The 56,511-nt window shown below is 64.8% G+C and carries 56 protein-coding genes and 1 riboswitch (2 of these 57 only partly in view); of the genes, 35 read left to right on the forward strand and 21 right to left on the reverse strand.

The window, feature by feature from the left end:
- Both ligD and ku read right to left on the reverse strand, forming a co-directional pair.
- Positions 1-790, reverse strand: partial view of a DNA ligase D gene (ligD, locus tag E2K76_RS00305; protein WP_136682157.1) — the 5' portion only. It extends 1,511 nt beyond the left edge of the window; only the first 790 of its 2,301 coding nucleotides appear in the window; it begins with the start codon at positions 788-790; its stop codon lies beyond the left edge, outside the window.
- Entirely contained in the window at positions 790-1,569 is a 780-nt protein-coding gene (gene ku / locus E2K76_RS00310; RefSeq protein WP_136682160.1) for a non-homologous end joining protein Ku, read from the reverse strand. The genes ligD and ku overlap by 1 nt, the downstream gene beginning before the upstream one ends.
- 114 nt (positions 1,570-1,683) lie before the next feature.
- On the opposite strand from ku, the gene osmF reads away from it, so the two are divergent.
- From osmF to E2K76_RS00330, 4 genes are read left to right on the forward strand one after another with little or no spacing between them, the layout of a single operon-like run.
- Complete coding sequence (gene osmF, locus E2K76_RS00315) at positions 1,684-2,565, forward strand: glycine betaine ABC transporter substrate-binding protein OsmF (RefSeq protein ID WP_136682163.1); 882 nt, start codon at positions 1,684-1,686, stop codon at positions 2,563-2,565.
- Complete coding sequence (locus E2K76_RS00320; RefSeq protein WP_136682165.1) at positions 2,565-3,668, forward strand: ABC transporter permease; 1,104 nt, start codon at positions 2,565-2,567, stop codon at positions 3,666-3,668. The genes osmF and E2K76_RS00320 overlap by 1 nt, the downstream gene beginning before the upstream one ends.
- Positions 3,665-4,588 carry an ABC transporter ATP-binding protein gene (locus tag E2K76_RS00325; RefSeq protein ID WP_136682168.1) on the forward strand — a complete coding sequence of 308 codons (924 nt, stop codon included), beginning with the start codon at positions 3,665-3,667 and terminating at the stop codon, positions 4,586-4,588. Before E2K76_RS00320 ends, E2K76_RS00325 begins: the two co-directional genes overlap by 4 nt.
- Positions 4,585-5,316, forward strand: coding sequence for an ABC transporter permease (locus E2K76_RS00330; protein WP_136682171.1), 732 nt, complete (start codon positions 4,585-4,587; stop codon positions 5,314-5,316). Before E2K76_RS00325 ends, E2K76_RS00330 begins: the two co-directional genes overlap by 4 nt.
- Here E2K76_RS00330 and guaB read toward each other — a convergent pair.
- Together guaB and lipA are read right to left on the reverse strand one after the other, a co-directional pair.
- Positions 5,282-6,730: an IMP dehydrogenase gene (guaB, locus tag E2K76_RS00335; RefSeq protein WP_136682173.1), complete on the reverse strand. Its 1,449-nt coding sequence runs from the start codon at positions 6,728-6,730 to the stop codon at positions 5,282-5,284. The two genes, E2K76_RS00330 and guaB, sit on opposite strands and share 35 nt — an antisense overlap.
- A gap of 60 nt (positions 6,731-6,790) precedes the next feature.
- Positions 6,791-7,738, reverse strand: coding sequence for a lipoyl synthase (gene lipA, locus E2K76_RS00340; RefSeq protein WP_136682175.1), 948 nt, complete (start codon positions 7,736-7,738; stop codon positions 6,791-6,793).
- Between the two features lie 153 nt (positions 7,739-7,891).
- Here lipA and E2K76_RS00345 point away from each other — a divergent pair, with 153 nt between their 5' ends.
- On the forward strand, positions 7,892-8,440 hold the full coding sequence (locus E2K76_RS00345) for a peroxiredoxin (protein ID WP_136682178.1): 549 nt from the start codon (positions 7,892-7,894) through the stop codon (positions 8,438-8,440).
- A gap of 23 nt (positions 8,441-8,463) precedes the next feature.
- Here E2K76_RS00345 and E2K76_RS00350 read toward each other — a convergent pair whose 3' ends face one another.
- Both E2K76_RS00350 and E2K76_RS00355 read right to left on the reverse strand, forming a co-directional pair.
- A complete protein-coding gene (locus tag E2K76_RS00350; RefSeq protein ID WP_136682181.1) occupies positions 8,464-8,895 on the reverse strand; it encodes a GNAT family N-acetyltransferase in 432 nt (143 codons plus the stop codon).
- Positions 8,892-9,764, reverse strand: a complete 873-nt coding sequence (locus E2K76_RS00355) for a hydrogen peroxide-inducible genes activator (protein WP_136682184.1) — start codon at positions 9,762-9,764, stop codon at positions 8,892-8,894. The genes E2K76_RS00350 and E2K76_RS00355 overlap by 4 nt, the downstream gene beginning before the upstream one ends.
- A gap of 97 nt (positions 9,765-9,861) precedes the next feature.
- Between E2K76_RS00355 and E2K76_RS00360 the strand changes: the two genes are divergently transcribed.
- Entirely contained in the window at positions 9,862-11,364 is a 1,503-nt protein-coding gene (locus E2K76_RS00360; protein ID WP_136682187.1) for a catalase, read from the forward strand.
- A gap of 16 nt (positions 11,365-11,380) precedes the next feature.
- On the opposite strand, the gene E2K76_RS00365 is transcribed toward E2K76_RS00360, so the two are convergent.
- A complete protein-coding gene (locus E2K76_RS00365; protein WP_394343922.1) occupies positions 11,381-12,439 on the reverse strand; it encodes a DUF6456 domain-containing protein in 1,059 nt (352 codons plus the stop codon).
- A 216-nt stretch (positions 12,440-12,655) separates the two neighbouring features.
- Here E2K76_RS00365 and E2K76_RS00370 point away from each other — a divergent pair, with 216 nt between their 5' ends.
- The 10 genes from E2K76_RS00370 (at position 12,656) to E2K76_RS00415 (ending at position 21,382) form a co-directional block, all read left to right on the forward strand.
- Positions 12,656-12,931: a DUF6477 family protein gene (locus E2K76_RS00370; RefSeq protein WP_136682193.1), complete on the forward strand. Its 276-nt coding sequence runs from the start codon at positions 12,656-12,658 to the stop codon at positions 12,929-12,931.
- Between the two features lie 40 nt (positions 12,932-12,971).
- Positions 12,972-14,534 (forward strand): glutamine-hydrolyzing GMP synthase, encoded by a 1,563-nt coding sequence (guaA, locus tag E2K76_RS00375; RefSeq protein ID WP_136682196.1) that lies wholly within the window; start codon positions 12,972-12,974, stop codon positions 14,532-14,534.
- Between the two features lie 115 nt (positions 14,535-14,649).
- Positions 14,650-14,895 (forward strand): hypothetical protein, encoded by a 246-nt coding sequence (locus E2K76_RS00380; RefSeq protein ID WP_136682199.1) that lies wholly within the window; start codon positions 14,650-14,652, stop codon positions 14,893-14,895.
- Positions 14,896-15,006: 111 nt separating this feature from the next.
- On the forward strand, positions 15,007-16,203 hold the full coding sequence (locus E2K76_RS00385) for an OmpP1/FadL family transporter (RefSeq protein ID WP_136682204.1): 1,197 nt from the start codon (positions 15,007-15,009) through the stop codon (positions 16,201-16,203).
- Positions 16,204-16,260: 57 nt separating this feature from the next.
- Complete coding sequence (locus E2K76_RS00390) at positions 16,261-17,175, forward strand: DMT family transporter (protein ID WP_136682206.1); 915 nt, start codon at positions 16,261-16,263, stop codon at positions 17,173-17,175.
- A 27-nt stretch (positions 17,176-17,202) separates the two neighbouring features.
- Positions 17,203-18,063: an ATPase gene (locus E2K76_RS00395; protein ID WP_136682208.1), complete on the forward strand. Its 861-nt coding sequence runs from the start codon at positions 17,203-17,205 to the stop codon at positions 18,061-18,063.
- A gap of 22 nt (positions 18,064-18,085) precedes the next feature.
- Entirely contained in the window at positions 18,086-19,003 is a 918-nt protein-coding gene (gene metA / locus E2K76_RS00400; protein WP_136682210.1) for a homoserine O-acetyltransferase MetA, read from the forward strand.
- The gene (locus E2K76_RS00405) at positions 18,993-19,904 is read left to right on the forward strand and encodes an alpha/beta fold hydrolase (protein WP_246032841.1); all 912 of its coding nucleotides are present in this window, start codon (positions 18,993-18,995) and stop codon (positions 19,902-19,904) included. Before metA ends, E2K76_RS00405 begins: the two co-directional genes overlap by 11 nt.
- A 19-nt stretch (positions 19,905-19,923) precedes the next feature.
- Positions 19,924-20,787, forward strand: coding sequence for a polyphosphate kinase 2 (gene ppk2 / locus E2K76_RS00410; RefSeq protein WP_136682216.1), 864 nt, complete (start codon positions 19,924-19,926; stop codon positions 20,785-20,787).
- On the forward strand, positions 20,780-21,382 hold the full coding sequence (locus tag E2K76_RS00415) for a TetR/AcrR family transcriptional regulator (RefSeq protein WP_136682219.1): 603 nt from the start codon (positions 20,780-20,782) through the stop codon (positions 21,380-21,382). Before ppk2 ends, E2K76_RS00415 begins: the two co-directional genes overlap by 8 nt.
- Here E2K76_RS00415 and E2K76_RS00420 read toward each other — a convergent pair.
- From E2K76_RS00420 to E2K76_RS00435, 4 genes are all read right to left on the reverse strand, one after another.
- Positions 21,379-22,455, reverse strand: coding sequence for an ABC transporter ATP-binding protein (locus E2K76_RS00420; RefSeq protein WP_136682222.1), 1,077 nt, complete (start codon positions 22,453-22,455; stop codon positions 21,379-21,381). The two genes, E2K76_RS00415 and E2K76_RS00420, sit on opposite strands and share 4 nt — an antisense overlap.
- Positions 22,456-22,484: 29 nt before the next feature.
- Entirely contained in the window at positions 22,485-23,291 is an 807-nt protein-coding gene (locus E2K76_RS00425; RefSeq protein WP_136682225.1) for an ABC transporter permease, read from the reverse strand.
- Positions 23,288-24,166 (reverse strand): ABC transporter permease, encoded by an 879-nt coding sequence (locus tag E2K76_RS00430; RefSeq protein ID WP_136682228.1) that lies wholly within the window; start codon positions 24,164-24,166, stop codon positions 23,288-23,290. Before E2K76_RS00430 ends, E2K76_RS00425 begins: the two co-directional genes overlap by 4 nt.
- Before the next feature lie 87 nt (positions 24,167-24,253).
- Positions 24,254-25,654, reverse strand: coding sequence for an aminotransferase class I/II-fold pyridoxal phosphate-dependent enzyme (locus tag E2K76_RS00435; protein WP_136682230.1), 1,401 nt, complete (start codon positions 25,652-25,654; stop codon positions 24,254-24,256).
- 85 nt (positions 25,655-25,739) lie between these two features.
- Here E2K76_RS00435 and E2K76_RS00440 point away from each other — a divergent pair, with 85 nt between their 5' ends.
- Complete coding sequence (locus E2K76_RS00440; RefSeq protein ID WP_136682614.1) at positions 25,740-25,949, forward strand: DUF1127 domain-containing protein; 210 nt, start codon at positions 25,740-25,742, stop codon at positions 25,947-25,949.
- A gap of 121 nt (positions 25,950-26,070) precedes the next feature.
- Here the strand turns inward: E2K76_RS00440 and rpsI are convergent, their stop codons facing one another.
- The 3 genes from rpsI to E2K76_RS00455 form a co-directional block, all read right to left on the reverse strand.
- Entirely contained in the window at positions 26,071-26,553 is a 483-nt protein-coding gene (rpsI, locus tag E2K76_RS00445) for a 30S ribosomal protein S9 (protein WP_136682233.1), read from the reverse strand.
- A 2-nt stretch (positions 26,554-26,555) separates the two neighbouring features.
- Positions 26,556-27,020 (reverse strand): 50S ribosomal protein L13, encoded by a 465-nt coding sequence (gene rplM / locus E2K76_RS00450; protein WP_136682237.1) that lies wholly within the window; start codon positions 27,018-27,020, stop codon positions 26,556-26,558.
- A gap of 149 nt (positions 27,021-27,169) precedes the next feature.
- Positions 27,170-27,943: an SseB family protein gene (locus E2K76_RS00455; protein WP_136682240.1), complete on the reverse strand. Its 774-nt coding sequence runs from the start codon at positions 27,941-27,943 to the stop codon at positions 27,170-27,172.
- Between the two features lie 161 nt (positions 27,944-28,104).
- Between E2K76_RS00455 and E2K76_RS00460 the strand changes: the two genes are divergently transcribed.
- Both E2K76_RS00460 and E2K76_RS00465 read left to right on the forward strand, forming a co-directional pair.
- Entirely contained in the window at positions 28,105-28,764 is a 660-nt protein-coding gene (locus E2K76_RS00460) for an ABC transporter ATP-binding protein (protein WP_136682243.1), read from the forward strand.
- Positions 28,742-30,292 (forward strand): capsule biosynthesis protein, encoded by a 1,551-nt coding sequence (locus E2K76_RS00465; RefSeq protein ID WP_136682247.1) that lies wholly within the window; start codon positions 28,742-28,744, stop codon positions 30,290-30,292. The genes E2K76_RS00460 and E2K76_RS00465 overlap by 23 nt, the downstream gene beginning before the upstream one ends.
- Here E2K76_RS00465 and E2K76_RS00470 read toward each other — a convergent pair.
- Both E2K76_RS00470 and E2K76_RS00475 read right to left on the reverse strand, forming a co-directional pair.
- Positions 30,289-31,344, reverse strand: coding sequence for a hypothetical protein (locus E2K76_RS00470; protein WP_136682249.1), 1,056 nt, complete (start codon positions 31,342-31,344; stop codon positions 30,289-30,291). The two genes, E2K76_RS00465 and E2K76_RS00470, sit on opposite strands and share 4 nt — an antisense overlap.
- Positions 31,344-32,786: an oligosaccharide flippase family protein gene (locus E2K76_RS00475; protein ID WP_136682252.1), complete on the reverse strand. Its 1,443-nt coding sequence runs from the start codon at positions 32,784-32,786 to the stop codon at positions 31,344-31,346. Before E2K76_RS00475 ends, E2K76_RS00470 begins: the two co-directional genes overlap by 1 nt.
- Positions 32,787-33,125: 339 nt before the next feature.
- On the opposite strand from E2K76_RS00475, the gene E2K76_RS00480 reads away from it, so the two are divergent.
- The 5 genes from E2K76_RS00480 to E2K76_RS00500 all read left to right on the forward strand — a co-directional run bounded on the left by E2K76_RS00480 (position 33,126) and on the right by E2K76_RS00500 (position 37,979).
- Entirely contained in the window at positions 33,126-33,920 is a 795-nt protein-coding gene (locus E2K76_RS00480; protein WP_220432147.1) for a MetQ/NlpA family ABC transporter substrate-binding protein, read from the forward strand.
- Positions 33,921-33,993: 73 nt separating this feature from the next.
- Entirely contained in the window at positions 33,994-35,031 is a 1,038-nt protein-coding gene (locus E2K76_RS00485) for a methionine ABC transporter ATP-binding protein (protein WP_136682258.1), read from the forward strand.
- Positions 35,012-35,665 (forward strand): methionine ABC transporter permease, encoded by a 654-nt coding sequence (locus tag E2K76_RS00490; protein WP_136682263.1) that lies wholly within the window; start codon positions 35,012-35,014, stop codon positions 35,663-35,665. The genes E2K76_RS00485 and E2K76_RS00490 overlap by 20 nt, the downstream gene beginning before the upstream one ends.
- Positions 35,666-35,688: 23 nt before the next feature.
- Complete coding sequence (locus E2K76_RS00495; RefSeq protein ID WP_136682266.1) at positions 35,689-36,888, forward strand: acyl-CoA dehydrogenase; 1,200 nt, start codon at positions 35,689-35,691, stop codon at positions 36,886-36,888.
- On the forward strand, positions 36,888-37,979 hold the full coding sequence (locus E2K76_RS00500) for a CaiB/BaiF CoA transferase family protein (protein WP_136682269.1): 1,092 nt from the start codon (positions 36,888-36,890) through the stop codon (positions 37,977-37,979). Before E2K76_RS00495 ends, E2K76_RS00500 begins: the two co-directional genes overlap by 1 nt.
- A 274-nt stretch (positions 37,980-38,253) precedes the next feature.
- Here E2K76_RS00500 and E2K76_RS00505 read toward each other — a convergent pair whose 3' ends face one another.
- Together E2K76_RS00505 and E2K76_RS00515 are read right to left on the reverse strand one after the other, a co-directional pair.
- Positions 38,254-38,529 carry an antifreeze protein gene (locus E2K76_RS00505; protein ID WP_246032843.1) on the reverse strand — a complete coding sequence of 92 codons (276 nt, stop codon included), beginning with the start codon at positions 38,527-38,529 and terminating at the stop codon, positions 38,254-38,256.
- 164 nt (positions 38,530-38,693) lie between these two features.
- Positions 38,694-39,503, reverse strand: coding sequence for an urease accessory protein UreD (locus E2K76_RS00515; RefSeq protein WP_136682274.1), 810 nt, complete (start codon positions 39,501-39,503; stop codon positions 38,694-38,696).
- A gap of 126 nt (positions 39,504-39,629) precedes the next feature.
- On the opposite strand from E2K76_RS00515, the gene E2K76_RS00520 reads away from it, so the two are divergent.
- From E2K76_RS00520 to E2K76_RS00530, 3 genes are read left to right on the forward strand one after another with little or no spacing between them, the layout of a single operon-like run.
- Complete coding sequence (locus E2K76_RS00520) at positions 39,630-40,235, forward strand: TetR/AcrR family transcriptional regulator (protein WP_136682277.1); 606 nt, start codon at positions 39,630-39,632, stop codon at positions 40,233-40,235.
- Positions 40,225-41,349: an efflux RND transporter periplasmic adaptor subunit gene (locus tag E2K76_RS00525; RefSeq protein WP_136682280.1), complete on the forward strand. Its 1,125-nt coding sequence runs from the start codon at positions 40,225-40,227 to the stop codon at positions 41,347-41,349. The genes E2K76_RS00520 and E2K76_RS00525 overlap by 11 nt, the downstream gene beginning before the upstream one ends.
- Positions 41,346-44,492 (forward strand): efflux RND transporter permease subunit, encoded by a 3,147-nt coding sequence (locus E2K76_RS00530; RefSeq protein WP_136682285.1) that lies wholly within the window; start codon positions 41,346-41,348, stop codon positions 44,490-44,492. The genes E2K76_RS00525 and E2K76_RS00530 overlap by 4 nt, the downstream gene beginning before the upstream one ends.
- On the opposite strand, the gene E2K76_RS00535 is transcribed toward E2K76_RS00530, so the two are convergent.
- Both E2K76_RS00535 and E2K76_RS00540 read right to left on the reverse strand, forming a co-directional pair.
- Positions 44,493-44,909: a DUF1499 domain-containing protein gene (locus E2K76_RS00535; RefSeq protein ID WP_136682288.1), complete on the reverse strand. Its 417-nt coding sequence runs from the start codon at positions 44,907-44,909 to the stop codon at positions 44,493-44,495. It abuts the gene before it with no gap.
- Positions 44,910-44,979: 70 nt separating this feature from the next.
- A complete protein-coding gene (locus E2K76_RS00540; RefSeq protein WP_342773614.1) occupies positions 44,980-45,363 on the reverse strand; it encodes a DoxX family protein in 384 nt (127 codons plus the stop codon).
- Between the two features lie 33 nt (positions 45,364-45,396).
- Positions 45,397-45,582: riboswitch (cobalamin riboswitch) on the forward strand.
- A 71-nt stretch (positions 45,583-45,653) separates the two neighbouring features.
- On the opposite strand from E2K76_RS00540, the gene E2K76_RS20720 reads away from it, so the two are divergent.
- From E2K76_RS20720 to E2K76_RS00580, 8 genes are all read left to right on the forward strand, one after another.
- A complete protein-coding gene (locus tag E2K76_RS20720) occupies positions 45,654-47,501 on the forward strand; it encodes a TonB-dependent receptor plug domain-containing protein (protein ID WP_136682291.1) in 1,848 nt (615 codons plus the stop codon).
- Entirely contained in the window at positions 47,495-48,469 is a 975-nt protein-coding gene (locus E2K76_RS00550) for a FecCD family ABC transporter permease (RefSeq protein ID WP_246032844.1), read from the forward strand. The genes E2K76_RS20720 and E2K76_RS00550 overlap by 7 nt, the downstream gene beginning before the upstream one ends.
- Complete coding sequence (locus tag E2K76_RS00555; RefSeq protein WP_136682296.1) at positions 48,466-49,140, forward strand: ABC transporter ATP-binding protein; 675 nt, start codon at positions 48,466-48,468, stop codon at positions 49,138-49,140. The genes E2K76_RS00550 and E2K76_RS00555 overlap by 4 nt, the downstream gene beginning before the upstream one ends.
- Before the next feature lie 14 nt (positions 49,141-49,154).
- Positions 49,155-50,372 (forward strand): glycerate kinase type-2 family protein, encoded by a 1,218-nt coding sequence (locus E2K76_RS00560; protein WP_136682299.1) that lies wholly within the window; start codon positions 49,155-49,157, stop codon positions 50,370-50,372.
- 73 nt (positions 50,373-50,445) lie between these two features.
- Positions 50,446-51,747 carry an extracellular solute-binding protein gene (locus E2K76_RS00565; RefSeq protein ID WP_136682301.1) on the forward strand — a complete coding sequence of 434 codons (1,302 nt, stop codon included), beginning with the start codon at positions 50,446-50,448 and terminating at the stop codon, positions 51,745-51,747.
- 65 nt (positions 51,748-51,812) lie between these two features.
- The gene (locus tag E2K76_RS00570) at positions 51,813-52,736 is read left to right on the forward strand and encodes a carbohydrate ABC transporter permease (RefSeq protein ID WP_394343920.1); all 924 of its coding nucleotides are present in this window, start codon (positions 51,813-51,815) and stop codon (positions 52,734-52,736) included.
- Between the two features lie 4 nt (positions 52,737-52,740).
- The gene (gene ugpE, locus E2K76_RS00575) at positions 52,741-53,583 is read left to right on the forward strand and encodes a sn-glycerol-3-phosphate ABC transporter permease UgpE (RefSeq protein WP_136682305.1); all 843 of its coding nucleotides are present in this window, start codon (positions 52,741-52,743) and stop codon (positions 53,581-53,583) included.
- A 1-nt stretch (position 53,584) separates the two neighbouring features.
- On the forward strand, positions 53,585-54,649 hold the full coding sequence (locus tag E2K76_RS00580) for a sn-glycerol-3-phosphate import ATP-binding protein UgpC (RefSeq protein WP_136682307.1): 1,065 nt from the start codon (positions 53,585-53,587) through the stop codon (positions 54,647-54,649).
- Here the strand turns inward: E2K76_RS00580 and E2K76_RS00585 are convergent.
- Positions 54,646-56,511, reverse strand: the 3' portion of a protein-coding gene (locus E2K76_RS00585) for an EAL domain-containing protein (protein WP_136682309.1). It continues 567 nt past the right edge of the window; the window shows 1,866 of its 2,433 coding nt (coding positions 568-2,433); the start codon falls outside the window, past its right edge; the stop codon is at positions 54,646-54,648. The two genes, E2K76_RS00580 and E2K76_RS00585, sit on opposite strands and share 4 nt — an antisense overlap.

The following is a 56,511-nucleotide window of genomic DNA, read 5'->3' on the forward strand; positions in this document are numbered from 1 at the left end:
ATTGGAGCGCGCCGAAATCCGAAGCGCCATGCGCGCGTTCCACCACCACCTCGCCGTCGATCAGCGCGGTATGGCCCAGCGCGGCCAGCGCCTCGGCCACGGGAGCGAAACGGTCGGTCCAGTCCAGCCCGGCGCGCGTCATCAGCCGCACGCCGTCCTCCACCCGCGCCTGAAGCCGGTATCCGTCGAACTTGATCTCGTGCAGCCATTCGTCCCCGGTGGGCGGGGCCTTGGCCAGCGTGGCAAGCTGCGGCGGCACGAAATCCGGCATCGGCACCCGTGATTTTATCGAATCCGGATGCGTCTTCAGGATGTCCTCGCCCCCCGCGAATTCATCGTCGCCCTTGACCAGAAGCCAGTTCTTGCCGTCCTTCATGCGGATCAGGTGCCATCGCCCATGCAGCTTGACCCCCGACAGGGTGAATTCCAGATGCCCCTTCTCCAGCCCCTTATGAGCATCATGGACCGGCTCCCACGTGCCATGGTCCCACAGGATCACCTTGCCTGCGCCGTAATGTCCTTTCGGGATTTCGCCCTCGAAGGTGCCGTAGTCCAGCGGGTGATCCTCCACCTGCACCGACAACCGCTTCTGCGCCGGATCAACGCTTGGCCCCTTCGTCACCGCCCAGCTTTTCAGCACGCCATCCAGTTCCAGCCGCAGGTCGTAATGCAGCCGCGTCGCGTGGTGTTTCTGGATGGTGAAGCTGGCCCCCTTCTTGCGGGCGCGCTTCCCCTTCGGCTCTGGCGTGGCGGTGAAGTCGCGCTTGGCATTGTAGGTTTCAAGCGACATCAGCTGGCTTTCTTCATCGCGGCGGCGCTTTCACGCAGCGCCTGCATCAGATCGACCTGCTTGGCGGGCTTGACCTTCTTGGCGCGGATCTTCTTGCCTTCCAGCTTGGCCTTCACCAGATCGGCCAGCGCGTTCTCATATCGATCCTCGAACTTCGCCGGGTCGAACTCGCCCATCTTGGTGTCGATGATATGTCGCGCCAGGTCCAGCATCTCGCCCTTGATCTTCAGCTTGGGGATGCCCTCGAATGCCTCGGACGAGGCGCGCACCTCGTAATCGAAATTCAGCGTGGTCGCGACCAGCCCGTCCTCGTGCGGGCGGATGAGCACGGTGCGAAGGCGGCGGAACAGCACCGTCCTGGCCAGCGCGGCCACCTTTTTGGCCCGCATCCCGTCCCGGATCAGTCGGAACGTCTCGTCATCCCCGGTCGGCGCAAGGTAGTAGGATTTGTCGAAATACGCGCCATCAACCTTGGCGCAGGGAATGAACGTGTCCACGTCCAGCACCTTGTCGGCCTCGGGGACGGCCTTGGCCAGTTCCTCCTGCTCGAAGGTGACATACTGGCCGTCCACCACCTCGTATCCCTTGATCTGGGCGTCGCGATCAACCGGCTTTCCGGTTTCAGAATCCACGAACTCGCGGCGTAGGCGATTGCCGGTCTTGCGGTTGACCATGTGGAACGCGATCCGGTCCGAGGCCGACACCGCAGTGTAAAGCGCCACCGGGCAGTCCAGTTCGGCAACCTTCAGATGACCCTTCCAATTCGCGCGCGGTGCCATGGCGATCCTCCTGCCAGATGGAACCCCGATGCCCTCCGGCGGTTCCACCGAAGATTTTCCGCGCCTTTGGCCTGCTGCACCCTATTTCCACCGCGAAACGAAAGGGACATCCGCATGAAAGCCGCCATCCTGACTGCCTTGCTTGCCGCGACGCCCGCCATGGCAGACATCACCGTATCGTCCAAGATCGACACCGAGGGCGGGTTCCTTGGCAACGTGATCCTGCTGGCGCTTCAGGATGCGGGGCTGCCGGTGGCGGATCGTCTGCAACTGGGCGCGACCCCGATCGTGCGCGAGGCGATCCTGTCGGGGCAGATCGACATCTATCCCGAATATACCGGCAACGCGGCTTTCTTCCACAACGAGGCCGACAGCGAGGTCTGGAAGGAAGCCGCCGCTGGATATGCCCGCGCGGCGGAGTTGGACAAGGAGGCGGGTCTGGTCTGGCTGGACCCCTCGCCCGCCAACAACACATGGGCCATCGCCATCCGGCAGGATCTGACCGACGCCACGACGATGAGCGCGCTTGGCGAGTGGATCGCGGGCGGTGGCGGCATCAAGCTGGCCGCGTCGAGCGAGTTCGTCACATCCCCCGCCGCCCTGCCCGCGTTTCAGGCGGCTTACGGTTTCACGCTGACGCCGGACCAGTTGATCACCCTGTCGGGCGGCGATACGGCAGCGACCATCGCAGCGGCGGCGCAGGGCACATCGGGCGCGAATGCGGCGATGGTCTATGGCACGGATGGCGCCATCGCCCCCGCCGGGCTGGTGGTGATGGAAGACGACAAGGGTGTGCAGCCCGTCTATGCCCCCACCCCCGTCATCCGCGCCGAGGTGCTGGAGGAATACCCGCAGGTGGCCGAGATCCTGAACCCGATCTTCGTCGGCCTGACGCTGGAGGTGCTTCAGGAAAATAACGGTCGCATCCAGATCGGGGGCGAACCTGCCGCCGCCGTCGCCCGCGATTACCTGACGCAGGCGGGCGTTCTGGACTGATGCGGATCGACCGGCCCGGTCTGGTTCTGGCCGCCTTGGGGGCTGCGGCAATGCCGTTGCCCTTCATGCAGTTCCGCGCCAACCGGATCGTGGCGGGCGAGGCGATGGCGATGCCCGTCTGGGCCATCGCCGCCGCTTGCGTGCTGCTGGCCATCGGCGCGTTTCGTCTGCCGCAGGTCTGGCGGCTTGGCGCGGCGGCGGTGGGCATCGGTCTGTTGATCTGGCTTGTGGGCGATATGGCGACGGGGCTGGATGCACCCCCGGCCGCGCGGGCATCGCCGGGATCGGGGCTGTGGCTGCTGCTGGGCGTGTTCGCGTTGCTGCTCGCTGATGCGATCACCAAGATGCGTCCCGGCCTGCGGATGCAGACCGCAATCCTGATCCTGGCCTGCGCGGCGATGGCGATCGTGCTGGTATCGGGCCATCTGGCGGATGTTTCGGTGATGCGAGAATACGCCGCCCGCAGCGACATCTTTGCGTCGCACGCGCGGCGGCATCTGCTGCTGGCGTTCGGATCGCTGACCGCGGCGCTGGCGGTCGGTGTTCCCTTGGGCATTTGGCTGCACCGGGAACGCACGGCGCGGCCTTCGGTGATGGGCACGCTGAATCTCGTGCAGACCCTGCCCTCGCTGGCGCTGTTCGGCATGATGATCCCGTTGCTGTCATGGGTGGCGGCCAGCGTTCCGGGCGCCGCGGCGCTTGGCATCGCCGGGATCGGCTTTGCCCCGGCATTGATCGCGCTGTTCCTTTATTCGCTGTTGCCGGTGGTGGGGAACACCGTCGTCGGGCTGGACGGTGCCTCGCCCGAGGCGCGAGAGGCCGGGCGCGGCATGGGCATGACCCCGTGGCAGGTGCTGTCGCGCGTGTCGATCCCGCTGGCGCTGCCGGTGATCGTGGCCGCCGTGCGGATCGTGCTGGTGCAGAACATCGGCCTTGCGGTGATCGCCGGGTTGATCGGCGGCGGCGGCTTCGGCACCTTCGTCTTTCAGGGGCTGGCGCAGAATGCGGCCGACCTGATCCTTCTGGGCGCGATTCCGACGGTGGTGATGGCCCTCGTCGCCGGGATCGCGCTGGACCTTGTCGTAAAGGCGTTGCAGCGATGATCGAGATACGGAACCTGTCCCGCCGCTTCGGCCCCGTCACCGCCGTCGATGACGTGTCGCTGACGATCGCGAAAGGCGAGATGGTGGCGCTGGTCGGCACCTCTGGCTCCGGCAAGACGACGCTGCTGCGGATGATCAACCGGCTGGTGGAGCCGACATCGGGGGCCGTGCTGCTGAACGGGCAGGACACGGCGGGGCTGCCCGCGCATCTGCTGCGCCGCCGGATCGGCTATGCCATCCAAGGCCACGGGCTGTTCCCGCATTACTCCGTCGCGCGCAACATCGCCGCCGTGCCCGAGCTTCTGGGCTGGCCCGCCGCGCAGATCCGCGAACGGGTGGACGAACTTCTGACGCTGTTCGGCATGCCGCCCGCGGACTTCCGGGATCGCCGACCCGCAGCTTTGTCCGGCGGGCAGCAACAGCGCGTCGGCGTCGCCCGCGCCCTTGCCGCCCGCCCCGAGGTCCTGCTGATGGACGAACCCTTCGGCGCGCTGGACCCGGTCACGCGGGCGCAGGCGCAGGCCGATCTGCGCCGCATTCAGCGGCAGCTTGGCACCACGACCATTCTGGTGACTCACGACATGGAGGAGGCGCTGGCCCTTGGCGACCGCATCGCCGTCATGGACCGCGGCAGGCTGGTGCAGTGCGCGGACCCGGCGACCATTTTGACGCGCCCCGCCACGGATTTCGTCGCCCGGCTGACAGGCCGGTCTGATCGCCCGTTCCGCCTGCTTGGCCTTCTTCCCGTCGCGGATCTGGTCGAGCCGGGCGAGGCGGAGGGCGCGCCCGTCGATCCCGAGCTTTCTGCGCGCGAGGCTTTGGCGGAATGCCTCTGGTCCGGGCGCTCTGCCCTGCCATTGGCGGGCGGGGGCCGCGTGACGCTGGATCGGTTGACCGAACGCGCAAGGGGTGCGGAATGATCCGGCTTCTTGCGGGGGCCGCCGTGCTGGTGATGTTGCTGCGGCCCGAATGGATGGAGCCGCTGTTGGCGCCGCTGACCCGAAACGGTGCGCCCGCGATCTATACCCAGTCGAGCCTGCTTGGCCTGACCCTGTTACATCTGGCACTTGTCGCGGCGGCGACGCTGGCCTCGGCGCTGGTGGCGGTGGCGCTGGCCGTGCTGGTCACGCGCCGCGCGGGGGCCGAGTTTCGTCCATTGGCCCGCACGATCACGCAGGTCGGCCAGACCCTGCCCCCGGTTGCCGTTCTTGCATTGGCGGTGCCGATGCTGGGCTTTGGAACATGGCCCACGCTGCTGGCGCTGTTCCTTTACGGGATGCTTCCGATCTTCGAAAACGCGCTGACGGCGCTTTCCGGCCTGCCGCCGCCGGTGGCCGAGGCGGCCCGCGCGATGGGCTATACCCCGCGCCAGCGCCTTCTGAAGATCGAATTGCCGCTGGCGCTTCCCGTCATCCTTGCCGGGGTGCGGCTGTCGGCGGTGATCGCGCTGTCCACCGCCGCCATCGGATCGACCGTCGCCGCAAGGACGCTGGGCGAGGTCATCATCGCGGGCCTCGTCACCAACAACCCGGCCTTTGTCGTGCAGGGCGGGTTGCTGGTCGGGCTGATCGCCATTCTGCTCAGCGATGCGTTGACCGTGCTGGAACGGCGGGTCAGCCCATACGGTAGTTCGGGGACTCGCGCGTGATCTGCACGTCGTGGACGTGGCTTTCCGACAGGCCCGCATTGGTGATGCGGACGAATTCGCAATTCGCGCGCATTTCGGCCACGGTGCGGTTGCCGGTATAGCCCATGGCCGCGCGAAGCCCGCCGACCAATTGGTGGATCACCGCCGAGGCAGTGCCCTTGTATGGCACCTGCCCCTCGATCCCCTCGGGGACCAGCTTGTCCGATGCGGCATCCTTCTGGAAATAGCGGTCCGCCGAACCGCGCGCCATCGCGCCAAGGCTGCCCATCCCGCGATAGGATTTGAAGCTGCGGCCCTGATAGAGGATCACCTCACCTGGGGATTCGTCGGTGCCCGCGATGGCCGATCCGACCATGGCGCAGGACGCCCCCGCCGCGATCGCCTTCGCGAAATCGCCCGAGAATTTGATGCCGCCATCCGCGATGATCGGGATGTCACCCGCACCGCCCGCCGCATCCATGATCGCGGTCAGCTGCGGCACGCCCACACCCGCGACGATGCGCGTGGTGCAGATGGACCCCGGGCCGATCCCGACCTTGACCGCATCCGCGCCCGCCGCGATCAGCGCCCGCGTGGCAGAAACCGTCGCGACGTTGCCCGCAACGACCTGCACGGTGTTCGACAGGTTCTTGATCCGCTCCACCGCTTTGGCGACGCCTTCGGAATGGCCATGCGCGGTGTCGATCACCACCATGTCCACGCCTGCCTCGATCAGCGCCTTCGACCGTTCGAACCCCGCATCGCCGACGGTCGATGCCGCCGCGACGCGCAGGCGCCCCAGCTCGTCCTTGCAGGCGTTGGGGTTCAACACGGCCTTTTCGCTGTCCTTCAGCGTCAGAAGGCCGGTCAGCTTGCCGGACGCATCCGTCACCAGCAGCTTCTCGATCCGGCGGGCCTTCATCAGGTTCAGCGCGGTGTCGCGATCCGCCGGTTCCTGCAGGATCGCAAGGTTGTCCGAGGTCATCATCACCGAAACCGGCGTCTTGTCGTCCGACGCGAAGCGCATGTCGCGGTTGGTCACGATGCCGACGACGCGGCCCGTCTCGTCCACCACCGGAAAGCCGGTGACGTTGTAGCGTTCCTGCAGCGCCTTGGCATCGGCCAGCGTCTGGTCGGCGCGCAGGGTGATCGGCTTGTAGACGATGCCACTTTCGAACCGTTTCACGCGGCGGACCTCGTCCGCCTGCTGTTCAAGGTTCAGGTTGCGGTGGATGACGCCCATCCCGCCCGCCTGCGCCATGGCGATGGCCATGCGCCCTTCGGTGACCGTATCCATTGCCGAAGACAGCAGCGGGATGTTCAGACGGATCGCCTTGGTCACGAAAGTCGACGTGTCGGCATCGGACGGCAGCACGGAGCTCGCGGCCGGAACAAGCAGGACATCGTCGAAGGTAAGCGCCTCGCGAATCTCCATGGGGTGTCTCCTTGGGAGGGTTCGTTTGACGGTTCCCTGTTTCACGCCCCCCCGGAGAGGTCAAGCCCCCAGTTTCGCCATCCGTGCATCGCGAAGCCGCGCAAAGTCGTCCCCTGCGTGATACGACGACCGCGTCAGCGGCGTGGCCGACACCATCAGGAAGCCCTTGCCATAGGCGGCCTTCTCATAGCTGGCGAATTCATCGGGGGTCACGAAACGGTCCACGCGATGGTGCTTGGGCGTCGGTTGCAGATATTGCCCGATGGTCAGGAAATCCACATCCGCCGCGCGCATGTCGTCCATGACCTGACGGACCTGCGGCGCATCTTCGCCCAGACCCACCATGATGCCGGACTTGGTGAAGATTGTCGGGTCCAGTTCCTTCACCCGTTGCAGCAGCCGCAGCGAGTGGAAATACCGCGCACCGGGACGCACCTCCAGATACAGCCCAGGCACGGTTTCGAGGTTGTGGTTGAACACGTCGGGCCGCGCAGCGACGACGGTTTCCAGCGCCGAGGGCGCGCATTTCAGGAAGTCCGGCGTCAGAATCTCGATGGTGGTGCTGGGCGAACGGTGGCGGATCGCGCGGATGGTCTGGGCGAAATGCTCTGCCCCGCCATCGTCCAGATCGTCACGGTCCACCGAAGTCACGACCACATGGTTCAGGCCCAGCTTGGACACGGCATGCGCAACGCGCCCCGGCTCGAACGCATCGAGGTTTTGCGGCTTGCCCGTCGCCACGTTGCAGAAGGTGCAGCCGCGGGTGCAGATCTCGCCCATGATCATCATGGTGGCGTGGCCCTGGCTCCAGCATTCGCCAACGTTGGGGCAGCCCGCCTCCTCGCACACGGTCACAAGGCGGTTTTCCTTGATGATGTCGCGGGTCTGCTTATACCCCTCGGACGTCGGAGCCTTGACGCGAATCCAGTCTGGCTTCTTCGGCTGCGCATTGTCGGCGCGGTGCGCCTTTTCGGGATGACGCTGGTCCGGTAGCTTGAGATCGCGCACGAAATTTCCCCCTCGCGGCCGATTTCCTTCGAGATAGGCTCTTTGGACGCCCAAGGCAACCGATCCACTTGAGCCGGTTGCCCGCTTTGTCTAAAACGCATGTCGGGGAGGAACAGGCGATCCGTTAGGATCATAGTTCCGAAGGGATATATCATGCAGACGGGCGTCAAACTGCCTTCCATCAACTTTCAGACGCGCGTGCGCGACGAATCCATCGGCGGGCCGAACCCGTTCCGCTGGGAGGTCAAGACCACCGCCGATTACTTCGCTGGCAAACGGGTCGTGCTGTTCTCGCTTCCGGGTGCGTTCACGCCCACCTGCTCGACCTATCAGCTGCCGGGGTTCGAGAACGGCTTTGCCGACTTCCAGGCCCAGGGCATCGACGAAATCTACTGCATGTCGGTCAATGACGCCTTCGTGATGAACCAATGGGCCAAGGCGCAGGGGCTTCAGAACGTCAAGGTCATCCCGGACGGCTCGGGCGAATTCACCCGCCGCGTCGGCATGCTGGTGCGCAAGGACAACCTCGGCTTCGGTCTGCGCTCGTGGCGCTATGCCGCCATCGTGGACAACGGTGTGGTCGAAGCGTGGTTCGAAGAGCCGGGCATGTGCGACAACCACGGCGAAGACCCCTATGGCGTGTCGTCGCCGGAATCGGTGCTGGAATATCTGCGCGCCGCATCGGCCGAAAAGGCCGCGTGACCTTTGGGGGCCTTCGGGCCCCCTTATCTTTGATACCGGATGAAGGGCGTCACCCGCCCGATCCGGTCGTAAAGCTGGCGCGCGCCGGTGTTGAAATCCTGCGTCAGCCAGTAAACCGAAGGCGTGCCATTCGCATCCGCCGCGGCATAGACCGCCTCGATCAGCGCCCGCCCCGCGCCGCCGCCCCGAACCGCAGGGTCCACATATAAATCCTGAAGGTAGCAGACATCCTCGATCCGCCAGTTATGCGGGTGAAAGATGTAATGCACCAGGCCGATCAGCCGCCCGTCCTGCTCTACCACCAGCGCCCATTGTGGACGGGCCGGGTCCAGAAACCGGGCGAAAGTGGTGGCCATCACATCCTCGGATACGCGGGTATCATAGAACTCGAGGTAGCCGGTCCAGAGCTTGCGCCATTGCGGCTGGTCTTCGGCGGTCAGAGGCCGGATGGTCATGCGCTTTCCTTTATCTGGGCGGCCAGGGTCGCGAACCATGGCTCGGCTGCGGTCGTTTCCCGCCCTACAAGCGCGACCGCGCGCGACGGTTGCGGTTCAGCAAAGCGGGCAAGGCGCATCGCGGGCTGCGCCGCGCTTTCCACCGCCATCGCGATTTCCGGGATGAAGGTCAGCCCATATCCCTGCCCGACCAGCCCCGCCAATGTCGACAGCGACGAAGCGCCCAGATCGACCCGCGTGGCGCGGCGGTCCAGCCCGCACACCTCCAGCGCCTGATCGGCAAGGCAATGCCCTTCGTCCAGCAACAGCAGGTGGTCCGGGTCGAGAGCAGACGGGCGCAGATGCTCGATCCCACTGGCCAGCGCATCGAGGCGCGGTGCGCTGCCCGCCAGCAGGAACCGGTCGATGAAAAGAGGATGCGACACCATTCCGGGCCGCGCCGGGCTGGCGATCACCACGGCATCCAGAGTGCCATCCTCCAGCCCGTCCAACAGCGCGTCGGTCTGCGCCTCGCGCAGGCGCAATTCGGTCGTGATGCGCGGAAGCAGTCGGGGAAGCAGATAGGGTGCAACGGTCGGGATGATGCCGATGTTCACCCGACCGCCGAGCGATTGACGACGCGCCATTGCCTCGATCTCGGCCACGTCGGCAAGGATACGAGCGGCGCGCGCGGCCACCTCGCGCCCCGCCGGAGTCAGACGCAGATCACGCCCGCGTTCCAGAAGCGCCATACCAAGCCCCTCCTCCATCTCTCGTATCTGCATGGACAGGGCGGGTTGCGTCACATGCACCTTGGCGGCGGCCCGTCCAAAGTGACGTTCCTGCGTCAGGGCAAGGAAATAGGACAGTTGTTTGATCGTCAGCGCCATACGATCAGTTTATCTGATGCATCTGCCAAGTAAATCGGATTTCCCTTTATGCCGTCGGCCCTACATGGTTCACCCGACGCCACCGATGGAGGAAGCCATGAGCGACAAGCCACGCCTGACAACGACAGCCGGCGCGCCGGTCCCGAGCAACAATACCACACATACGGCTGGCGAACGCGGCCCGGCACTGCTTCAGGACTATCAGCTGATCGAAAAGCTGGCGCATCAGAACCGCGAGCGCATCCCCGAACGCGTCGTCCACGCCAAGGGTTGGGGCGCCTTCGGCACCTTCACGGTCACGAACGACATCACCCATATCTCGCGCGCCAAGGTGTTCGAAACCGTCGGCAAGAAGACCGAATTGCTGACCCGATTCTCCACCGTGGCAGGGGAACTGGGCGCTGCGGATGCCGAACGCGACGTGCGCGGCTTTTCGGTGAAGCTTTACACCGAGGAGGGCAACTGGGATCTGGTGGGCAACAACACCCCGATCTTCTTCATCCGCGACGGGTTCAAGTTTCCGGACTTCATCCGCACCCAGAAACGTCACCCGAAAACCAACCTCCGCTCGCCCGAGGCGATGTTCGACTTCTGGTCGGCCCAGCCCGAATCGGTGCATCAGGTGACGATCCTGATGTCGGATCGCGGCATTCCGGTGAACCCGATGCACATGCACGGCTATGGCAGCCACACGTTCAGCATGTGGAACGCGGACGGCGTGCGGCACTGGGTGAAGTTCCACTGGCGCTGCCAGCAGCCGATCCAGAACTACACCAACGCGCAGGCGGAAAAGCTGATCGGCAAGACGCGCGAAAGCTATCAGGAAGATCTTTACAACGCGATCGACGAGGGCCGTTTCCCGAAGTGGAAGCTGCATATTCAGGCCATGCCCGAGGAAGACGCGCTGAAGACCCCTTACAACCCGTTCGATCTGACCAAGGTCTGGCCGCATGGTGACTATCCGTTGATCGAGGTCGGCGAGATGGAGTTGAACCGCAACCCGGAAAACTACTTCGTTTTCGTCGAGAATGCGGCCTATTCGCCGTCGAACGTCGTGCCGGGGATCGGCTTCTCGCCCGACAAGATGCTTCAGGCGCGGATCTTCTCCTATGCCGACGCGCACCGTTACCGCCTTGGCACGCATTACGAGGCGCTGCCCGCCAATGCCGCCAAGAACGCCCCTGTGAACCATTATCACAAGGACGGCCCGATGCGTTTCTTCACCAACGATTTCGGCAACCCGGACGCGTATTACGAACCGAACCAATGGGGCGGTCCGGTGGCCGATCCGGGCGTGCAGGAACCGCCGCTGAAGATCTCGGGGGATGCGGATCGCTATGTGCAGCAGGAGGCGGATGCTGATTACGTTCAGCCCCGCGCGCTGTTCAACCTGCTGCCAGCGGACGAGAAGGAACGTCTTTACAGCAACATGGGCGCGGCGATGGGGCCGTGTTCGGACGGCGTGAAGGAACGCTGGCTGGCGGTGCTGAAAAAGGTTCACCCCGACTACGAAGCCGGGGTGAGGAAAGCACTTCAGGTCGACAATGATGTGAACGCGATCTCGGTGACGGACGAAACCGAAACGACCGCAGCCGAGTGACTGGCTGGCCCGCTGGTCAACCGATCAGCGGGCCCTTGCCGCCATAGGCGCGCTGGTAATGCGCCCGAAGCCGCGCCAGCGCGATTCGCAGCACCACCTTGCCGGATCGGGCGGGCCAGTTCAGCGCCTTCTCTGTCGCCTCCACCCCTTCCAGATAGCAGCAGCAGCGCAGGACCATATCCCCAAGGCCGGGGCCCAGTTCGCGCAAGGCCAGCGCCACGCGGTCGCGGGCGGCACCCGGGCCGCGCCCTGCCGGATCGGCCTTCGGCCCCGGCGCGCCGCCATCCATGAACCTGTCCCAGTTCTGCGTCACGCGCGGTCCCATCTGCGCCAGTTCGAAATCTTCGCGCAACCGCTCGGCGGCGGCGACGAGTTCCGGCTCCAGCAGCGGCTTGCCATCCTTGTCGCGGCGGCGCCCCATTGCAGCGACGGGGCTTTCGCCCAAGCCGTAGCGCAGGCGCCGGGTATCCTCCTCCTCGCCCCAGCTGAAATTCGCCCCTGCCTCGGACATGCCGCGACGGCGGCCATCCTCCTCCTCGATCGCCTGACGCAGATAGGCGCGGCCTGCCGAGGTGATCTCGTAGGTGGTGATCCGCCCGGCCTTGCGCGGTGCGATCCAGTTCTTCAGCGCGAAGGCCTGCGCCACGGCGCGATCCACGACCGCGGTCTTGGCCGTCTGCCCATCGGGAAGCGTCCGCAGCACCGCCGCCTTCTCCATATCGGCGGCGAAGCCTAGCACCGCGCCCGACTCGGCCATGCGGCGCAGGACACGGCGCGCCTCGGCAGCGATGCGCGCTTCGTCGTGGATGAAGTCCTGGCTGCGGGTGGCGATGGTCATGGGGTCTTCCTCATCGTTCGGCGCGCGGGCAAGCGCGGCAAGGGCAGCATCGATCAGCGGATCGTCGCGGCGGTTCTCGTATCGGCGCACCTGGCGCATGACGGTCGAAGCGTGACACCCCTCGCGTCGGGCAAGTTCCCGCAGCGAAAGGCCTTCCTCGGTATGATCCAGATAAAGCCGCACCGCGTCGGGCAGCCAAGCGGGGAGTGTCTGAACAGGTCTTAGATTTGCCATGATCGCGTTCCGTGCGACGTGCCGGACACCCGACCCGCCATTAAGACTTTTGCAACCATGGGTGGCATTGGTTACCTGCTGGTTAAAACAATCGACTTTTCCGATAATTGCTTCATTTCCCTAAACCATTGGGTAAGGGTCCGCGCGGCGATTTCGACTGTTGCGCAACGCCCGGTTGACTTGAGGCATGGTCCGTCTTGCCACAAAGAGGACACATTGATGACCGACTTCCGCGCCATTCTTGCCGAACTCCGCCGCCCGCGCCTGCTGATTAGGGCAGCCCGTCACGGCATGGGCGACTATCGCCGCGACCGCGATCTGCGCCGTCTGGTCGATGCCGCGGCCCCCGAAGTCGCCCTTCCTGAATTGATCCTGCAAGAGGAACGGCTGGAGACGATCCGCCGCGCGGGTGATGCCAGCTATTCCCTCACCCGCCATGTCGAGGTGCTGATCGCGATGATGGCCGAGACGCGCCTGCTGCCGCGCACGGCGTGACCCCTTGCGAAACGGACCCTTTCGCCCTATTGCGCGAGGCATGACCCAGCATGATCGCCTCCTCATCATCGACTTCGGTAGCCAAGTCACGCAGCTTATCGCGCGGCGCTTGCGCGAGCTGAACGTGTATTGCGAAATCCACCCGTTCAACAAGGTGGACGACGCCTTCCTGAAGGACTTCGCGCCCAAGGCGGTGATCTTCTCGGGCGGGCCGTCCTCCGTGTTCGCCGAAGGGGCCCCGATGCCCCCGGCGGGCGTGTTCGACATGGGCGTGCCGATCCTTGGCATCTGCTATGGCCAGCAGGTCATGATGCACTGCCTTGGTGGCAAGGTGGAACGCGGGCATGGCACTGCCGAATTCGGCCGCGCCTATGTCACGCCGTCCGAAGACCGGATCGATCTGCTGGAAGGCTGGTTCGGCGCGCTGGACGGGCGAGAGCAGGTGTGGATGAGCCATGGCGACCACGTATCGGCCATTGCGCCGGGCTTTCGGGTCTATGGCACCTCGCCCAATGCGCCCTTCGCCATCACTGCGGACACGTCGCGCAATTTCTTCGCCGTGCAATTCCACCCCGAGGTGCACCACACCCCGCAGGGCGCGAAACTGTATGAAAATTTCGTACGCCTGGCCGGGTTCACCGGCGACTGGACGATGGGCGCCTATCGCGAAGAAGCGATCCGCAAGATTCGCGAACAGGTGGGCGATCAGAAGGTCATCTGCGGCCTGTCGGGCGGCGTCGATTCTTCCGTCGCGGCGGTCCTGATCCACGAAGCGATCGGCGATCAGCTGACCTGCGTCTTCGTCGACCACGGCCTGCTGCGTCAGGGCGAGGCGGAACAGGTCGTCACCATGTTCCGCGACCATTACAACATGCCGCTGATTCATGCCGACGAATCCGAACTGTTCCTCGGCCAGCTTGAGGGCCAGTCGGACCCGGAAACGAAGCGCAAGATCATCGGCAAGCTGTTCATCGACGTGTTCCAGAAACACGCGGCGGAAGTCGGCGGCGCGACCTTCCTTGCCCAAGGTACGCTTTATCCTGACGTGATCGAAAGCGTATCGTTCAGCGGCGGTCCTTCGGTCACGATCAAGTCGCACCACAATGTCGGCGGCCTGCCCGAGAAGATGGGCCTGCAACTGGTCGAGCCGCTGCGCGAGTTGTTCAAGGACGAGGTCCGCGCCCTTGGCCGCGAGCTTGGCCTGCCCGACAGCTTCATCGGCCGTCACCCCTTCCCCGGTCCCGGTCTGGCGATCCGCTGCCCCGGAGAGATCACCCGCGAGAAGCTGGAAATCCTGCGCAAGGCGGATGCGGTCTATATCGACCAGATCCGCAAGCACGGGCTTTACAATGAAATCTGGCAGGCCTTCGTCGCGATCCTTCCGGTCCGCACGGTCGGCGTAATGGGCGACGGGCGCACCTATGATTTCGCCTGCGCGCTCCGCGCCGTGACCTCGGTGGACGGGATGACGGCGGATTATTATCCCTTCACCCACGACTTCCTTGGTGAGACGGCGACCCGGATCATCAACGAGGTTCAGGGGATCAACCGCGTCACCTACGACATCACATCGAAGCCTCCGGGCACGATCGAATGGGAATAATGCTGGCACCGACGACACGGTTCCACGGAATGTGAACGGATAACGGGGTCGTGACATTGTTCGCGGCCCCGTTTCGTTTTATGGGGGAAAGGTCACCCCAACACGGATCACTCGAATGATCGATTTCGTCCGCCGCAGCGCGCGCTGGCTTGGCACGGCTGAATATTCCTATGTTACCGGCATCGTCTGGCTCGGCGCCATGCCGATCCCGGTCTTCTGGCTCCGCGCGAACGAGGCGTTGCGCGTCGCGGTTCTGCTAATGCTTTGGAGTGCGACGGCAGCCCTTACGGCAGTGAAGATCGCATATGGCCCCCTGCCCGCGCCGACGGCGGTTGCGCATTGGCTGACGGCGCTCATCTAAGGGCGCAACGGCAACAGGTTGGCGCAATCGTGGAATGACGCAGCGTCCTTGATTGACCGTTAACCCTTTATCTCCATAGCGTTCTCAATCGGCAGGCGCTCGGGGGGTATAATGAAGCGGATTGCAACAACCATTGGACTTGTCGCGCTTGGAACCGGCGCGGCCACGGCAGGCGGCATCGACCGCAGCGGTCAGAATATCAGCATCCTGTTCGAACAGGGGCGCTATGCGGAATTTTCATTCTCGCATTCGCGACCGGAAGTTTCCGGCACAGATTCGCCCCTCGTTGCGCCGAACGGTGTCGTCGTCGCCCCGGGCGGCGGATCCTCGGGCGATGTCGCCAAGAATTTTTCCCAGTTCGGCTTCGCATTTAAGAGCGACGTGAATGAACGGCTCTCCTATGCCGTCATCTATGACGAGCCGTTTGCCGCCGATATCGAATACGGTCCCGGCTCATTCAACCTCGCCACGCCGGACAACGGCGGCACGGTCGCCAAGGCCCACGCCCATGCGCTGACCGCATTGCTGCGCTGGAAATTCGACGAGAATTTTTCTATCCACGGTGGCCTCCGCGCGCAGCAGGCGGACGGACACATCGCGCTACGCGGCGCGGCTTATCAGAACCCGTTCCTGCCGCCGGGCACGCCGGGGTCGGAGGGGTTCAATGGATACGACGTCGATCTAAAGCGGGACTGGGCTCCGGGCTATGTCGTCGGCGTCGCCTACGAGCGCCCCGAGATCGCCCTCCGCGTCGCGCTGACCTATCAATCATCGATCAAGCACGAGTTCGACACCTACGAATCCGGCGCGGGCGTCGCGCCCGGCGAATCGGTGACTGAGGTGAAGACCCCGCAAAGCGTGAACCTCGACTTCCAGACCGGCATCATGGCCGATACGCTTCTGTTCGGTCAGGTCCGCTGGGTGAAGTGGAGCGAGTTTCTGGTCGATCCGCAGAACTTCCTCAGCAACCCTCTGTCGAGCGGCGAAGGGCTGATCGGGCTGGACAACACGATCACCTATACCCTTGGTGTGGGGCGGAAATTCAACGACACGTGGTCCGGCGCGGCCTCTGTCAGCTATGAGCAGAAGGACAATCACCTGATCTCGCCGCTGGCACCGACCAACGGACGGCTGGGTCTGACACTGGCTGCGATCTATACGCAGGACAACATGAAGATCACCACCGGCGTCAACTACACCACCCTTGGCCGCGCGGCGCCCGAGACGGGAACCCCCGATACTGCCCGCGCCGACTTCCGCGACAACGACGCGCTCAGCGCCGGCGTGAAGGTCGGCTTCGCGTTCTGATCCATCGCGGCCCGGATTGCGCATGATCCGGGCCGCGAGTTGTGACAGCGTCGCCAGATGGATTCGCAACGCAGCCTTTCGCTCCGCTCCTGGGCTGAGCTTTTTCTGATCGCCCTGTTCTGGGGCGGATCGTTCCTTGCAAATCGCCTTGCGCTCGACTCGGTGGGCGTTCATGCCGTCGTCGCGGCACGCTGCCTTGGCGCCTGTGCGATCCTTTGGGTGGTGGTGCTGGCGCGCGGATATGCGGTGCCGCGCAGCCCGCGCATCTGGGTCGGGTTCATGGTGCTGGGCATCCTGAACAACGTGCTGCCGTTTTCCTTGATCACATGGGCGCAGCTTTCGGTTCCCAGCGGGCTGGCGGCGATTTTGAACGCTTCGACCGCGATCTTCGGCGTTTTGGTCGCGGCGCTGGTCTTCGGCGATGAACGGCTCAGCCGCCGAAGGCTGGCTGGCGTGTTGACCGGATTCGTCGGCGTGGTGATCGTGATCGGACCGGACGTGCTGCACCGGCTGGACCTGACATCGCTGGCGCAGATCGCGCTTCTGGGCGCGGCGCTCAGCTATGCCTTTGCCGGAGCGTTCGGGCGCATCGCGACGCGCGGGATCGCGCCTGTCGTGGCGGCGGCGGGGATGCTGACGTTTTCGGCCGCGATCTCGGTGCCGCTGATGCTTTGGACCGAAGGGCTGCCGGTCCTGCCCACTCCGACAGCCGCAGCGGCGCTTGCCTATCTTGCCGCCATCTCCACCGCAGCGGCGTATCTGCTGTATTATCGCCTGCTGTCCACGGCGGGTGCGGGCAATACCAGCCTCGTGACGCTTCTGGTTGCACCGATCGCGATCACCCTCGGCGCGCTGGTGTTGGACGAAACGCTGCCGCTGCGGGCCTTTGCGGGGTTCGCGGCACTGGGCCTTGGGCTTCTGATCCTCGATGGGCGCATCTTTTCGCGTGTGCGTGCCCGCGCCGCACGCTAAGCAAGCGGGAAAACCCAAGGGGGCGCGATGATCTACGGCTCGGCGAAGGATTGGATTGGGGCGAAACGCAAGCGCGTGCTGCTGTTCGGCATGTCGGGTCTGGGCAAGACCCATGTGTCGAACCTGCTGCGGGACAGCGGGCAATGGTTCCATTACTCGGTCGATTACCGCATCGGCACGCGGTATATGGGCGAGCATATCGCCGACAACTTCAAGCGCGAAGCGATGAAGGTGCCGTTCCTGCGCGAATTGCTGATGACCGACTCGGTCTATATCGCGTCCAACATCACCTTCGACAATCTTGCGCCGCTTTCGACCTATCTGGGCAAGCCGGGCGATCCGGCGCGGGGCGGGCTGGCCTTCGACGAATATCGCAAACGTCAGGACCAGCACCGCGAGGCGGAGATCGCCTCGCTGCTGGACACCACCCGTTTCGTCGCGCGCGCGGACGAGCTTTACGGCTACCCCAATTTCGTCTGCGATTCGGGCGGATCGATCTGCGAGGTGGTCGATCCCGAAGATCCCGCCGATCCGGTGATGACGGAACTGTCGAAGAACCTGCTGATGGTCTGGATCAGGGGGTCCGAGGCGCATACCGCGGAACTGGTCCGCCGTTTCGACCGCGCGCCGAAGCCGATGTATTACCAGCCGCAATTCCTGCTGGAGGCGTGGGACGCCTATCGCGCCGAAAAGGGCGAGACCGTGGACCCCGACGATTTCATCCGCTGGACCTATGCCCGCGCGTTGGCCCACCGCCAGCCGCGCTATGCCGCGATGGCCCGCTGGGGCGTCACCGTCACCGCCGAAGAGGTCGGCGGATTGCATGACGCGCAAGGCTTCACGGACCTGATCGCCCGCGCACTGGAAAACCGCGGTGCGGACGCATAACTAGACGAAAAAAGGTAACGTCATGCCCATCACCCTGCCCGAATCCCTGCCTGCCTATGACATCCTCTCGACCGAGGGTGTGATGGTCATGTCGCCGGGCCGGGCAGCGATGCAGGACATCAGGCCGCTGCGGATCGGGCTGTTAAACCTGATGCCCAAGAAGATCCAGACCGAGAACCAATTCGCGCGCCTGATCGGAGCGACCCCGCTTCAGATCGACTTCCAGTTGATCCGCATGACCGAGCATCAGACGAAGAACACCGCCGCGGAGCACATGGCCGAATTCTATCGCCCGTTCCAGGATGTGAAGCACGAGAAGTTCGACGGCCTGATCATCACCGGCGCCCCGATCGAGCATCTGCCGTTCGAGCAGGTCACCTATTGGGACGAGTTGCGAGAGGTGTTCGACTGGACGCAGACCAACGTGCATTCCACCTTCGGCGTCTGCTGGGGCGGGATGGCGATGATCCACCATTTCCACGGCGTTGCGAAACATGCGCTGGACGCCAAGGCATTCGGCTGTTTCCGGCACCGCAACCTGAACCCGACCTCGCCCTATCTGCGCGGATTTTCAGACGATTTCGTGATCCCGGTCAGCCGCTGGACCGAGATGAGCGAGGGCGAGATCTGTTCCAAGCCGGGTCTGAAGACGCTGCTGGGCTCGGACGAGGTGGGGCCGTGTCTGGTCGAAGATGCAGGGCACCGCGCGCTCTATATCTTCAACCATTTCGAATATGACAACGATACGCTGAAACAGGAATACGACCGCGATGTCGCAGCCGGCACGCCCATCAACGTGCCCTGCAACTACTATCCCGGCGATGACCCGTCGAAGCCGCCGCTGAACCGCTGGCGCAGCCACGCGCATCTTCTTTACGGCAACTGGATCAACGAGATTTACCAGACGACCTATTATGACATGGAGAAGATTGGCAGCTAGCCTGCTGCTGCTGGCCGCTTGCGGTCCGCTGGCCGACAGCCGGGCCAAGCGGATCGAAGCGCGAAACCCGCCCGAGGGCCGGATGGTCCGCGTCGCGGAGGCCGTGATCCACGCCGAAGTGCAGGGGAGCGGCCCCGACCTGGTGCTGATCCACGGCGCCAGCGGCAACACCCGCGACATGGCGGCACTGGCCGATGCGCTTCAGGACCGCTATCGCGTCATCAGTTTCGACCGCCCCGGTCAGGGATATTCCAGCGATCTCGGCGCCAAGGGCAATAGCCCAATGGTGCAGGCCGATTATCTGCGCGCTGCGGCGCGTCAGCTTGGCGTGCATGATCCCATCGTGCTTGGCCATTCCTATGGCGGCGCGGTCGCAATGGCCTGGGCGCTGATCGAGCCGGATACGCATGGCGTGGTGCTGGTGTCGGGCGCAGTGCTGCCATGGGAGGGGGGGCTTGACGGTGTCTACGGCCTTGCGGCGACCCCGTTGGGCGAGGCGACTTTGGAGCCGCTGGCCTCGGCTTTCCTGCCCGATTGGGCGCTGGACCGGATCGTCCGCACGCTGTTCGCGCCGCAGGACCCGCCCGATGGTTACGCCGAAGCCATCGCCGCCGATCTTGCCCTGCGGCCCCTGCCCCTGCGCACCAACCTGCGGCAATTGACCCGCCTGAAGCCGCATCTGGCGCTGATGGCGAAGCATTACCGCGCCCTGACCCTGCCGATCGAGATCGTCCACGGCAGCGCCGACCAGACCGTATCGCCGCGCATCCAGTCGCTGCCGATGACCCAACTTCCGAATGTGCATCTGACGCTGCTGCCCGGTGTCGGCCACATGGCGCATCACGTCGCCACGGCCGATGTCGTGGCCGCCATTGACCGCGCCTCTGCCCGAGGGCGATAAAGGGCGAAAGGAGACGCTCATGGACCTGCCTTTCAGCGGCGCTATCACGAAATACCTTGAGGGCGGGGCCCCGAAAGACATCCGCCGTGCGATCGAAAAAGCAGGCAAGGATGACATCCTCGATCCCAGCTATCCTTATGACGAGGAGATGAAGCGCAAGGATTACGAGGCGCGGATGGACCTGCTGCAACGCCAGCTTGTCCGCATGATCGCGCAGCTTCGCGCATCGAAACAGCGACTGGTCGTGGTGTTCGAGGGGCGCGACGCCGCCGGCAAGGGCGGCACCATCGCCGCCATGCGCGAGAACCTGAACCCTCGCGCCGCCGGGGTCGTCGCGCTCTCCGCGCCTTCGGACCGCGAGGCGACGCAATGGTATTTCCAACGCTACGTCGATTGGCTGCCCGCGGGCGGCGAGATGGTGATGTTCGACCGCAGTTGGTATAACCGCGGCGTGGTCGAAAAGGTCTTCGGCTTCTGCACAGACACGCAGCGCGAACGCTTCTTCCGCCAGCTTCCGGAATTCGAACATCTGCTGGTGGACGAGGGCATCACGCTGGTAAAACTGTGGCTGGACGTGGGCCGCGCCGAGCAGCTTCGCCGTTTCATCGCGCGCGAGAACGACCCGCTGAAACAGTGGAAGCTGAGCCAGGTCGATATCGAGGGGCTGCGCAAATGGGACGACTATACCGCTGCCATCGACGAGACGCTGGCCCGCAGCCACACCGCTTTCGCGCCGTGGACCGTCATCCGGTCGGATGACAAGAAGCGTGCGCGGCTGGCCGCGATCCAGACCGTGCTGCGCGCCGTCGATTTCGACAAGGACGAAGACGCCATCGGCACGCCCGATCCCCTGATCTGCGGCGGCCCTGAAATCCGTGCCTAGACAGGGATACCACCACGGCAATCTGCGGCAGGCACTGGTCGATGCCGCCCTTGGGCTGATCGCGGAAAAGGGGCCGCAGGGCTTCACCCTGTCCGAGGCCGCCAAGGCCGCCGAAGTCACGCCCGCCGCCGTCTATCGCCATTTCGCAGGCCGCGACGAATTGCTGGTCGAGGTGGCGCGGCAGGGCTACGACATCTTCGGCGCGCTGATGGAATATGTCTTCGACGATGGCAAGCCTTCGGCGCTGGCGGCATTCGAATCCGTCGGTCGCGCCTATCTGGCCTTTGCCCGAAAATATCCCGGCCATTACAAGGCAATGTTCGAGAGTGGCCTGCCCCATGCCGATGTCGCAATCGCGGCGCGGAAATGCAACGAAGTGCTGGAGAACGCCGCCGCCCGCCTGTCGGAACATATTCCGCCCGAGAAGCGTCCGCCCGCCGCGATGTTCTCGGCCCATATCTGGGCGATGAGCCATGGCGTGGTGGAGCTGTTCACCCGTGGCGGCGCGCGATCTCCCTTCCCGCCCGAGGATTTGCTGGAAGCCGGGATCGGGATATATTTGCGCGGTCTGGGCCTGTTGCCGCCCGACGCTTAGCGGAACAGGACCAGCGCGCCCGGGCTCCACGCGATGCGGGTGCGCGCACCACGGTCCAGCACGGGCCGCCCGAAGACGTTGCGCATCGACAGGCGCACCATCTTCTGCGTCCCGTCTATCTTCACGTCGTAATAGGTCATGTCGCCGTAATAGACGACCTCCTCGATCACGGCACCGACCTCGCGATCCGTCGCCTGCTGGCCTTCATGCAGGATGGTCAGCGTTTCGGGGCGGAAACCGATGCTGGCCGATTTCCCCGGCGCTTCGCTTGCCGCCTGTTTCGGATCGACATGGATGCGCCCGAAGCCCTGCGCCTCCACCTCGATCGAGCCTGCGGTTTCGGAAATAACCTCGGCGGGCAGGAAGTTCATCGTGCCGATGAAATCCGCGACGCGGCGGCTGTTGGGGCGGCGATAAAGGGTTTCGGCATCCGAAAGCTGCGCGATTTCACCCTCGAACATCACGGCGATGCGGTCGGACATGACCAGCGCCTCCTCCTGATCGTGGGTGACCAGAATGAACGTGATGCCGACCTGCCGTTGCAGCTTGATAAGCTCCACCTGCATCTGCTCGCGCATCTTCTTGTCCAGCGCCGAAAGCGGCTCGTCCAGCAGCAGCACCTTGGGCTTCAGGATCAGCGCGCGGGCCAGCGCAACCCGCTGCCGCTGCCCGCCCGAAAGGGCATGGGCCGCACGGGCGCCGTATCCCTTCAGCCCGACCATCTCCAACGCCTCGGCCACGCGGGCATCAAGGTCGGCCTTCGCCAGCCGCTGCTTGCGCAACCCGAAACCGACGTTCTGCGCCACGGTCAGGTGGGGAAAGATCGCATAGCTCTGAAACACCATGTTGGTCGGGCGCTTGTTCGGCGGGATGTCGGTCGCATCCTTGCCGTCGATCAGCACCACCCCTTCGGATATCCCCTCAAACCCCGCGATGGTGCGCAGAAGGGTCGTCTTGCCGCAGCCCGACGGGCCCAGAAGCGAAAAGAACTCGCCCGCGCGGATGGTCGCGCTGATGCCGCGCAGCGCGTGGTAATCGCCATACCATTTATGGACATCCTTAAACTCGATCATCGTCTGACCGGAAGCGGCGGGTTTGGGGATCACAGGAAACCTCCGGTATCCTTGCCGCCGGATTTCGCGATGCCGCGACGGCGGAAGTATTCAGCGATGGACAAAAGCAGGATCGACAGCGCCACGAGGATCGTGCCCAGCGCCATGATGACCGGGACCGATTGCGGAAAGCGGAACTGCGAGAAGATGTAGACCGGCAGCGTGACCTGCGTGCCGCCAAGGAAGAAGGCGATGATGAACTCGTCCAGCGAAATGGTGAAGGAGATCAGCAGCGACGAGATGATCCCCGGCATCACCAGCGGCAGGATGACAAGGCGGAAGGCCGAGACAGGCGTCTCGCCCAGGTCATAGGCGGCTTCCTCCAGTGACCGGTCGAGGCTCTGGAACGCCGAGCTCAGGATCGCGATCGTGAAGGGCGTCGTCATCAGCACGTGGCCAAGGATGACCGTGAAGATCGACAGCGGCACCCCGATTCCCAAAAGCACCACCAGCAGCGACACCGCCACGATGATCTCTGGCAGGACCAGCGGCAGCATGATCAGCCCCATGATCCCGGCCTTGCCGGGGAATTTGTAGCGGGTCGAGGCGCGCGCCGCAAAGATGCCGAGCGCGGTCGCGATCACGGCGGTCGAGATGGCGATGATCATCGAATTCTTCAGCGCCGGCCAAAGCCCCGGTGCCACCCACATCTCCGAGAACCACTTGGTCGTGAACCCGTTCAGCGGGAAAGCGATGACCGTCGCGTCGTTGAAGGCGAACATCGGCAGCAGCACGATAGGCGCGTAAAGAAAGACCAGATAGGCCAGCGCATAGAGCTTGAACCAGCCGCCCTTCATTTCGGTGCCCTCAGGTAACGGCGGGTCAGGCCAAGGAAGATCAGGCTGATGATGGCGACGATGCCCATGGCCGATACCGCGATGGCCGATCCCAGCGGATAATTGTCGAGCCGCAGATATTGCAGCTGGATCAGGTTGGCGACCATCCGCCCTTCCGGCCCGCCGACAAGCTGGGGCGTTACGTAATCGCCGATGGTCGGGATGAAGACGATCAGCACCGATGCGACGACGCCCGGCATCGCCAATGGCAGTGTCACGCGGCAAAAGGTGGCGAATTTCGTCTCGCCCAGATCCTGCCCGGCTTCCAGAAGCGAGCGGTCGATCTTCTCCAGCGCGACGAAGATCGGCAGGATCGCAAAGGGCGCATAGGCATGTGCCAGCGTGATGACGACCGAATTCGTGTTGTAAAGCAGGAAGGTCAGCGGCTCGTCGATGATCCCAAGGCTGAGCAGCCCGGAATTGACCACGCCGTTATAGCCGAGGATCACCTTCCACAGGAAGACGCGGATCAGATAGCTGGTCCAGAATGGGATGGTAATCAGGAACAGCCACAAGGATTTCCGCGACGGATCGACGTGGAAGCTCACGAAATACGCGACCGGGAATGCCAGCAGCACCGTCGCCGCGGTCACCAGAACCGATACCAGAAGCGAGCGGAGCATCACGGTGCGGTAAAGCGGATTTACCCAAGTTTCCCAGTAGTTTGCGAGCGTGAACTCACGTATCACCTCAAGATAGCCATCAGTGAAGAAACTATAGAGGATGATGGTCGCGAGCGGTGCCGCCAACAGCACGAGCGCATAGATGGCCGGCGGGCTGACAAGAAGCAGGCCGCTTGACGCTTCGGTTCCGGCGCCGCGGGCGCTTCGCTTCATACAGGTATTCCCGGTCAGACGTGTCGGCGGGATTCTGCATAGCGGCGGCAACCGCGACAAGAGTTTTTTCGCGATTTTTCCAGACTGTTACACGGCAATCTCGGCGGGGGGCGACAGTAACAGGCGCCGGAGCCGCGCAAGGCCCGCATCGAAATGATCGCGCGGGATGCCGCCCGCGATCGCCAGACGCACCGCGTTGGGCGATCGGCCATGCACCAGCGCATACTCGTCCGCCGATCGGACCATCACGCCTTCCGCCTCGGCCATGCGGGTGAAGGTGGAGGCCCGCCACCCCGAGGGCAGCCGCAGCCACACGAACGGCAGACCCGGCTGCCAGACCAGATCCTGCCCCTCCAGCGCCGCGACGATCACCCCCAAGCGTTCTGCAAACTCGGCCTGCACCGACCGGCGAAGCTCCTCTGCCGCCCCCGAGGTCAGCAGATCGAGGCTCAACTCCGCCACCGGGCGCGCAAGAGCGAAACTGATATGCTGCGCCGTCAGCCGCCCCGCGTTCCCCATCCCCTGCGGGCAGATCACATAGCCGAACCGCAGCGCCGCCGAGACGGATTTCGACATGCTGCCGACATACCATGTCCGCTCCGGCGCATGGGCGCGGATGGCGGCATAGCTGCTTTCGGCAACGGAATAGCAGTCATCCTCGATCACCTGCAGGTCATAGGCCCGAGCGATCAGCGCAATTTCGGACCGGCGGGATTCGGGCATCCGGGCGGCGGTCGGGTTCTGCGCTTCGGTCGTCGTGCACAGCACCTGCGGGCCGTGGCGGCGGCAGGCTGCCTCCAGCGCATCGGGACGCAGGCCGTGCTGGTCGAGCTCGACCCCCACCACCTCGGCCCGCGCCAGTCGCGCTGCGTGACGGAACCCCGGATAGGCCAGATCCTCGGCCAGAACCACCGGGCGTTCACCACGCAGGCAGCAGGACAGGATCAGGTTGATCGCCGCCTGCCCGCCATTCGTCAGCGTCACGTCATCCACCGACACAGGCCCCAGCAGGCGGTCCGACACCCAGCCAAGGATTGCGGCACGCAACGGCTCCTCGGCCCTCTGGCTGGGGTAATCCACATAATCGTCGCCCACGGCATCCGCCATCCGATGCATCGCCGCCTTGAGCACCGCCGCCTGCCCCACACGCGGAAGCGAGGGAGATCGCAGATCCACCACATTCGCCGATATGCCGCCGCTGTCCACATACAATGGCTGGGTCGGCCCGAATTGTGGCGATCGGGCCGTCACGAATGTGCCCCTGCCCACCGTTGCCGAAAGCAGCCCTTCCTGCGTTGCGATCTGATAGGCGCGTGACACGGTTCCCGGCGTGACCTGAAGCCTCCATGCCAATTCGCGCACTGTCGGCAGTTGCGCACCGGGCATCAAAACACCCTCGCGAACTGCATCCCTAAGCGCCCGGGACACGGCTTGATATTTCGGCCCGGCATATTGTGACAGGTCGGGCGTCCATATTGTATCAGTCACAATGAATCTCTGGCTGGATGAAGCGGAACAATCTACATTGATCTTATCGAATAATGTGGATTGTATCAATACAGAAGGTTCTACCATGATCGCCCTCACGCAGACCAAGACCGTGCAGCCCTTGCCGCCGTTCGCGCGCGTGGCATTCGTCGTGGCTGAAACCGTTCTGTCCTGGGAAATCCGCAGGCACACGCGGCGCAAGCTCAAGCATCTGGATGCGTATTTGCTTCGCGACATCGGGCTGAGCGCACATGACGCGCAGGTCGAGATCGACAAACCCTTCTGGCAAGGCTGAGGCCGACGCCAAAACGCTCCCCCACTGGCCGGGCATCTGCCCGGTCTTTTTTTTGCCCAGACGAAGCGTAATAAAAAAAGGCCCGCACGAAGCGGGCCCTTTTCCGAAACTGCTCCGAAGATCAGCGCTTCGAGAACTGGAAGCTGCGGCGAGCTTTCGCTTTACCGTATTTCTTACGTTCCACGACGCGGCTGTCGCGGGTCAGGAAGCCGGCGGCTTTCAGGGCACCACGAAGCGCGGGATCGTAGAGTTGCAGCGCCTTGGACACACCGTGCTTCACGGCACCGGCTTGACCCGACAGACCGCCGCCCGCAACGGTGGCGACCACGTCGAACTGGCCTTCCACGTTGGCGATGGTGAACGGCTGGCGCAGGATCATCTGCAGAACCGGACGCGCGAAGTATTCCGTCATGGTCTTGCCGTTGACGGTGACCTTGCCCGAACCCGGCTTGATCCAGACGCGGGCGACCGCGTCCTTACGCTTGCCGGTGGCATAGGCGCGACCCTGTGCGTCGCGCACGGGTTCACGCTTCAGCGCGACTTCTTCGCCCGCGGGGGTCGAAACGGCCGATTTCAGATCGTCGAGGGATTTGATGTCAGCCATGATCAGGCGCTCCGGGTGTTTTTCGGGTTCAGCGACGCGACGTCGAGAACGGTCGGCTGCTGAGCCTCGTGCGGGTGCTCGGCACCGGCATAGACGCGCAGGTTCGTCATCTGCTGACGGCCCAGCGAGTTGCGGGTGATCATGCGCTCGACCGCTTTGGTCACGACGCGCTCGGGGTGGGCGCCGTCAAGAACCTGCGCCGCAGTGCGGAACTTGATCCCGCCCGGGTGGCCGGTGTGCCAGTAGTAGCGTTTGTCGGCGCGCTTGTTGCCCGTCATCTGCACCTTGTCGGCGTTGATGATGATCACGTTGTCGCCCATGTCCATGTGCGGCGTGAAGGTCGGCTTGTTCTTGCCGCGCAGGATGTTGGCGACGATCGTGGCGAGGCGGCCCAGAACGATGCCTTCGGCGTCGATCAGGATCCACTTCTTCTCGATATCCGCCGGAGTAGCGGTGAAGGTTTTCATCTCTGAACCCTATGAGGTTAGTGGGCGGGGAATCCCCGCGAATTCGGATTGAGGGTGTATCGTTCAGATGACACGCGCCGTCAAGCGCACGCACCCACATAAAGAAAAGCAAAAACAGTGCTTTACAAGAAAGGTATTTGAATACCCCACTACCGCAGCTTCGGCGGGGCGTCCGGATCGGCTCCGGGCGCCTTGATTTCGCGGATCACCGGCGCCGCAGGCTCCGGCAGGTCCAACCGCAGGCCGACCTTGGCGATCATCCGCGCGGCGGGGCCGTCGGGCAGGCAGACGACGTCCATCTCTCCCGCCTCGATCCCCGAGAATGTCAGCGCCTCGGCGGCGGACCGGGCCAGTGCATCCTCGGCACCGTCCTTGGCGCCGATGAAAGCCAGCACATGTCCGCGCCGCCCGCCGACATAGGCGACCCCCGCCAGCAGCGCGTGCGATGCAAGCCCCGCCGCCCCCGCCAGCTTGCCCCCCAGGGCCGACAGCAACCGCTGCGGCACCTGCGGCGCGTGGAAGCTTTCGGGCTGCGCCTCCATCTCCTCGGGCACATGTTCCAGCGTTCCCGCAAGCCAGTCCACCGCCTCGGGCGGCAGCAGCATCGCGCTGTCCGCCCCAAGGTTCACGCCAAGGCCCACGCCCTGCCCCGCAAGCTGCGCCGCAATCACCCGGCCCGGCAGCGCCGCATAGTCCGTGACCCCGCCCGAAAACGCCGACAGCTTCTCCTCGGAATCGAAGGCCAGCACGAAGGGGCCATCCTCCAGCGGGAACAGGCGCGGCGTGACGTTGCCGTCCTTCGCCTCGGCTTCGGTCAGCAGGACCAGCTCGTCATCGGCCAGCCTTGCGTAATAGCCAAGGCGCGCGGCGTCGTCCTCCGGGTCGGCGATCATCGCAGCATAGGCACGGTCAAGCGGGGTCATCTGGGCACTCCTTCAGGCGGTGTCGTTATGCCACAAATGCTTCGGCACAAGCAAACAGCCGCCGTTCTGATTTGCCAGCAACCTTTGGTTGTCCTAGTCTCGATCTGCTGACGGAGCCTTAACCTGTCATCCGCTAAGGATACATCGGACGGGAGTGACGGATGATAGAGTTCGAAAATGTCAGCAAGTCTTTCTGGACCGGAAAGCAGCGCAAGGTGATCCTCGATCGCGCCTCGTTCCGGGTCGAGATCGGCAATTCCCTTGGCATCCTTGCACCCAATGGCACAGGCAAGACCACGATCATCAACATGATGGCCGGACTGGAGAAACCGGACGAAGGAACCGTGCGCCGCACATCGCGCATCTCCTTTCCGCTGGGCTTCATGGGCGGGATCGTCAACCGCCACACGGCCAAGGAAAACTCGCGCTACATCGCGCGGCTTTACGGCCTCGACCCCGACTATATCGAGGCGTTCTGCCGCTGGCTGACCTCCATCGACGAATATTTCGACATGCCGGTCGGCACCTACTCCGCCGGCATGCGATCGCGCTTCAGCTTTTCGCTGATGCTGGCGCTGGAATTCGACATCTATCTCATCGACGAAGGGATGCCCGCGACGACGGACCCCGAGTTCAATCGCAAGGCGGGCTCCATCCTGCGCGACCGGCTGCAGAATTCGACGCTGGTCATCGTCTCGCATCAGGCAAGCACGCTGGAAAAATTCTGCCGCTCGGCAGCGGTGCTGCGCAACGGGCAGCTTTACATGTTCGACACCCTTGAGGAGGCGAAGCGCCTTTATGACTATGAAGCTCACAGCTAAGCGCTTCAACATCCGCAAACAGGACCGTCAGCCGCCCGAGGGCCCGGAATCGCTGTTCGACACGCCCGAGGACGGACTGGATTTCGCCGCGACGAAACCGACGGGCGGCGTCACGCCCGAGGAGCTGGCCGCCGTCACCGCCGAAGGGCTGACGGACCGCCAGCTTCGCATGGCGCGGCGCATGGCTTCGAAACAAGGCATCCAGGCCAGTTCGGATCTGGAGGCGGTGATCCTTTTGCGCCGCACGGGGATCGACCCGTTCCAGCGCAACAGCGTCGTAGGTCTGGTGCAAAAGCCCGAGGAGCCAGAGAAGAAGGCGCAGCTGCCCCAGACGATCAAGCCGCTGCGGGTGCCGTCCACGCAGGTCCGGGCCGAGACCAGCCACCTGACCGACCTGATCCGCATTCAGCGCGACATCGCCCGCCGCCGCCGCCGCGCGCTTTTGATGCTGGCCGCGCGACTGGCCTTCTTCGTGCTGCTGCCGACGATCGTGGCGGGCTGGTATTTCTATCGCGTGGCGACCCCGCTTTATTCGTCGAAATCCGAATTCGTCATCCAGCAGGCCGAGAACCCCGTGGTCGGCGGCCTTGGTGGAATGCTGCGCGGAACGGCGATGGCGACATCGCAGGATTCGATGTCGGTGCAGGGGTATCTTCAATCGCGCGACGCGATGGAGCGGCTGGACCGCGACCTCGGCTTCCGAGCGCATTTCAGCGACGCGCATATCGACGATCTGCAACGCCTCGCACCCGACGCCACGTTCGAGACGGCCTACAAGACCTACAAGCGCAACGTGAACATCTCCTACGATCCGACCGAAGGGATCGTGAAGATGGAGGTGAAGGCCACCGACCCCACAACCGCCGTCGCCTTTTCGGATTCGCTCATCTCCTATGCCGAGGAGCAGGTGGACGAACTGACCCAGCGGATGCGCGAGGATCAGATGGCCGGGGCGCAGGAAGGCTACAACCTGGCCGAACAGAAGATGCTGGAGGCGCAGGAGCGCGTCGTCCAACTGCAAGAGCAGTATCGCGTCCTGTCATCCGAGGTGGAGGTGACGCTCATCACCACCCAGATCAGCACGCTCGAGACTGAACTCCTGCAGGACCGCCTTTCGCTTCAGCAGATGGAGGCGAACCCCACCCCGAACATCGCCCGGATGGAGCCGCTGAAGGCCCGCATCTCGCGCCTGAACGAGGAGATTGCAAGCCTGCGCGCAAGGCTGACCCAAAGCACCGAAGACAACATGTCGCTGGCGCAGGTGCAAAGCCGGCTGCTGATGGCGCAGGGCGATGTGGAAACGCGGCAGATGATGCTGGCCGAATCGCTCCAGTCGATGGAGACGGCGCGGATGGAGGTCAGCCGCCAGACGCGCTATCTGTCGCTGTCGGTCCGCCCGCTTGCCGCGGACGAACCGGCCTATCCCCGCGCGTTCGAGAATACGCTGGTCGCCATGCTGATCTTTGCAGGCATCTACCTGATGATCTCGATGACGGTTGCGATCCTGCGCGAACAGGTCTCGTCCTAGCGCATGATGCCGATGGTCCGCAGACGGCGCATCACCGCCGTCTCGCGGTGCAGCCTGCCGGTCACGGCCAGCACCTTGCGGACGGCACGGCGCACATGGTGGCCGGTCATCGTCGGCGCGGCGATGCTGGCACCCCCGACCGCGATCCAGCGCGCCTCCTCGCCCGGCCATGCGGGCGAAAATTCGGCCAGCGCATCCAGCCAGCGCGTCAGCACCGTCTCGGAATAGTCGCGCTCGCCCTTCGGCATCGCCTCGGGGCGTTCGATCATCGGGTTGGTATTGATCTCGAACAACTGCGGGCGGCCTTCGACCACGGCATAATCGGCACGGCCATAGGTTATCCCCGCCGCATCGAAGGCGTGGAGCATGATGTCGTGATCCTCGTTCCCGGCAAGAAACTGCATCTCGCGCTCGTGGGTATCCACCTTGTTGGTGTCGTCCACATTGCCCTTGCAGATCCAGTTGCTGCTGGCGTCCAGCGCCGAGGGGAACAGCCGGTCGCCGATGCGGAAATAGGACCGCTTCTCGTGCCAGCCATCCTTGTTGCGGGCGTTGACATATTCCGTCACCGCCAGCGCCTCGCGCGGGATGCCGCGTTTCAGCAGCGCGGCGATCGCCTCCTCCATTGCGGCGGCGGTGGGCAGCAGCGCAGTCATCGGCCCTTCGTGATCGTCCAGCCGCCGCAGGAAGACCGGGAAGCTCAGATCATGCGGAAGGTTGGTCGCGGCCAGCACGCGGAAACGGTTGATCTCCGGCTGGTAAAGACGGCGCATCACCTCCAGCCGGCCAAGGCAGGGGCTTGGCGGGTTCAGCACCCGCATCCCCGGCATCGCATCGCGCAGCAGCTTCAGCCGCGCTTGGGCCGCCGCAAGCACGTCGCGCCCCTGCCGCTCCAGATCGACGAAGACGTAATCTGACACGGGCAGCTTCGGCATCCGCAGGAATTCCTGGAACGTCAGGATGATGATACCGCCGTGGCGCGCGTGGCTTCGCGTCTCAAGCACGGTGGTGATGGTGTAATGATGGTCGCCCGACATCACAAAGGTAATCATCAGCTTCTTCCCCCGGAAAACATCGCAATACGCAGCCGGTCGAAACAATCCCGGCAAAAGGCCAGAAGCAGCAGCGGATACAGCAGCATCCCCGTTGCGATCATGGCAAGCAGCAGCTCGATGCCGCCTTGGGGGTTCTCCCCCAGAAAGATCCAGTGCAGACCCGACGCCATCAGCACCGTCGCGGCCCAGATCCGAAGCATGCGGATCATGGCATCGCCCGCGGCGTGACGGGCCAGCGGCAGCAAAAGCACCACCGCCAAGGCGGCCGAAACACCCTCGGCTACCAAAAGCGAGGTCGCAACCGCGCCGGGCGCACCCGCTGCCGCCCCGAACTCGATCCACAGCACCATCGCGGCCAGCCCCAAAAGGCTGCCCCACAGCCCGTATTCAGGCCGCCCGAGTGCCGAATATCCCGAATAGAAATACCGGAACGGCACCGACACCGCCGCCATCAGGCACAGAATACGCGCCATCGGCACAGCCTCGTCCCAGCCCGATCCGACCAGCAACGGCAGAAGGATCGGCGCGCAGACGGCAAGGCCAAGGAATGCCGGAACCGAAAAGGCCGCGACATTCACGACCACACCCGCCGTCGCCGCGCCCAGCTTTGCCGGATCGCCCTGCATCCGCATCAGCATCGCAAAGGCAATATTGTGCCCCACGCTGCCGATGGCCGCACGCAGCGGATCGACCATCCGCATCGCGATGTTCAGCTGCCCCAATACGGCAGTCCCGAAATGCGCATTCACAAGGAAGGTCAGCACCGCAGGCGTGGCATAATCCACGCCGACATCGGCAAGGTTTATCCATGAAAAGCGGAAAAGCTCGTCCAGCCGTGCGCGATTCCAACGCGGGCGGACCAGCACCTGCCGCCGGTGCCACGCCGCCAGCGCCATCGCCAGCAGCGGGAACAACACGATCGGCAGCATACGTTGCAGGATCAGCGCAAGGATGCCCTGCCCCTGAACCGCGAACCAGACCGCCACCACGCATCCGACGACCGTGCTGACCGATTGGCAGATCGCAAGATCCACGAACCGTTCATGCCGCCGCGCCAATGCGCGCGCGATGGTTCCCGGCCCCTGCCCCACAAGGAACAGCGTCGCCACCGGCAGCCAGAAGGCCACGGCGCCGATCCCGGCCAGATAGGCCAGCAGCGGGCCGCTGGCAAAGGCGATGCCCACCGCCCCGACCGCCAGGAGCAGCGAGACGAAAAGCGTCGTTTCAAGATGCGCGGTCGAAAGGCGGCGGCGCTGGGCCAGCGCCTCCTCGAACGGCAGGCCCACAAGGGCGCCGATCACCCCCACCACGCTCAGCACGAGGATGGCGAGCCCGAAATCCTCGGGCGAAAGAAGCCGCGCGATGATCACCGTGCTGCCCATCTGCGCGGCAAGACGCAGGGCAACATCGATGGCGGACGCGCCGATCGACAGTCTCATGTCCAGAAGACCCGCATGTGCGGAAGGCGGACATAATCCGCCCGGTGCAGGGAACCCATTACAAAACTCCGGCGACAGCCTGAAAAACTAAATACACGAACCTACGCGCCGATTCGTAACCCAGCCGCGACGCATCTTCAAGGATTTGAAAGCGGCTTGGTGAGGTGATTCTTGCAAGTGCATGTCAGGCTTTGAACAACATTCGTCCAAATACGGCATCGGCCGCGCATGCGTTCCACATCGCCGCCACAGAAGGGAACGGCATTTCGCCCCGCCCGCTTGCACAAATTCCGGGCAGGGTGAATAACCGGGCCAGACACCATGCGCATGGAGATTGCCATGAAAACCAGCCTCTTCCGCCGCGCCTCGCTGGGGCTTGCACTGGCGGCCACCATCGCAGCCCCCCTCTGGGCGCAGGACACCACCGTTCGCGTCGGCATCATGGGCGGCGAGGACGAGACCGTCTGGGAAGCCGTCAAGGCCGAGGGCAAGACCCGCGGGCTCGACATCCAGACCACGCTGTTCAACGACTACACCCAGCCGAACGAGGCGCTGGCGAATAACGACATCGACGCCAACGCCTTCCAGCACCAGCCCTATCTGGACGCGCAGGTCCAGCAGCAGGGATACGAGATCGAGAACATCGCCGACACCGCGATCTTCCCGATCGGCGTCTATTCCAAGAAGCACGCCTCGCTGGAAGATCTGCCCGAAGGCGCGATCATCGGCGTTCCGAACGATCCGTCGAACGGCGGACGCGCGCTGAAGGTGCTGGAGCAGCTTGGCCTGATCAAGCTGGACCCGGATGCAGGCATCCTTGCCACCGTCATCGACGTGACCGAGAACCCCAAAGGGTATGACCTGCGCGAATTGGACGCAGGTGTCGTGGGCCGCGCCATCGACGACCTGGACGCCGCCGTGGTCAACACCGATTGGGCGTTCAAAGCCGATCTTGCCGATCATCGCATCGCGCAGGAATCGGGCGAGAACAACCCCTACATGAACCTGATCGCCATCCGCACCGCCGACAAGGACGCGCCCTGGGTGACCGCACTGGTCGAATCCTTCCACACCGACGCCGTGAAGGAAGCCTATGAGGCCGCCTACAAGGGTGCGGCTGTTCCCGGCTGGTAATAAGGTCTATAGAGCGAGATCACAGGGGCGCGGGCCACCACCCGCGCCCCCATGCTTTTTCCACGAGGAGCCAATGACAGAGCATCCGGTCGTCCTTCTCGACCATGTCACCCGCCGTTTCACCGACATGCCCGCGCTGGACGACATCACCCTGTCGATCGCCAAGGGCGAGATCGTCGGCCTGATCGGGCGCAGCGGGGCGGGCAAGTCCACGCTGATCCGCTGCCTGAACGGGCTGGACAAGCCGCAGGAAGGCCGTGTCGTGATCGACGGGCTGGACATCACACCGCTGTCGGAGCAGGCGCTGCAACCCGTGCGGCGGCGGATCGGGATGATCTTCCAGCACTTCAACCTGCTGTCGGCCAAGACCGTCGCGGACAACGTCGCTTTGCCGCTGAAGATCGCTGGCATGGGCGCTGCCGCACGGCGCAAACGGGTGATGGAGCTTCTGGATCTTGTGGGCCTCGCCGACAAGGCCGACACATGGCCCGCGCGCCTGTCGGGCGGGCAGAAACAGCGCGTCGGCATCGCCCGCGCGCTGGCCTCGGACCCGCTGCTGCTGCTGTCGGACGAGGCGACCTCGGCGCTGGACCCGGAGACGACGCAAGGGGTGCTGGACCTGCTGGCCCGCGTGAACCGCGACCTTGGCGTGACGGTGCTGATGATCACGCATGAGATCGAGGTGGTCCGCCAGATCGCGAACCGCGTGATAGTTCTGGACCGCGGACGCATCGTCGAGGAAGGGCCGGTTGCCCGCGTCATGGCCTCGCCGCAGGCCGACACGACCAAAAGCCTGCTGCGTGGCCTGTCCCCGATCCTGCCGCGCGACTTGGCAGACCGCGTCGCGCCCCAAGGCGATCAGGCGCTGATCCGCATCGACGTCTATGGGCCCGATGCCCGCCGCCCGCTGCTGGACGACATCGCCCGCATCACGGGCCGCCCCGCGCGATTGGTGCATGGCGGATTGAACGACGTGCAGGGCGAACCCTACGGGCGCATGTTCATCGCGCTGGGCACCAACGATCCGGACAGCGTCCGCCGGGTCGTCGCCGCCCTTTCCCCGAAAACCACTGCCATCGAGGTGCTCGGCCATGTCCCAGGCGATGTTTGACCTGCTGCTGCGCGGCCTGAACGAAACGCTGATCATGACCGGTGTTTCCGGCGCGCTGTCCTTTCTGATCGGGCTGCCGCTTGCGCTGATCCTCGTGACCACCGACCGCGGTGGGATATTCGAGGCGGTGGCCGTGAACCGCATCCTTGGCGGCATCGTGAACGCGCTGCGCTCGGTGCCGTTCATCATTCTGCTGGTCGCGGTGATTCCGCTGACCCGGCTTCTGGTCGGATCGGCCATCGGCATCTGGGCGGCCATCGTGCCGCTGACCATCGCCGCCGCCCCCTATTTCGCGCGCGTGGCCGAAGTGTCCTTGCGCGAGGTCGAACGCCCGCTGATCGACGCAGCGCGGTCCATGGGCGCGACCCGCTGGACCATCCTGCGCGAGGTGCTGATCCCGGAATCGCTGCCGGGCATCGTTTCGGGCTTCACCGTCACGCTGGTCACGCTGATCGGTGCATCCGCAATGGCGGGCGCGGTCGGCGCAGGGGGGCTGGGCGACATTGCGATCCGCTATGGCTACCAACGGTTCCAGACCGAGGTGATGGTCTGCGTCGTCGTGATCCTGATCGTGCTGGTCAGCGGAATGCAATGGATCGGCGACTGGCTGGCGCGGCGGATCGATCACCGCTAACCTCCCGTTCAGGAGGACCCCCGATGAAAGCCAAGGACGCCCCTGACCTGAACCGTTTCGACTGGGAAGACCCTTTCCGGCTGGAGGATCAACTGTCCGAGGAGGAGCGGATGCTGCGGGATGCAGCCCGCTCCTATGCCCAAGGCAAGCTGCAACCCCGCGTGATCCGCGCCTATGCCACCGAGGAAACCGACCCGGAAATCTTCCGCGAGATGGGCGCGATGGGCCTTCTGGGCGTCACCATCCCCGAGGAATATGGCGGGCTTGGCGCCAGCTATGTCGCCTATGGCCTGATCGCCCGCGAGGTGGAGCGGGTGGACAGCGGCTATCGGTCCATGATGTCGGTGCAGTCCAGTCTGGTGATGTATCCGATCTATGCCTACGGGTCGGAGGCGCAGCGGCGGAAGTATCTGCCGAAGCTGGCATCGGGCGAATGGATCGGCTGTTTCGGCCTGACGGAACCCGATGCCGGATCGGACCCGGCGGGGATGAAGACCACGGCGAAGAAGACCGCGAACGGCTATGTCCTGAACGGCGCGAAGACTTGGATTTCCAACGCCCCCATCGCGGATGTCTTCGTCATCTGGGCCAAGTCCGAGGCGCATGGCGGCAAGATCCGCGGCTTCGTTCTGGACAAGGGGATGCCCGGCCTGTCGGCGCCCAAGATAGGCGGCAAACTCTCGCTCCGCGCCTCGATCACCGGCGAGGTGGTGATGCAGGATGTCGAGGTGCCCGAGGATGCGATGCTGGACATCGAAGGGTTGAAAGGCCCGTTCGGCTGTCTGAACCGTGCACGCTATGGCATCTCGTGGGGGGTGATGGGCGCGGCGGAGTTCTGCCTTCACGCCGCGCGCCAATACGGGCTGGACCGCAAGCAATTCGGCAAGCCGCTGGCCCAGACGCAGCTTCACCAGTTGAAACTGGCCAATATGCTGACCGAGATTTCGCTGGGCCTTCAAGCGTCGCTGCGCACGGGCCGTCTGATGGACGAGGCGCAGGCCGCGCCCGAAATGATCTCGATCATCAAACGCAACAACTGCGGCAAGGCGCTGGAGATCGCGCGCATGGCCCGTGACATGCATGGCGGCAACGGCATCTCCGAGGAGTTCCAGGTCATGCGCCACATGGTCAATCTGGAAACCGTGAACACCTATGAAGGTACGCATGACGTCCACGCGCTGATCCTTGGGCGGGCGATCACGGGATTGCAGGCGTTCTTCTGATGACACCTCTGCATGGGCTGAAGGTGGTGGAACTGGCCCGCATCCTTGCGGGCCCGTGGATCGGGCAGACGCTGGCCGATCTGGGTGCCGACGTGGTGAAGATCGAGTCCCCCGAGGGCGACGACACCCGCACATGGGGACCGCCCTTCATCGAAGGGTCCGCCGCTTATTTCCATGCGGCAAACCGCGGCAAGCGCAGCATCGCCTGCGATTTCAACGACCCGGCGCAGTTGGCGCAGGTGGTCGATCTGATCCGCACCGCCGATGTGGTGGTAGAGAATTTCCGCCCCGGCGGCCTTGCGAAATACGGGTTGGATTACGAAACGCTCTCGGCGATCAACCCGCGCCTGGTTTACGCCTCGATCACCGGGTTCGGGCAGGATGGACCGTATGCCAGTCGTCCGGGTTACGATTTCCTGATCCAGGGCATGTGCGGCATCATGGACCTGACCGGCGATCCGGGGGGCGAACCGCAGAAGATCGGCGTCGCGTGGATCGACATTCTGACCGGGCTTTACGGCGTCATCGGAATACAAGCTGCGCTGGCGGAACGCGAACGCTCGGGGCTTGGGCAGCAGGTGGACCTTGCGCTGCTGGATTGCGGCGTGGCGGCTTTGGCAAATCAGGCGATGAACCATCTGGCGGGCAGGACGCCGACGCGGATGGGCAACGCACATCCCAATATCGTGCCCTATCAGGTCTTCCCCGCCGCCGATGGCCACCTGATCGTCGCCTGCGGCAATGACCGACAATTCGCCGCCCTGTGCCGGGTGCTGGACATGACTCCCGATCCTCGCTGGGCGACCAATCCCGGCCGGGTCGAAGATCGCGAGGCGCTGACCGCCCTTCTGGCCGCCCGAACAGCCCAGCGCCCCAAGGCCGACCTGATCGCCGCGATGGAAAGCGCAGGCATTCCCGCCGGCCCGATCAACACGGTGGCCGATGCGCTGGCGGACCCTCAGGTCATCGCGCGTGGGCTCCAGATCGCACCGGAGGGCATTCCCGGTCTGCGCACGCCTCTCAAATTCTCGCGCAGTCAGCTTTCGCTGGAACGTGCCGCCCCGTCGAAGCAGAACATCGGCGAGGGGTAGATCGGCCATCGTCTCGCAAGTCCCGCGCAGCTCGTAAACTTCGGGGTTCGCAGCGGGAGTCATTCAGGACGATGTCCACCTTGCCGATGCCACGTCGCCTTGTGGACCAACCCGTCTCACGAAGCAAAAGAGGTCCAAACAGCCCACGCCGCCGCAGACCTCCACCGCTTGCCCACAGGTGGCCGGGTCGCGCTCATCAGGTCGCTATCGACAAAGCGGATGCGGTCGGGCTGAACATGGCGGCATAGCTGGCATAGTAAATGCTAGCCCTCGGCTATCTCTTGAGGGCGGCCTTGGTCAGGCGCGCGGCATTGGCGCGGGTCTTGGCGCGCACCGGCTTCAGCGCGGCGGCATAGGGAGAGCGTCCGGTCATCATCGCTAGCCACGCTGCCTGCTGCGCGGCCATCGCGGCGGCGAATTTCTCGGTCACCATGCGGGTGTTCTCGGTCGGTGCGGGGCGGCAGATGCCCGCCATGCCCATCATGCGCAGGGCGATGACCTGCTGGGCTTCCACCATCATCATCGCCGTCTGGAACCACGGATTCATCATAGCGCTCCCATAACCTTGCCGTTGAAACCCCATAGCTGCCGGGTGCCGCGATGGGTCACCAGCGTCACTTCTCGCGAAATCCCATCGCCTCGGGGTGGCTCAGCCTGACACCGCAAGGCCATCGCTGCAACGAAAACCGGCACCTGTCCCTTTCGCCCAGCGGCTCATATCTGCCAGACGCGCGGCAGCGACCTGCCCCGCATCGCGTTCAGCACCTTCGCCACCTGACGGCGCAACGGCCAGCCATCATGCGAAAGCATCCGCACCACCAGCGTGCCGTCGAACGCCGAGGCGGTCGCCTCCACCCCAAGGATGTCCAGCGCACCGCGTGCCACGGCAAGCGTCTCCTCCGCGCCCGGCCCGACCATGGCCAGCGTCGCAAAGGCGCGCGCGCCGCCCGGAACCGCCGCGCTCGCCTCGTCGCCGAAAGACAGCGGATCGGTCAGAACCGGCACACCGTCGCGCAGCACGCTTCGGCGGTCGGTGAAGGCCAGCCGTCCCACCGTTTCGCCCATGGCGGCGCGGCCCAGCACGACCATCTCCAGCAAGAGGCACCCTGCGCGGCCTGTCAGCGCGATCTCGGTGCTGCGCGTGACGGACGATCCGTCGTAAAGGATCGTTTCCTGTGGCAGCCAATCCAGCCAGCCACCCTGCCCGACGCTGTGGCGAATGGTGACGACGGCTTCGGAACCGCCGGAGTCATAGGCGCGCTCGGCCGTCTGGGTCGTGGCGACCGCTTGGCAGCCGTCGTCCAGAGCCAGCGAAAGATCCAGCCTGTCACCGCCGGTCAAACCGCCCGAGGTATTCAGAAAGACGACCTCGGGCGTGCCGACGCCGCGGGGAAGGATGGCCTTGGCCGATCCCTGCTGGCACAGATCGGCCAGCCGGGTCGTGCCGGATTGAAGTTTCATGCGGACATGCGCCTCGCCACGGCTGCGCTCCAGCCGGCGAAGGGACGATGGGGGGAAATTCATACGGGAAATCCATCACAATACAAAACGGAACAAAAATCGAGAGTGTCTAAAAAGCAGTTGGTTTTGCCGGTCCAATGGGCAGGTGGGAAACTTGACGATAAAAGCGATTCTCAGCATCCTCACTGAATGAACGTTCATTCTCAATCCGATTGCAACTGCCCCACCGATCTTCGCGTCCCGGAAATCCTTCGCGCCATCCGCCACATCTTCATCGAAAAAGGCTTCGACGGCGCGTCCATGCAGGATCTTGCGCGCGGGTCTGGGATGAGCGCAGGCAATTTCTATCGTTATTTTCGATCCAAAAATGCCATTATCGAGGCGATGGTCGCGCATGATCTGGGCGAATTCCGCGACGATTTTGCCCGGATCATGACCGCGGACGACCCGATGGCGGAACTGCGCACCACGATCGCGCGGCACCTGACCGCGCAGGATCAGGGCGCCCTTTGGGCCGAGATCAACGCAGCCGCCCTGCGAAAGCCCGAGATCGCGGCGCTCTGCACCGGGATGGAGGCTTGGATCACCGACCGGTTGATCGAGATCTTCGCCCATGTCGCGCATCTTTCCGAAGATGCCGCGCGGGCGCGCTTTACTGCGCATGCGGGTGTCGTGGTCATGTCGGTCAAGGCCACCGCCATCAGCCGCGCGGCCGCCACGCGCGCCGATGTGGATGCCTTGATGCTGCGAATGATCGAAGGACTTCTGGACGAGGTGAGCCACCATGCGGATTGAAACGCTGCTGCTGGCGGTTTCCGTCGCGCTTGCCCCCGCGGCCCGTGCGGCAGATACCGCGCCACCCGCCATTTCTGTGGTTGCCGTGACGCAGACCGTTCTGCGCGACCGCGTCATCGCCTCCGGCCTGATCGCCCCGGTCGAACAGGTGCAGGTCCAACCCCTGATCGAAGGCCAGCCGATCGAGTCGTTGGAGGCCGAGGTGGGCGACACGGTCGCGGCGGGCCAGACGCTTGCGCGCCTTTCGACCGCGACGCTGGATCTTCAACGGGGCGAGCTTTCCGCCTCGCGCGCCGCATCCGTCGCAGCGGTCGCCCAAGGGGAGGCGCAGATCGCCGAAGCCCGCGCCACCGCGGCCGAGGCGCGGCGGGTCGCCGATCGCACCGCCGCCCTGCGCAGCCAAGGCGCATCGTCGCAGGCCGGGGCCGAGACCGCCGAAGCGAACGCCGCCTCTGCCGAGGCGCGCCTGAATGCCGCCGTCCAAGCGGTCGAGGCTGCCCGCGCGCAGGTGGCATTGGCCGATGCGCAACTGGCGAACCTTGATCTGCAACTGGCGCGCACGCAGGTCATCGCCCCCGTCGCCGGAGAGGTTGTGGAGCGGAACGCGCTTGTCGGGGCCATCGCCTCGGCACAGGCGGCGCCGATGTTCACCCTGATCCGCGACGGCGCGCTGGAGCTTCGCGCCGACGTGACCGAGGGCGACCTGCTGCGGATCGTGCCGGGCCTGACAGTGCGCCTGATGCCCGTTGCGGGCGATCCGTTCGACGGCACCGTGCGGCTGGTGGAGCCGCGCATCGACGAGACGACGCGGCTTGGCCGGGTTCGCATCTCGGTCGATGTGCCGGGTCTGCGCGCAGGCATGTTCGTTCGGGCAGAGATTCTGATCGCGGAAACCGAAGCGCCCGCCGTGCCCCTGACCGCCTTGGCGCGGGATGCCGATGGCAGCTATCTGCTGCGCGTGGAGGGCGGCACCGTGCGCCGCATCGCCGTCACCCCCGGCATCCGCGACGGCGCGATGGTGCAGGTTTTGGGCGCGGATGCCGGGGCAGAGGTCGTGGCCAAGGCCGGTGCCTTCGTGCGCGAAGGCGACCGCGTAACCCCGGTGCGTCAATGAATTTTTCAGCCTGGTCGATCCGCAATCCCGTCGCGCCGATCCTGTGCTTCGTGCTGCTGACGGTCCTTGGCTGGCAGAGCTTCCAATCGCTTCCGATCACCCGCTTTCCCAATATCGACGTGCCGCTGGTCGCCGTCACGGTTGCCCAGCCCGGCGCCTCACCCTCGGAACTGGAAGCGCAGGTGACGCGGGAAATCGAGGATGCCGTCGCGGGCATCGCCGGGGTCAAGAACGTCACGTCCACCATCGCGGACGGGCAAAGCCAGACGCTGGTCGAGTTCCGGATGGAGGTGCCGACCGATCAGGCCGTGCAGGACACCAAGGACAAGGTGGACCAGATCCTTGCCGATCTGCCGCAGGACATCGAAAGCCCAATCGTCACCCGCGTCGATGTCGAGGGGCAGGCGATCCTGACCTATGCCGTGTCGAACCCCGGCATGACGCTGGAGGAGCTGTCGTGGTTCGTGGACGACACGGTGATCCGCGCGCTTCAGGGCCGCCCCGGCATCGGCAAGGTCGAACGGCAGGGCGGCGCCGACCGCGAGGTGCGGGTGGAGCTTGACCCCGCGCGACTGGACAGTCACGGCATCACGGCGGCGCAGGTCAGCCAGCAGGTCCGCGCGACCAACGTGAACCTTGGCGGCGGGCGGGCGGAACTTGGCCCGGCGGAACAGGCGATCCGCACCTTGGGCGGCGCGCCGACGGTCGAGGCGCTGGCAGGCACCACCATCGCCCTGCCGAACGGCCAACGTGTGCGCCTGTCCGACCTTGGCACCGTGATCGACGGATACGAGGAGCCACGCAGCTTCGTGCGGATGAACGACCGGCAGGTCGTGACCTTCGCCGTCTTCCGGGCCAAGGGCGCATCCGAAGTGTCAGTCGAAACCGTGGTCGAGGAGGTGCTGGCGGGGCTTCCCACCGAGGCCGCCATCACGCAGGTCGATACGCAGGTCGAATACACGCGCGGCAACTACGACACCGCCCTGCACACGCTGATCGAAGGCGCGGCGCTGGCGGTTCTGGTGGTGCTGGCTTTCCTGCGGAACTGGCGCGCGACGCTGATCGCCGCCGTGGCCCTGCCGCTCTCGGCCATCCCGACCTTCTGGGTGATGGACCTCTTGGGCTTCTCGCTCAACCTCGTCAGCTTTCTGGCAATCACGCTGGCGACGGGCATCCTCGTCGATGATGCCATCGTCGAGGTCGAGAACATCGCCCGCCATATCCGCATGGGCAAGACCCCCTACCGCGCCGCCATCGACGCGGCGGACGAGATCGGGCTGGCGGTGATCGCCACGACCTTCACCATCATCGCCGTCTTCGTGCCGGTGTCGTTCATGCCGGGCATTCCGGGCCAGTATTTCAGCCAGTTCGGGCTGACGGTCGCAATCTCGGTCGGCTTCTCGCTTCTGGTGGCGCGGCTTATCACGCCGATGATGGCGGCGTATCTGATGCGCCCCGGCGATGCCGCGCACGATGCGAAGGACGGGCCAGTGATGCGCGCCTATCTGCGGCTGGTGCGCGTGACGCTGCGGTGGAAATACGCGACGCTGCTGGCGGCCATCGGCGTGCTGGCTGTGTCGGTCCATTTCATGCTGCAAATCCCGGGCAGCTTCCTTCCAGCCGAAGATGTGGGCCGCATCCCTGTGAATGTGGAACTGCCCCCCGGCGCGACGCTGGCCGATACCGATACCGCGACGCAGGCGATGGCGGCGGCGATCCGCGACATTCCGGGCGTGCGCGACATCGTGGTGACGGGTGGCAAGTCCCCCACCGGCGATCTGGATGTGCGCCGCGCGTCCTTCACCGTGCTGCTCGATCCGCTGGACACGTCCTTCGCCTCGCTCTGGCACCAGAGCCGCCCGTCTCAATCGACCATCGAGGCGCAGATGTTCGAGCGTCTTGCCGCCATCCCCGACATCCGCGCCTTCAAGCTGAACGACCGGGGCGAGCGGGACATCTCGTTCTCGATCCTATCGGACAATCAGGCCGATCTGAACCGCGCCGTCGCCGATCTGGAGGCCGCGCTGCGGGGCGATCCGCTGCTGGCGCATGTCGCATCGGAAGGTGCCCTGCCCCGGCCCGAATTGCAGATCACCCCGCGTGCCGAGGAAGCCGCCCGCCTTGGCGTCACGACCGAAGCCATAGCCCAGACCGTGCGCGTCGCCACCATCGGCGATCTGGACGCCGCGCTGGCCAAGATCACGCTGGACGACCGGCAGATCCCGGTGCGCGTGCAGCTTGCGACCGATGCCCGCGCCGACCTTGCCACCCTTGCGGCGCTGCGCGTGCCGACGGCGCAGGGAACGGTGCCACTGTCTTCGGTGGCCGATATCACCATCGCGGACGGCCCCAGCCTGATCGAGCGGCTGAACCGAGAGCGGCGCGCCACCATCGGCGCGAACCTGCCCCCCGGCGTCGCGCTCGGCTCGGCCACGGCGCGGTTCAACGAAATCGCGGCGGGGGTCGAACTCCCCGCCTCGGTCCGCATCCAGACCTCGGGCGATGCCGAGGTTCAGGCCGAAATGACCGCCAGTTTCGGCAACGCGATGATCATGGGCCTGATGCTGGTGCTGACCGTGCTGATCCTGCTGTTCAAATCGGTGATCCAGCCCTTCACCATCCTTCTGTCGCTGCCCCTTGCCATCGGGGGCGTCGCCGCCGCGCTGATCCTGACCGGAGAACCGCTGTCGATGCCGGTGCTGATCGGCATCCTGATGCTCATGGGCATCGTGACCAAGAACGCGATCCTGCTGATCGACTTCGCGATCGAGATGAAGGCGCAGGGGATGGAGCGGTTGGAGGCGGTGATGGAGGCCGGGCACAAACGGGCGCAGCCCATCGTCATGACCTCCATCGCGATGTCGGCGGGGATGCTGCCTTCGGCGCTGGGCATCGGCGCGGGCGGCGCGTTCCGCGCGCCGATGGCGAATGCGGTGATCGGGGGGATCATTGTCTCGACCATCCTCAGCCTCGTGATCGTGCCGTCGTTCTTTCTGATCATGGACGATCTGTCGCAGGTTCTGACCCGGTTCCTTGGCCGCTTCATCGGCCCGAAAGAGGACGAACCGCCCAGTCCCGCGCCCGAAGAACTGGCGGCCGAGATCGCGGACATCCGATCCCGCCTGCGCGTCGCGGCGGAGTGATCAGAGCTGGTCCAGCCAGCCCCTCACCCGCGCCTTTTCGGCCCCCGGCAGGCGCGAAAGATACCGCGCGCGGGCATAGACGACCACGTTCGTCCCACCATTTTCGGGCACCAGCCGCACAGAGGTGAAGGTGGGCAGGCCCAGCGGCGACAGGGTGATCCATGTGCGGTGAAACCCCTCGCCCGCGAAATGCGAGGTGCGGGGCGTGGCCAGCGCCAGCGATTCCAGCCGCGCCGCCGCCTGATCCGGGGGCAGTGCGACATGTTTCGTCACCAACAGGTTGTTCGGGCGGCGCGACTTGCGCACCGTGACCGGGTCCACATGCCAATCCTGCGAATCCGAGGGGGTGTAACGAAGAAAGGCCCAACCGATTGCCATCGCGACAAGCAAAAGGATCAACAGGTCGGGAAAGCTCATTCTTCGGGTCCATCCGTGTCATCAGGGGCGTGCCGATGGAACTTGGGGGTTCGGCGCACAAAGCGCAACTTCAATAGGCGAAACGCCCCGGTCCCTGCGCGGCCAGCACCAGAAGGCCGCCCGCGATGGCCCAGTTCTTCACGAAGATCGTCATCTGCCACGGATCTGTCGGGATCAGGTGGAACCAGCTTGTCACCATGCAGTAAACGGCCAGCACCAGCGCCCAGACCTGAACATGCGGCCCCGTAACCAGCATCACCCCCGCAGCCGCGTTGAACGCGGCCAGCGCCCAGACCAATCCGCCCGGCAATCCCACGGAGGAAAGCATCGCCTGCACCGGAGCGGGCGCATTCAATTTCTGCCACGCGCCGCCCAGGAACAGCCCCGCGATCAGCACCCGGCCAAGAAGGTTCAGAATATCGGCCATTCCCCCCAGATGGCGCGGGTATCGCACGCGACAAGCCTTGACTTGCAACTGCGTCGGGATCATCAGCGAAGACGCTTCGGTGCCGGGGAGACCCGGTGAAAAGGGAATGCGGTGATACCGCAGCTGCTCCCGCAACTGTCGGCGGAGAGCGCGGGCCACAAGACGCCACTGGGCATCCGCCCGGGAAGGCTGGCCCAGCGCACCGACCCGCCCAGCCAGGAAACCTGCCGGCGCGATCACCCTTTCCCGGTGCGGGGCGCGCCGAGGATGCGGCCCGTCCGCGAGTGGTGACACCCATCCACGCGGAGAGACCGACCATGAAGACATCCCTGACCGCCATCCTTGCCGCGCTGGCCGCCCCCGCCGCCGCACAGGACATCCTTCTGCCCCCCATCGTCGTCAGCGCCGGGCTGGAGCCGGTCGCAAGGGATCGCACCGGCGCGGACGTGACCGTCATCACCGGGCCAGAGATCGAGCGCAGCGGTGACACGCGCCTGATCGACGTGCTGGGCCGCGCGGCGGGCATCTCGATCCGCAGCACCGGCCCGATGGGCACCACTGCGGGCCTGACGCTGCGCGGGGTGCCGCAGACCGGCGTCGCCGTTCGGATCGACGGGATCGACGTGGCGGACCCCTCGAACACGCAGGTCGCCTTCGACTTCGGTGCGCTGACCACGCCCGGCATCGGACGGGTGGAGATCCTGCGGGGCGCGCAATCGGCGCTCTATGGCTCGGAAGCCGTGGGCGGCGTCATAGACATCCGCACCCACCGCAGGGCCGAAGACGGGATCGAACAGCGGGCAGCGGTGGAATATGGCAGCTTCGCCACCGCAAAGCTCAGCTATGGCTTCGCGGCGAAATCCGGGCCGTCCGACCTCGCGATGACGCTGTCGCACATCCGCAGCGACGGCTATTCCGCTGCCGACGACACCCCCGCCACCCCAAACCCCGAGGATGACGGGTTCGAAGCAACGCGCCTGTTCTTCGCGGGCGGGCATGAGGTTGGGGCGGGAAGGCTGGAAGTGTCGGGCTTCGTCGAACGCTCGCGTTCAGAACTGGACGAATTCGGCCCCACCGACGGCACCCCGGACGAACGAGGCCATGCCACTACCCGCGGTATGAGACTGGCCTATTCGTTCTCGATCGGCGTGGTGGACAATACGCTCGAATATGCGTTCTTCGACAACGATCGTCAGCTGCGGGGAACATATGATTACGAAGGAGTGCAATATCCTTCGAATCAGGATTATGTCGGTCGCCGCAACAAAATAGGTTACCTTGGCGGCGTCGATCTGAGCACGGGGCGATTGACGTTCGGGGCTGATCGGACCAAGGAGTCCTATTTCGTCGACAGCGGAACACCAGACGGTCACGACGACGCGACGAACGGCGTTTATGCCGAATACAGTATCCCATTAACCCCGGGTTTTGACTTTTCTCTGTCGGTGCGGCGCGATCACCATTCTCGTTTTGGCGCATATAAAACCGGCCGCATTTCCGCGATATGGCGTCCGACCGAAAATACCATCATTCGCGCCAATGCCGGAAGCGGCTTCCGCGCGCCATCGGGTTACGAGCTATATGCTCCCGCTTACGACCCCATCTCTCCCGCGCCGGGAAATCCTGACCTTGGACCGGAGAAAAGCCGCACCTACGATCTTGGCATTGAACACCGCGTCGGCGCTGCGACCCTTGGGGCCACCCTGTTCCGCGCCGACATCCAAGACATGATCGACTATTCCTTCGCCACCTCCACCTACATCCAGCGCGCTGGCGATGCCCGGCGTCAGGGGATCGAGCTTTCTGCCACTTATGATGTGAGCAAAGCAGTGGTGACGGGCAACTACACCTATTCCGACGCGCGGTCGGATTCGCAGCTGGACAGTTCCGCATGGCAGGCGACGACGCCGCGCCACATGCTGAACCTTATCCTCGCCGGCGATCTCGCGCAGGGCTGGTCGGGCGAGGTCGCGCTGCAACATGCGGCGGACCGCGAGGGGCTGGACGATTTCACAGTGGCGGACGCGACGCTGACCCGCGATTTCGGCAACGGAACCGAAGCCTATCTGCGGGTCGAAAACCTTTTCGACGAGGATTACCAGCTGGTGCGCGGATACGGCACTGCCGAACGCTCGGCCTATCTGGGCGTCCGTCGCACGTGGTAAGATCGCTGATCCCCGTCGTTGCGGTGCTGTTTCTGGCATCGCTGCTGATCGGCCCGGCGGGGATCGGGCTGCGCGAGGCTCTGCTTGCGCTTGGGTCGGGGCAAGGCGGGGATATTGCGCTGATCATGCGGGAGATCCGGCTGCCGCGGGCTCTTCTGGGCGTGATGGTCGGCGGATCGCTTGGCTTGGCGGGGGCGGCGATGCAGGGTTGGCTGCGCAACCCGCTGGCGGAGCCGGGGCTGATCGGGGCGTCGTCCTCGGCGGCGTTGGGCGCGGTGGTGGCGCTGCAATCGGGGCTGGCGGCGGCTTTTGCGCTGGCTTTGCCGCTGATGGCGCTGGGCGGGGCGCTTGGCTCGGTCCTGCTGATCGCGGCGTTGGCGGGGCCGCGGGGTTCGGCGGTCGTGCTGATTTTGGCGGGGGTTGCGGTGTCGGCCATCGGGGCGGCGCTGACCTCGCTGCTGCTCAGCCTGTCGCCAAACCCATATGCCGTGGCCGAGATCGTGTTCTGGATGATGGGATCGCTGGCGGATCGTTCGATGGTCCATGTCTGGCTGGCACTGCCGGTGATGGCCTTTGGCGCGGCGCTGCTGGCGACGACCGGGCGGGGGCTCGATGCGCTGACGCTGGGCGAGGATGCCGCCGCCACGATGGGCATTCCGATGCGGCGGTTGCGGGTCTGCCTGATCCTTGGGACGGCATCGGTCGTGGGGGCGGCGACGGCGGTGGCGGGCGCGGTCGGCTTCGTCGGGCTGGTGGTGCCGCATCTGCTGCGGCACTGGGTGCAGGGGGTGCCGTCGCGGCTGCTTCCGGCCTCGGCGCTGGGCGGGGCGGCGATGGTGTTGGCCGCCGACATCGCGGTGCGGCTGATCGCGCCCGACCGCGATCTGAAGCTGGGAGTGCTGACGGCGCTGGTCGGGGCGCCGCTGTTTCTGCACCTGATCTGGAAGATGCGGAGGGGCGAGGCATGATGTCCATCGACCTTTCCGTGCCGGACCGCCTTCAGGCCACGCTGACCGTCGCGCAGGGCGAATTCGTCGGCCTCGTCGGGCCGAACGGCGCAGGCAAGACGACGCTTCTGCGCGCATCGCTTGGGCTTTTGCCTGCCACGGGGCGGCGCGATCTGGCGAAGGCCGCTTTCCTGCCGCAGATGCGCGAGATCGCCTGGCCGATGCCGGTGGAGCGGATCGTCGGACTTGGCGGCGCGGGTCCGGCGGCGGTGGACCGCGCCATCGCGCGGATGGAGCTTCAGCCCCTGCGTCATCGCCGCGCCGATGCGCTGTCGGGTGGCGAGCAGGCCCGCGTGCTGATCGCCCGCGCCTTGGCGCAGGAGGTGCCGCTGCTGCTGGCGGACGAGCCTATCGCCGGCCTCGACCCTGCCGCCCAGATCGCCGCGATGGAGGTTTTCACCGCCAAAGCGCAGGCGGGCGCGGTCGTCGCCTCGATCCACGATCTGGGGCTGGCGGCGCGGTTCTGCACACGGCTGGTGGTGCTTTGCGGCGGGCGGATCGTGGCGGACGGGCCGCCTTCGGTGCTGACGCCCGATCTGCTGGCAGGCGTCTTCGGTATTCGCGCATGGTTCCGCGACACCGAGGAAGGCCCGGTCTTCCAACCTCTTTCCCGCGTGGCTACTCTGCCCTGAAACGGGAGGGGCGGATGGACGAACGGGCATTTCTGGAACGGGTCTTCAGGGCGGGGATCGCGGCGGCGGACCCGGCGCAGGTGCTGGTACGGCATCTGCCCGAACGTCCCAAGGACCGGGTGGTCGTGGTCGGTGCGGGCAAGGCCGCCGCGTCGATGGCCCGCGCGGTGGAGGCGGCATGGCCCGATGCCACCGGCGTGGTCGTCACCCGCGACGGACATTCCTGCGAAACGTCGGGGATCGAGGTGCTGGAAGCCTCGCATCCCGTTCCCGATGAACGATCCGAAGCGGCAGCGCGGCGGATGCTGGATGCCGTGCGGGGGCTTGGGCCGGACGATCTGGTGCTGGTGCTGATCTCGGGCGGGGGGTCGTCGTTGATGGCGCTGCCTGCCGAGGGGCTGACGCTGGCCGAGAAACAGGCGGTGAATCGGCAGCTTCTGGCCTCGGGGCTGGGGATCGGCGACATGAACCGGGTGCGGCGCAGATTGTCGGGGATCAAGGGCGGCAAGCTGGCGCTGGCCGCCGCGCCGGCGCGGGTGGTGACGCTGGCGATTTCCGACGTGCCGGGGGACGATCCGCGGGCCATCGCCTCGGGCCCGACCGTGTTCGATCCAGAGGCTTCGGCGGACCTGTCGGCGCTGGTGGACCGCCTGCCGGATCTGCCCGAAGCGGCGCGCCGCCTGTTGCTGGCGACGCCTGCGCCCGTGCAACCGTTCGAGGCCGATTACCGCATGATCGCAACGCCCATGATGGCGCTGGAGGCCGCCGCGCAGGTCGCGCGGGAGGCAGGTGTCACGCCCCTGATCCTCGGCGACGCGCTGGAGGGCGAATCCGCCGCGCTGGGCCAGATGATGGCGGGCGTCGCGCGGTCGGTTCTGGATCACGGCCATCCCCTGCCCCGTCCCGCCTTGATCCTGTCGGGGGGCGAGACGACCGTGACCATCGGCGCTGGCAAGCCGGGGCGCGGCGGGCGGAATACCGAGTTCCTGCTTTCGCTGGCGCTGGCGAGGCTGCCGATCTTTGCGCTGGCGGGCGATACGGATGGCATCGACGGGACCGAGGATGCGGCGGGCGCGATCGTGACGCCGGACACCCTGACACGCGCGCCGGATGCCGCGCGCGCGCTGGCGGCGCATGACAGCTATAGCCTGTTCGCGCGGCTGGGCGATCTGGTCATCACGGGGCCAACCCTGACGAATGTGAACGATTTGCGCGCGATATTGGTCACATAAACGATACGAAACCTTCAACTGCGCGACATGAGGGGTCGGTAACGCGTCGGTCAACCACTCCAGAGGGACTGACATGAAAACCACGGCCTCCATCGCGCTTCTGGCGCTCGGCTTCTCCTCGGTCACGGCGACCGCGCAATCGACCGGCATCACCTGGTGGCACGGCATGGGCGGCGCCAACGCCGAGGTCATCAACCAGCTTTCGACCAAGTTCAACGAATCCCAGTCGGAATGCGCGATCACCCCGGTGTCGAAAGGCACCTATGAGGAGGCGCTGGCCTCTGGCATCGCGGCGTTCCGTTCGGGCGAACAGCCGAACATCCTGCAAGTGTTCGATGCAGGCGCTGCCACGATCATCAACGCCCCCGGCGCCGTCATCCCGGCCGAGGATCTGATCGTCGGCGCGGGCCACGAGTTCAACCGCGATGCCTTCATCGAAGGCGTGCGCTATTTCTATGCCGACAGCGAAGGCAAGTTCGTGGGGATGCCGTTCAACTCCTCGGCGCCGATCATGTATATCAATACCGAAGCGTTCGAGAAGGCCGGCGTCGCCGCGCCGAAGACGTGGGAAGAATTCGAAGCCGCCGCCCCCGCGCTGAAAGAGGCGGGCTATATCCCGATGACCGCCAGCCAGCTGACCTGGCAGTTCACCGAGAACTTCTTCTCGCGTCACAACATCCAGTTCGCGACGAACAACAATGGGTATGACTCGGTCGAGGGGACCGAGATGAACCTGACCGATCCGAACCTGATCCACATGTTCGAAAAGCTGGCCGAATGGAAAGACGCGGGCCTGTTCGCCTATTACGGCGCGGGCTGGGCGGACAACCAGACCCCGTTCGAACAGGGCAAGGTGGCAATGTGGATCGGATCGTCGGGGTCGTTCGGCGGGTTGCAGAAGACGGCGACGATGCCCTTCTCGGCCACCTTCCTGCCCTACTGGGCCTCGGTCGAAGGTGCTGGCACCAACACCTTCATCGGCGGCGCGGCCCTGTTCGCCATGTCGGGCAAGTCGGATGCGGAAAACGCCTGCACGGCCTCGTTCTTCCAGTTCCTGACCTCGCCCGAGATCCAGAAGTTCTATCACCAGGCTACCGGCTATGTCGCCATCACCGAAGCCGCCTACGAGCTGGCGAAATCGGAAGGCTACTATGAAGAACAGCCGGTTGCCGAGGTTGGCATCCAGCAGCTGATGCTGCCGTCGGGCGACTGGTCGAAAGGCTACCGTCTGGGCTTCTATCCGCAGATCCGTTCGATCATGGAACGCGAATACAACCGTATCTTCGCGGGTGAGACGACCGTTCAGGAAGCGTTCGAGACGATCAAGACCGAAGGCGACGCGCTGCTGGCACGTTTCGCACAGACCGCAGGCTGATCCTTTTAAGGCACTGACTTCGGGCCCTCCCTCGCGGGGGCCCGTCCCTATTGATGGAGGGATCGTTGACCGCAATTTCCGCAAAACCGAAGGTGCAGGCAGAGCCGGCCAAACGGGTGCAGTTCGACAATGCGCTGCTGCCGTGGCTGTTCCTGCTGCCGCAGCTGGCGGTGATCGTCGTCTTCTTCTATTGGCCGTCGGTGCAGGCGGTTCAATCGTCCTTCTTCATCGAAGACCCGTTCGGCTTCGGATCGACATTCGTGGGCATGGCGAATTATGCCGACGCATTGGCCAGCCGCGAATACCGCCGCATCGCAAGCTTCACCGCGGTGTTCACCGTTCTGGTCACGTTCCTTTCGCTGGCGATCGGCCTGCTGCTTGCCGTCAAGGCCGATGCGGTGATCCGGGGGGCCAGCGCCTACAAGACGCTGCTGATCTCGGTCTATGCCATCGCGCCGCCGGTGGCGGGGTTGATCGGGATGATGTTCTTCGACATGCATATCGGCCCCTTCGTGCAGATGGCCGCGTGGTTCGGCTGGAACATGCAGGTGGGGCTGAACTATTTCGACACCGCCTTCGCGATGGTCTTCGTGTCGGTGTGGAAGCAGATCCCGTATAACTTCATCTTCTTTTTGTCCGGCCTTCAAGCCGTGCCGGTTTCGGTGCGCGAGGCGGCCTTCATCGACTGCAAGAACGGCTGGCGCAGGTTCCGCACCGTGACGCTGCCGCTGCTGATGCCGACGGCGTTCTTTCTGCTGATCATCAACATCACCTACGCCCTGTTCGATACGTTCGGGATCATCGACGTGATGGTGAAGGACAAGCCCGCGAACAACCCGATCACGCTGGTCTACAAGGTCTATAACGACGGGTTCCGCGGCAACGATCTGGGCGGATCGTCGGCGCAGTCGGTGATCTTGATGGTCGTCGTCTTCGCGCTGACCATCGTGCAATTCCGCTTCCTTGAAAAACGCATCCATTACGGTTGAGGCCATGCATCGCACCCGACCCTTCGACCACCTGATCCTGATCATCGGCGCGGCGCTTCTGGTGCTGCCGGTGGTCGTGGCCTTCATGACCTCCACCTATACCGCCGCGCAGATTCACACGGGCGGGCTTCAGATCCTTCCGGGCGGCAACTTCACCGAGACTTACTCCAAGGTGCTGACCCAGAAGGGCGGCTTCACGGGGCAGATCACCGGTGCGCGAATGCTCATGAACTCGATGATCCTTGGCATCGGTTTCGCGCTGGGCAAGATCGTGCTGTCGATGATGGCGGCCTATGCCATCGTCTATTTCCGCTTCCGCTTCGCCACGATCATGTTCTGGGTGATCTTCACCACCCTGCTGCTGCCGCTGGAGGTTCGGATCATGCCGTCCTATGGCGTGATGTCGCAACTGGGGCTTTTGAACAGTTATACCGGGCTGATTGTGCCGCTTCTGGCCTCGGCCACGGGCACCTTCTATTTCCGGCAGTTCTTCAAATCCATTCCCGACGAGCTGCTGGAGGCCGCGCGGATCGACGGCGCGGGACCGTTCAAGTTCCTCATCGACGTGATCGTGCCGCTGTCGAAGACGATGATCGCCGCGATCTTCATCATCATGTTCGTCTATGGCTGGAACCAGTATCTGTGGCCGATGCTGATGACGACGGACGAGTCGTTCTTCACCCTGATGCGCGGCATCAAGTCGATCCTGCAGGTCTGGATCGGATCGCAAATCCCCGACTACAACGAGGCCTTCGCTTTGGCCGTGCTGGCGATCATCCCCCCCGTCGCGGTGGTGGTGATCTTCCAGCGCTGGTTCATCAAGGGCCTGACAGAAAGCGACAAGTGACATGGCATCCATTGCAATCGAAAACGTGGTGAAAACCTATGCCGGTGGCAACACCGCCGTGCACGGGGTCAGCATCGACATTAAGGATGGCGAGTTCATCGTGTTGGTTGGCCCCTCGGGTTGCGGGAAATCCACGCTGCTTCGCATGGTCGCGGGGCTGGAGTCGATCTCGGGCGGGGATGTGCGGATCGGGGATCGCAAGGTGAACGATCTGGACCCCGCCGACCGCGACATCGCGATGGTGTTCCAGAACTACGCCTTGTATCCGCACATGACGGTTCGCGAAAACCTCGCTTACGGCCTGAAGAACCGCAAGACGCCGAAGGCCGAGATCGAGGCGCGGGTGGCCGAGGCCGCCCGGATGCTGGAGATCGGGCAGTATCTGGACCGCAAGCCTCGCGCGTTGTCGGGCGGACAGCGGCAGCGCGTCGCGATGGGCCGCGCCATCGTCCGCAAGCCCGCCGCATTCCTGTTCGACGAGCCGCTGTCGAACCTCGACGCCAAGCTGCGGGTGACGATGCGGGCCGAGATCCGCAAGCTTCAGAAGCGGCTTGGCACCACGTCGATCTATGTCACCCACGACCAGTTGGAGGCGATGACGCTGGCGGACCGTCTGGTGGTTCTGAACGCGGGGCGGATCGAGCAGATCGGCGCACCGCTGGAGATTTATCACAAGCCCGCATCGACCTTCGTTGCCAGCTTCATCGGGTCCCCGGCGATGAACCTTGTCGATGCGCGGGTCGAAGGTGGGATGCTCTGGTTCGGCGGGGTTTCGGTGCCGCTGGCAGGCGCGCAGGGTCCGGTCACGCTTGGTCTTCGGGCCGAGGATCTGCGCCTCGCCGCCCCGGGCGAAGCCGCCGTGCAACTGCGGATCGAGCATGTGGAGGAGTTGGGCGCCCAGCGGCTGGTGCATGGCATGGTCGAAGATCAGTCCCTGACCATCGCACTGTCGCCCGACATCCCGCTGACCGATACGCTGCCTATCGCCCTGCCCCGCGAAAGGCTGCATCTGTTCGACGCAGTCAGCGGCAAGCGGATCGAGACCCGCGTGCCGGCCTTCGCCTAGGCCACCTTGCCGGGGCTGAAAAGCTCCGGCAGCAGTTCCGGCGCGGTGGGGCGGCCAAGCAGGAAGCCCTGCGCCTCGTCGCAGCCTTCGCTTTGCAACAGGGCAAGCTGGGCCATCGTCTCGACCCCCTCGGCCAGAACCGGCACTTCGAGGCTGCGGCCAAGGGCGAGGATCGCGCGGATGATGGCCTTCGCCTGCTTGCTCGTCTCGACCTCGCGCATGAAGGATCGGTCCAGCTTGATCTTGTCGAAGGGGAAGGCGCGAAGCGTATCCAGCGAAGAATATCCCGTGCCGAAATCGTCGATGGCGATGGTCACGCCCAGATCCTTGATCTGGCGCAGCGCATGCAGGGCGCGGGCCTTGTCGGCGATGATCGCGCTCTCGGTCACTTCCAGCTCCAGCCGCCAAGGGGCAAGCCCGGTTTCGGCCAGCACATCGCGCAACATTTCGACCAGCGCGCCATTGCCAAGCTGCACGGGCGACAGGTTCACCGCGATGCGGAAATCGGCGGGCCAGCTCGCGGCCTCGCGGCAGGCGGTGCGCAGCACCCATTCGCCGATGGGAAGGATCGCGCCGCATTCCTCGGCCAGCGGGATGAACTCTGCCGGAGAGACGGGCCCGCGCTGCGGATGGTTCCAGCGCAACAGCACCTCGTATCCCGTGGTGGTTCCCGTGCTGACGGATTTCTGGATCTGGTAATGCAGGTGCAGTTCGTTGCGGTCGATGGCCTGCCACAGATCGCGCGCCAGCGTTCGACGCTCGCGCGCCACCTCGTCCATCTCGGCCTCGTAGAAGCAAGTGTTCTCGGACAGCGAGCCCTTGGCGCGATACATTGCCATGTCGGCATTCGCGATCAGCTTTTCTGCGCTGCCCGCATCACCCGGAAAGATGGCGACGCCGATGCTTGCCCCGACCGACACGTCGTTCCCCTCGATCAGCATTCGGGCCGAGATCGCCTGATCCAACCGTTTGATGAAGCCGTGCAGGTCGGCATCGTGGCGGAATTCGATGAAGGCCGCGAATTCGTCTCCGCCGAAACGCGCGACGAACTCGCCCGATTGAAGCGCCCCGGCCATGCGTTCTGCCGCCAGCCGCAGCACGGCATCGCCCACCGAATGACCAAGGTGATCGTTGATCTCCTTGAAGCGGTCGAGGTCGATGCCCAGCACCGCCACCCGGTTCCCTTCGGCCGTCGCCGTATCGAGCGCCCATGCGATGTTGTCCGAGAAGCTGGCCCGGTTGGGCAGCCCCGTCAGCGTATCGTGCCGCGCCATATGGACGATCTGCTCCTCGGACCGGCGGCGTTCCGAGATGTCTTCATAGGTGGACACCCAGCCCCCATCCGGCACCGGGCGATGGACCACGCGGATCGTGCGGCCGTCGCGCATGTCCTGCACGATCTCGGCCTCGTGGCGCAGGGACCACAGGTTGCGATGCGCCGTCAGAAAATCCTCGATGCCGTCGCCGCCCAGATCGGCGCGATGGGCCATCTCTCGGGCGACATCCTCTTGCGTCGGATGGGGCGCGGACAGGCCCACGATCTCTCGCAGCCGGTCGTTCGCGATCAGCAGCCTGCCCCCGGCATCGAACAGTGCGAGGCCCTGGCTCATATTGCCCAGCGCCAGTTCGAGGTTGCGGCGCAATGCCGCGAGCCGTTCGGCATCCTCGCGCTTGCGGGTGTCGTCATGGGTGATCTTGGCAAATCCCAGATGGGCGCCGTCATCGCCATGGATCGGCTCCACCAGCACCGAGGCCCAGAATCGACTGCCATCCTTGCGATACCGCCAGCCTTCGGCCTGAAACTTGCCCTGCCGCAGCGCGGTTTCCAGCGCCCGTTCGGGCAGGCGCGCCAGCCGATCCTC

This window comes from Falsirhodobacter xinxiangensis, assembly GCF_004959935.1.
GTDB classification, from domain to species: Bacteria; Pseudomonadota; Alphaproteobacteria; order Rhodobacterales; family Rhodobacteraceae; genus Falsirhodobacter; species Falsirhodobacter xinxiangensis.

Coding starts and splice junctions, on each gene's coding strand:
- ku (WP_136682160.1), bottom strand. CDS start 1,569: ATGGCACCGCGCGCGAATTGGAAGGGTCATCTGAAGGTTGCCGAACTG.
- osmF (WP_136682163.1), top strand. CDS start 1,684: ATGAAAGCCGCCATCCTGACTGCCTTGCTTGCCGCGACGCCCGCCATG.
- E2K76_RS00320 (WP_136682165.1), top strand. CDS start 2,565: ATGCGGATCGACCGGCCCGGTCTGGTTCTGGCCGCCTTGGGGGCTGCG.
- E2K76_RS00325 (WP_136682168.1), top strand. CDS start 3,665: ATGATCGAGATACGGAACCTGTCCCGCCGCTTCGGCCCCGTCACCGCC.
- E2K76_RS00330 (WP_136682171.1), top strand. CDS start 4,585: ATGATCCGGCTTCTTGCGGGGGCCGCCGTGCTGGTGATGTTGCTGCGG.
- guaB (WP_136682173.1), bottom strand. CDS start 6,730: ATGGAGATTCGCGAGGCGCTTACCTTCGACGATGTCCTGCTTGTTCCG.
- E2K76_RS00345 (WP_136682178.1), top strand. CDS start 7,892: ATGCAGACGGGCGTCAAACTGCCTTCCATCAACTTTCAGACGCGCGTG.
- E2K76_RS00350 (WP_136682181.1), bottom strand. CDS start 8,895: ATGACCATCCGGCCTCTGACCGCCGAAGACCAGCCGCAATGGCGCAAG.
- E2K76_RS00355 (WP_136682184.1), bottom strand. CDS start 9,764: ATGGCGCTGACGATCAAACAACTGTCCTATTTCCTTGCCCTGACGCAG.
- E2K76_RS00360 (WP_136682187.1), top strand. CDS start 9,862: ATGAGCGACAAGCCACGCCTGACAACGACAGCCGGCGCGCCGGTCCCG.
- E2K76_RS00370 (WP_136682193.1), top strand. CDS start 12,656: ATGACCGACTTCCGCGCCATTCTTGCCGAACTCCGCCGCCCGCGCCTG.
- guaA (WP_136682196.1), top strand. CDS start 12,972: ATGACCCAGCATGATCGCCTCCTCATCATCGACTTCGGTAGCCAAGTC.
- E2K76_RS00380 (WP_136682199.1), top strand. CDS start 14,650: ATGATCGATTTCGTCCGCCGCAGCGCGCGCTGGCTTGGCACGGCTGAA.
- E2K76_RS00385 (WP_136682204.1), top strand. CDS start 15,007: ATGAAGCGGATTGCAACAACCATTGGACTTGTCGCGCTTGGAACCGGC.
- E2K76_RS00390 (WP_136682206.1), top strand. CDS start 16,261: ATGGATTCGCAACGCAGCCTTTCGCTCCGCTCCTGGGCTGAGCTTTTT.
- E2K76_RS00395 (WP_136682208.1), top strand. CDS start 17,203: ATGATCTACGGCTCGGCGAAGGATTGGATTGGGGCGAAACGCAAGCGC.
- metA (WP_136682210.1), top strand. CDS start 18,086: ATGCCCATCACCCTGCCCGAATCCCTGCCTGCCTATGACATCCTCTCG.
- ppk2 (WP_136682216.1), top strand. CDS start 19,924: ATGGACCTGCCTTTCAGCGGCGCTATCACGAAATACCTTGAGGGCGGG.
- E2K76_RS00420 (WP_136682222.1), bottom strand. CDS start 22,455: ATGATCGAGTTTAAGGATGTCCATAAATGGTATGGCGATTACCACGCG.
- E2K76_RS00425 (WP_136682225.1), bottom strand. CDS start 23,291: ATGAAGGGCGGCTGGTTCAAGCTCTATGCGCTGGCCTATCTGGTCTTT.
- E2K76_RS00430 (WP_136682228.1), bottom strand. CDS start 24,166: ATGAAGCGAAGCGCCCGCGGCGCCGGAACCGAAGCGTCAAGCGGCCTG.
- E2K76_RS00440 (WP_136682614.1), top strand. CDS start 25,740: ATGATCGCCCTCACGCAGACCAAGACCGTGCAGCCCTTGCCGCCGTTC.
- rpsI (WP_136682233.1), bottom strand. CDS start 26,553: ATGGCTGACATCAAATCCCTCGACGATCTGAAATCGGCCGTTTCGACC.
- rplM (WP_136682237.1), bottom strand. CDS start 27,020: ATGAAAACCTTCACCGCTACTCCGGCGGATATCGAGAAGAAGTGGATC.
- E2K76_RS00455 (WP_136682240.1), bottom strand. CDS start 27,943: ATGACCCCGCTTGACCGTGCCTATGCTGCGATGATCGCCGACCCGGAG.
- E2K76_RS00460 (WP_136682243.1), top strand. CDS start 28,105: ATGATAGAGTTCGAAAATGTCAGCAAGTCTTTCTGGACCGGAAAGCAG.
- E2K76_RS00465 (WP_136682247.1), top strand. CDS start 28,742: ATGACTATGAAGCTCACAGCTAAGCGCTTCAACATCCGCAAACAGGAC.
- E2K76_RS00470 (WP_136682249.1), bottom strand. CDS start 31,344: ATGATTACCTTTGTGATGTCGGGCGACCATCATTACACCATCACCACC.
- E2K76_RS00475 (WP_136682252.1), bottom strand. CDS start 32,786: ATGAGACTGTCGATCGGCGCGTCCGCCATCGATGTTGCCCTGCGTCTT.
- E2K76_RS00480 (WP_220432147.1), top strand. CDS start 33,126: ATGAAAACCAGCCTCTTCCGCCGCGCCTCGCTGGGGCTTGCACTGGCG.
- E2K76_RS00485 (WP_136682258.1), top strand. CDS start 33,994: ATGACAGAGCATCCGGTCGTCCTTCTCGACCATGTCACCCGCCGTTTC.
- E2K76_RS00490 (WP_136682263.1), top strand. CDS start 35,012: ATGTCCCAGGCGATGTTTGACCTGCTGCTGCGCGGCCTGAACGAAACG.
- E2K76_RS00495 (WP_136682266.1), top strand. CDS start 35,689: ATGAAAGCCAAGGACGCCCCTGACCTGAACCGTTTCGACTGGGAAGAC.
- E2K76_RS00500 (WP_136682269.1), top strand. CDS start 36,888: ATGACACCTCTGCATGGGCTGAAGGTGGTGGAACTGGCCCGCATCCTT.
- E2K76_RS00505 (WP_246032843.1), bottom strand. CDS start 38,529: ATGATGAATCCGTGGTTCCAGACGGCGATGATGATGGTGGAAGCCCAG.
- E2K76_RS00515 (WP_136682274.1), bottom strand. CDS start 39,503: ATGAATTTCCCCCCATCGTCCCTTCGCCGGCTGGAGCGCAGCCGTGGC.
- E2K76_RS00520 (WP_136682277.1), top strand. CDS start 39,630: ATGAACGTTCATTCTCAATCCGATTGCAACTGCCCCACCGATCTTCGC.
- E2K76_RS00525 (WP_136682280.1), top strand. CDS start 40,225: ATGCGGATTGAAACGCTGCTGCTGGCGGTTTCCGTCGCGCTTGCCCCC.
- E2K76_RS00530 (WP_136682285.1), top strand. CDS start 41,346: ATGAATTTTTCAGCCTGGTCGATCCGCAATCCCGTCGCGCCGATCCTG.
- E2K76_RS00535 (WP_136682288.1), bottom strand. CDS start 44,909: ATGAGCTTTCCCGACCTGTTGATCCTTTTGCTTGTCGCGATGGCAATC.
- E2K76_RS20720 (WP_136682291.1), top strand. CDS start 45,654: ATGAAGACATCCCTGACCGCCATCCTTGCCGCGCTGGCCGCCCCCGCC.
- E2K76_RS00555 (WP_136682296.1), top strand. CDS start 48,466: ATGATGTCCATCGACCTTTCCGTGCCGGACCGCCTTCAGGCCACGCTG.
- E2K76_RS00560 (WP_136682299.1), top strand. CDS start 49,155: ATGGACGAACGGGCATTTCTGGAACGGGTCTTCAGGGCGGGGATCGCG.
- E2K76_RS00565 (WP_136682301.1), top strand. CDS start 50,446: ATGAAAACCACGGCCTCCATCGCGCTTCTGGCGCTCGGCTTCTCCTCG.
- ugpE (WP_136682305.1), top strand. CDS start 52,741: ATGCATCGCACCCGACCCTTCGACCACCTGATCCTGATCATCGGCGCG.
- E2K76_RS00580 (WP_136682307.1), top strand. CDS start 53,585: ATGGCATCCATTGCAATCGAAAACGTGGTGAAAACCTATGCCGGTGGC.